This is a genomic window from Streptomyces sp. NBC_01190, from assembly GCF_045039895.1.
GTDB lineage: Bacteria > Actinomycetota > Actinomycetes > Streptomycetales > Streptomycetaceae > Actinacidiphila.
The window spans coordinates 7323659-7381329 of record NZ_CP108580.1 but is presented as its reverse complement, the minus strand read 5'-3'; the positions used below and the strand labels follow the sequence as shown (position 1 = coordinate 7381329).

Below are 57671 nucleotides of genomic sequence, written 5' to 3'. Positions count from 1 at the left end.
CTACAGACCAACAGCGCGCCCGCCATCCCGCGGCTCGGGGTCCAGCAGTACACGTACTGGAGCGAGGGCCAGCACGGCATCAACCGGCTCGGTGCCGACACCGCGGCGGGCAGCCAGGGCGAACTCGACGTGACGGCGACCAGCTTCCCGGTGAACTTCGCGTCCACGATGTCCTGGGACCCGGAGCTGACGTACCAGGAGACCACGGCGATCTCGGACGAGGTGCGCGGCTTCCTCGACAAGTCGCTGTGGGGAACGGGCCAGAACAACCTCGGCCCGTCCGCGTCGGACTACGGCGATCTCACCTTCTGGGCGCCGACGGTCAACATGGACCGCGATCCGCGCTGGGGGCGGACCAACGAGTCCTTCGGCGAGGACACCTACCTGGCGTCCACGATGGCCGACGCGTTCGTCGACGGGTATCAGGGACAGACGATCACCGGCCGGCCGCGGACCCCGTATCTGAAGGTCGCGGCGACCGCCAAGCACTACGCGCTGAACAACGACGAGAACAGCCGGCACACCCAGAGCGCGAACACCACCGACGCGAACATCAGGGACTTCTACACCAAGCAGTTCGTCAGCCTGGTGGAGAACGCACATGTGTCCGGTGTGATGACGTCCTACAACGCGGTGAACGGCACCCCGGCGCCCGCCGACACCTACACGGTGAACCAACTGCTCCAGGTGACGTACGGATTCGGCGGATACACCACCTCGGACTGCGGTGCGATCGGCGACGTCTACTCCTCCGGCGGCCACAACTGGGCGCCGCCGGGGTGGACCACCAACGGCACGACGTGGACGAACACCACCACCGGCCGACAGGTGCCCGCGGCGGCCGGCGGGCAGGCGTTCGCGCTGCGGGCCGGCACCCAACTGAACTGCGCCGGCGGGGAGCTGACCACGCAGAACATCGACGCGGCCATCTCGCTCGGCCTGTTGTCGCCCGGGGTGATCGACAGCGCGCTGACGAAGCTGTTCACGGTCCGGATGCGGACCGGCGAGTTCGACCCGGCGGGCAAGGTCGCATACACCAGGATCACCAAGGCGCAGATCGAGTCGCCCGCCCACCAGGCGCTGGCCGAGAAGGTCGCGGCGCAGGACCTGGTGCTGTTGCGGAACAACAAGGTCCCGGGCGCCTCGTCCCCGCTGCTGCCGGCGAACCCCGCCAAGCTGAACAACATCGTCATCCTCGGCAATCTGGCGAACACGACCACGCTCGGCGGCTACTCGGGCAAGCCGACGCTCCAGGTCGACGCCGTGCAGGGGATCACCGCGGCGGTCAAGGCGGCCAACCCGTCGGCGACGGTCACCTTCGACGCCTGCGGTACCTCGACCACCGCCACCACGCCCGCCGCGTGCTCGGCCGCGACACAGAGCGCGGTCAAGGCGGCTGACCTGGTGATCGTGGTCGTCGGCTCGGACCTCGGCGTGGCCGACGAGGGCACCGACCGGTCGACGGTGGCGCTGCCCGGCAACTACGACTCACTGATCAGCCAGGTCGCCGCCCTCGGCAACCCCCGTACCGCGCTGGTCATGCAGGCCGACGGACCCTACGACATCAAGGCCGCCCAGCAGGACTTCCCGGCGATCGTGTTCAGCGGCTACAACGGCGAAAGCCAGGGCGCCGCGCTCGCCCAGGTGCTGTTCGGCCGGCAGAACCCGTCGGGGCACCTCGACTTCACCTGGTACGCCGACGACTCCCAGCTCCCCGCGATGGACGACTACGGGCTCACCCCGTCCGAGACCGGCGGCCTCGGCCGCACGTACACCTACTTCACCGGCAAGCCGACCTACCCGTTCGGATACGGCCTGTCCTACGCTCACTTCGGGTACTCCCACATCACGGTCGGTCCTGGTGCGGTCACCGCCGACGGCACGGTGCGGGTCGGTTTCGACGTCACCAACACCGGTACGGTCGCCGGTGCGACCGTCGCCCAGCTCTACGCGGCGCCGGAGTTCACCGTGCCGGGTGCGGAGTTGCCGAAGGAGAAGCTGGCCGGCTTCCGGAAGACGGCGGTGCTCGCGCCGGGGCACACCCAGCACGTCACCCTGTCCGTCAAGGTCGCCGACCTCAGCCAGTGGGACGAGAGCGCCCTGAAGCAGGTCGTCCGCAACGGGGCCTACCAGTTCCGCGTCGGACCCGACTCCGCCACCGTGGCCGGCTCCGGCACGGTGCGGGTGCGGGGCGCCATCACACCGCGGGTGCGATCGGTCACCGTCCAGCCCGACCAGGTGGACTTCAAGCCCGGCGACACCCTGGACCTCACCGCCACCAACCCGTGGATCGCGCCGGACACCGACTCCGCGCTGGAGCAGCCGCACGCCAGTGCGGACCACATCGTCGAAGCGGCGGCCGACGACCAGTCGTTCGTCGACCTGTCCCACGCCCACGTCGGCTACCGCACCAGCGACCCACGGGTCGCCACGGTCAGCCGCACCGGCGTGGTCACCATGCGGGCACCCGGCGCCGCGACGATCGAGGTAACCGTGGGCGGCGTGACCAGCACCGCCCCGATCGTGGTGCGCGAGCCGTTCGGTCTGCGGGCGGCCGGCATCGTCAAGGCCAACACCACCATCACCGCGACATCGATGTTCACCAACACCGGTGGGCAGACCGTCCACGGCCTGTCGATGCGCCTGAACCCGCCGAGCGGCTGGACGGCGACGGCGACCTCACCGGTCTCGCTGTCCCGTGTCGCGCCCGGCCGGACCGTGACGGCCACCTGGCGCGTCACGATTCCGGGCACCGCCAGTCCCGGGACCAAGGCGGAGCTGGACGCGACGGCAATGTTCACCGGCGGCGCGGGTACGTACACGGAAGCCGCGGTCAGCGCGCTCACCGTGACCTCGGGTGCCACCCCGGAACAGGTCACCCCGGTGATCACCGCGATGAGCCCGCCGACGGCCTCGCTCCAGGTGGTCGTGAACAACCCGTCGGACACCCCCACCACGGTCACGGCCGTCAAGTGGAAGCTCGGCAGCGCGTCGGGCACCCAGCCGGTGAGCGTGACCATCGCCCCCCAGGCGTCGGCCACCGTGGATGTGCCGGTGACGGGTGTCAGCTTCGCCACGGTCTATCCCGTCAGGGTGAGCAGTGTCATCTCCGGCGATCTCTCCTCGGAGTCCTTCTCCGGGCATGTCACCTTCCTGCCCGTGGTCAACAAGAGCCTCGGCACGTCGTGGACGCTCTCCCAGGTCCAGGACGGCCCGTCGGTGGACCTGGCCGCGGACGGCGACTGGCAGTCGCTGGACGCCTCGCAGCCGTACGGCGGCCCGTCCGATCTGTCGGGCAAGGTGTGGCTCGACTGGGACGCCAGCAACCTCTATCTCACGGCCGACCTCACCGATGACGTCCTCTCCGAGCCGGCCACCGGGGCCGACATCTGGCAGGGCGACTGCTTGCAGTTCGCGGCCACGTCGGGCGTGCCGGGTTCGTCGGCCACGGAAAGCACCGCGTCGGTCAACGGCCACTACGAGTACGGGGCGTCGCTCACCTCGGTCGGCGAACAGCTGTACCGCTGGATCGCGCCGACCGAGGGCAGCGGGCAGGTCACGAACGCGACCGTCCATGTGACCAGGGACGACTCGACGCACACCACCCTGTACGAGCTGGCGGTGCCGTGGAGCGACCTCACCTCGGTCCAGCCCGCGGCGAACAACGTGTTCTCCTTCTCGCTCGACGTCAACGACAAGGACAACGGGGTCCGCAAGGGCTACACGCAGTGGGGCGAGGGCATCGGTTCGAGCAAGGATGTCGCCGGCTTCAACATGGCCCAGCTGATGCCGGCGAGCAGCGGGTCGTAGCCGCGTCGTCCGCCGCCGCACGCGGATTCCGGAGGTCACGGGGATCACGGGGGACCTCGTCGCCGCCGTCGGCACAGCGCGGGCGGCCGCGGTCTCGTGCGGAACAGGCGTCAATTGACGGGGCGGGCGAAGAGGCGGGCGAAGGAGCAGACGTCGAGCACCCGCGCCACGCCCGGCGGCAGCCCGGGCGCCGCGGGCTCGGCCGGTTCTCCTAGGGTCTGGGGTGCGGCACCTCATCCCCGTCCCACGCCACAGGAGACCACGGAATGGCTGATCCAGACATCGAACGGGACGGCCGGGCCCGGGTGTTCGGCAACGTCGCGGCGGAGTACGCGCGACTGCGCCCGGCGCCGTGCGAGGCGGCGGTGGACTGGCTGGTGCCGGACGGCTGCCGCCGGGTGCTCGACCTGGCGGCCGGCGCGGGCACCCTCACCGCGCTGCTCACCGAACGGGTGCCCGAGGTGACCGCGGTGGAACCCGACGACCGGATGCGGGCCACCCTCCTCGCCCGCTCCCCCGGCGCCACCGTGCTGAATGGCACCGCGGAGGCCCTGCCGCTGCCGGACGGCCACTTCGACGCGGTGGTCGTCGCCTCCGCCTGGCACTGGTTCGACCCGGCGCGGGCCGTCCCCGAGATCGCCCGGGTACTGCGCCCCGGCGGCCGGCTCAGCGTGGTCTGGAACAGCCTGGACACCACGGTGCCGTGGGTGGCGCGGTGGTTCTCCCAGCTCCGGCCCGACCGCGCCGCCGCGAGGGAGGACCCCGCCCGGCGCCATACCTCGCGGGGCGCGCGGCTGCGGGAGGACCTGCGCGTTCCCGGTGCGCCCTTCGGCGAGCCCGAGGAACACGCGGTGGCCTGCACCCGCCGCAGCACCCCGGCCGACGCCGCCGCGCTGCTCGGCACCTACAGCCACGTCATCATGCTGCCCGCCGAGGAACGCCGGCAGCTCCTGGCCGGCGCCGAGCAGACGCTCCGCGAGCAGCACGGACTCGCTCCCGACGAGGAGTTCGACCTCCCCTTCCGCTCCCTGTGCTGGCGCGCCACCCGATCCGCCACCCCGCCCGCCCCGCCACTACCGAGCGACTGAGGCGGGGCTCGGTTCGATCGAATCCACCACCCCACCCCGAAGATCCCCGCGCCCACCCCGGGCACCCACTCGGCACCCAGCTTGTAGCCGCCCCGTCGGACGGGATCCGCGAAGGCCCTGTCAGCTCCTACGCCGACGCACGCGACGCCGCCACGCGAGCGCCCACGCACCGGTGGCGAGCAGCAGTACGAGCGCCGCGGCGCCGCCGAGAGCGAGGGAGACCCGGTGGCGCCAGGTGCCCGGGAGCCGCGCCGGGTCGGGGGAGGCGTACCCGTCGACCTTGAAGCCCCAGGCGGCGGTCTGCCGCTCCCGGCAGGGAAAGGGGCCCTTGCCTGGCCCCGTGGGCACGGCGTAGTCCGCGTAGACGGCGAGGACGCCGTTGTAGACGTCCTCGTCGGGGGTGTGCGCCAGCACCCGGTAGCGGAAACGTAGGTGCTGCGCCCCGCCTGGCGGCAGCTCGGCGATCGTGGTGACGGCCCCCGGGAAGACCCCCGCCCGCGGAGTTCCCTGCACGCTGTTCGGCAACGTCCGCCAACCGCCCCGGGTCCGCGCCTGGTAGGACAGGTGCGCGGGGTTGTTCACCGGATCCATGGGGTCGTGCAGTTCCTGCCAGGAGCCGCCGCTCAGCTCGATGTTCCGCAGCGGGTGGGAGCCGTTGTTCGCCACGGTGACCGTGTAGGTGTGCCAGCCGTCCCCTGCGGCCACGTGCTGGTAGTAGGCGCCGTCCTCGTCGGGCTCGTACGCGAACGCCGCGGTGGTGATCGCGAGCGGAGCGGGCGCGGCCGGATCGCAGTCCGCCGGCGCCCCCGCCTGCCGCACGGCGCCCCACGCGGGCACCATCCCAGCGCCGAGCACCACGGCCAGCGCGACACCGACAACGCCACCGGCCCTGACACCACCACCGCGATGACCATCCATACCGGCTACGACCTGCGGCGCCATCCGATGGTTGCCCCAGCCCCCGGAAAGCAGCCGCTGCCTCCATCAGGGCGGCGCGGCTCCGCCGACCACCCCCCGACCGCGGCGCGATCGCGATGACCGGCGTGGACGAGGTCATCGGGCGGTCAGCTCGCGGGGCGCCGGGTTCCGCTCCCTGAGCAGCTCCAGAAATGCCTCGGTCGTCGCGCCGGGCAGCCGGTTCGCGACGGGATCGCGACGGGATCGCGACCGGAAGGGTGAAGAAGTCCGCGAGCCGTAATCGAATAGCCCATAATAATATATCCATATTTACCGCTGGTGACTACTTTTCAGCTAGCGGGTGATGGTACGTCACATATCCGCCGAAGGATCTCCCAGGCCCCCGACCGATCTCCCGCTGGACGAGCGAGCCCGACGACGAAAGAGGTCCCGTTCCTATGGCATCGAAAGCCACCCGATCCGCCCCCGGCGGGGGATGCGGCTGCCGACTCAGATCGGCCGCTCTCCTGCTGCCGGGACTGGCGGTGCTGGCAACCCTCACCACCTTCTCGAGTCCCGCGGAAGCGGCGGAAGCGCCGGTGCCGCTGGGGACCGCGATCAGTTACGCGATCCTCGCCGGTTCGTCGGTCACCAACACCGGCCCCTCGGTCATCAACGGCGACCTGGGGGTCAGTCCTGGCGCGACGGTGACCGGCTTCCCCCCGGGGATCGTCAACGGGGTGCAGCACCTGGCGGACCTGCCCGCGGCCCAGGCGAAGTCGGACCTCACCACCGCCTACAACGACGCGGCCGGCCGGCCCCCCACAGCGAGCCTCACCTCTCCGGGAGACATCGGCGGGCAGACCCTGGGCCCCGGCGTCTACAACGCGTCCTCGTCGCTGAGCATCACGGGCACCGTCACGCTTGACGGCCAGGGGGATCCCAACGCCGTCTTCATCTTCCAGATCGGCTCGACCCTGTCGGCGGGTACGGCCAGCAACGTCAACCTCATCAACGGAGCGCAGGCCTGCAACGTCTTCTGGCAGGTCGGCAGCTCCGCGACAATCGACACCAACTCGTTCTTCAAGGGCAACATCCTGGCGCTGACGACCGTCACGGTGAACACCAACAGCGCGATCGAGGGCCGCGCACTGGCCAACACCGGGGCGGTCAACCTGGACGACAACGTGATCACCAGGGCGGTCTGCCTGACCGGCCCGGCGGGCCCGACGGGGGCGACGGGGGCGACGGGGCCGGCCGGCGCGACCGGGGCAACGGGGGCGACCGGTGCGGTCGGCGCGACCGGGCCCACGGGAGCGACGGGCACCACAGGAGCCACGGGCCCGGCGGGAGCGGCAGGCACGCCGGGCGCGACGGGTGACACGGGTCCCGCGGGGCCCACAGGTCCGGCCGGCACACCAGGCACCACGGGCGCGACCGGTCCAACGGGCGCGGCAGGCGCGGCAGGTACGCCGGGGGTCACAGGGCCCGCCGGCACACCAGGCGCCACAGGCGCCACCGGTCCGACGGGAGCGGCCGGTACACCGGGCGCGGCAGGTGCGGCGGGTACGCCCGGCGACACAGGTCCCGCAGGGCCAACGGGTCCCGCCGGTACACCGGGCGCGACCGGTCCGGCGGGGGCGAGCGGTACGCCAGGCACGACCGGCGCCACCGGGGCCACGGGACCCGCGGGGCCAACCGGCGCGACGGGTCCGACCGGCGCTCCCGGGACGCCCGGCACCACAGGTCCCGCGGGGCCGACAGGGCCCGCCGGTACGCCCGGCACCACAGGAGCCACGGGTCCGGCGGGAGCAGCAGGCACGCCGGGCGCGACTGGTTCCACCGGCCCAACCGGGGCTGATGGCACACCTGGTGTGCCCGGCGCCCCCGGGGCCACGGGTCCCGCAGGACCGACGGGCGCCGCCGGGACACCCGGCGCAACCGGCGCTCCAGGTACGCCCGGGACCACAGGTCCCGCAGGACCATCAGGGCCCGCCGGCGCACCCGGCACCACAGGCGCGACCGGTCCAACGGGGCCGAGCGGTACGCCAGGCACGACCGGCGCCACCGGTCCGGCGGGCGCGGCTGGGACGCCGGGGGAAACCGGGCCTGCGGGTCCCGCCGGGCCGACCGGCGCTACGGGTGCACCCGGTACGCCCGGCGCCGCGGGTCCGACGGGTGCGACCGGTGCGACAGGTCCCGCCGGTCCGACGGGGCCGACCGGACCCGCGGGCGCCAAGGGCGGGCACGGCGGCCACAAGCCGAAGCCCAAGCCCGGTCACGGCGAGCACCGGAAACCCAAGCCCAGGCCGCACCCGAAGCCGGCGTACGGTCAGCAGGAGAAGCCCGAGCCGAAGCCGGGTTACGGGGGCGAGCAGACCGGACACCAGCCGGCCTATGGCGACCAGCCACCCGAGTACCGGAACCTCCAGGCCCGGTGAGCACCTGATCTCACCGGCCAGTCGACGGGCAAGCTGAGTCCGCCCCGCGCGGGCGGCATGCCCTGCGCCACCGCCACGGTCTGGGCCCCGGGACATCTTCCCGGGGCTCAGTCGTCGACGGACGGCGCACCACCGGTGTTCCGCACCCATCCCCGCCGGCGCCCCGGCGCGCCGGGAACGGCCCCAAGGCCGCCGGGCGTACGACGCCGCCCGGATACCGCCGGAAAACCGACGTGTCCCGCTCGGCGGCGCCGGCCGCCCGCGCGGTCCCGCACTTCGGGGCCGGCCGCCACGCCACGACGGTGGCCGACCTGACCCGGGCTCTCGCGGTGGAGCACGACCCCGAGGACTGAGCCACTGCCATCGCGGCCTGGGGCGTGTTTTCGAAGTAGCCTCGTCCGCCCGCAGGACGGGGCTCACGGCGTCTGGTGCTCTCCCCCAGACTCCGTCCGGGGGCACCCCCGGCGGTAGCCGGGGGAGGTCATCCTCGTAGCGGGCCTACTGTCACGACCAAGCCGACCCCGACAACGCAGCTGGGGGACTTCTCAAACTCGCCCTACCGGCGGGCCGCCGACCTCCCCGACGCGGGCCGGGAGGCGATCGCCTCCCAACAGGCCGGGTGCGTGGCGGCTTCGGGCGCCGCCACACCGCTCTGGCCAGGTGCCACCAGCGCGCGCGGGCAGCGGCGGCGAGCGCCCCGCCCCCCGCGGGCGCGGCCAACCGACAGGTGCTCAGCTCTTACGGAATGCCACGGGGTAGCCGTAATTATTGGTGAGCGGAACGGTGACGATCAAACCGTTCGGCCCCCGGATGACGAACTCACGGTGGTCTCCGAGCTCGGCGGCCGGAACGGCGAAATGCCCGATGTCCTCGCCGGTGTCCGGGTCCTGCGCGACGACCTCGACCAACCGCTGGTGGTCGGCGGTGAAGCCCTTGCGCCGGCGGGGTGTCTGCGGCCGCGGAACGTTCGGGTCCCGCACAGCGCGTACGCCGCCACCAGGGCCGGGCGGAGCGTCCCTGCCGTGCAGCGCGTCAAAACCGGTGTTGCCGTCGGGGCCGGTCTCCTCCACATGGACGGTGCCGATGCCCGCGGCGGAGATCTTCCCCGAGGCGGCGTCGAAATATTGCTCGGGAACGCTCCACGCCGTCCTGCCGTCCGACCAGTTGTAGGCGAAGAACCCCATGTCGGTCACCCTCACCAGCCATTGGGGAGTGGACCAGACCGCGAGCACACGGTCGTACTCACCGTGGAGATCCTGCGGGACGGCCCACACCTGGGTCAGCCGGACCGGCCGCTCGCCGGCACTCCGTACCCGCCACCAGGCGACACCCCCGGCCGCCGCCGCGAACAGCACCACCGCCAGAGCGGTCACGCCCCACCGCGGTCTCCCCCACCGAGACACGATCCCAACACCCCCGCGCGAGCCCAGATCCACGGAACCCTAACGTGCCGCTCGACCCGGACCCGAATCCGGCCGGCCGGCGGTGGCCGGTCATGGACGGGGCGGGAGCGGGCATGCGCTGGCTGACAGGTTCGGGATGAAGGGGCGGGCGATGGACTTCGACGATCAGGCGGGCCTCGACACGTCGCAGGTGGACGACCGGCGGGGCGTCAGCGGCGGGGGCCTGGCCGTCGGCGGCGGCGCGCTGGGCGTGGTCGGGCTGCTGGTGGCGCTCTTCTTCGGCTTCAGCCCCGGCGGCGGCACCAGCGGAGGTGGGGCGCCCGCGGCGACCGGCAGCGTGCGACAGGACTGCCGGTCGGGCGCCGACGCGGACGCGCGTACCGACTGCCGGGTTGTCGGGGTCGTCAACAGCGTCCAGGACTTCTGGAGTTCGGAGTTCGCCGGGCAGGGCCGGGACTACTCCCCGGCCAGGACCGCGCTGTTCACGGGGCAGACGCAGAGCGCGTGCGGGCCGGCGACCACCGACGTGGGGCCCTTCTACTGCCCCGGCGACAAGGAGGTCTACCTCGACCTCGGCTTCTTCGACGAACTCACCTCCCGTTTCGGCGCCAAGGGCGGCCCGTTCGCCGAGGCGTACGTCGTCGCCCACGAGTACGGCCATCACGTCCAGGATCTCCTCGGCACCATGGACAAGGTCGGCGGTGACCAGCAGGGCGCCGACAGCGCCTCGGTCAAACTCGAACTCCAGGCGGACTGTTACGCCGGGGTGTGGGCGAACCACGCCGCGTCGACCCCCGACCGCAGCACCGGCCGCCCCCTGATCGACAAGCTCACCCCGGCCGACATCTCCGACGCCCTGAACGCGGCGGCCGCCGTCGGCGACGACCGCATCCAGCAGCGGGCCCAGGGCCGCGTCGACCCCGACTCCTGGACCCACGGCTCCGCCGCCCAACGCGACCAGTGGTTCACCACGGGCTACCGCAGCGGCCGGCCCGCCGCCTGCGACACCTTCGGCTGAGGCACGCGGGCGCGCGGGCGCGGGCCCGCCGGCGTACCCCGAAGCGGACGACCGCCCCGAGGCCGGGCGGCGAGACGGCCCGGCGGCCGGCAGCAGGCGGCACCCTCGATCAAGCCCGCAGAATCCGGCGCTCCGTCCGGACGCCGGCGGTGTTGTGCTGGTCGACCCAGCTCTGAAGGGCCTGCGCGCAGGCGTGGTCCAGGTGCCGGATGCCGGACAGGTCCAGGTGGACGCTGCGGCCGGGCGGCAGCCGGTCGAGGGCGTCCAGGATCGACGGCAGCCGGAGGAAGGTGGCGTTGCCCCGTATCCGGACCATGAGCGGCGCGAGCGGGCCGGGGTCGGTGGTCTCGATGTGGACGTGCGAGGTGTCCCAGGCGGTCTTCACCACCGACAGCAGCAGGCCGAGCAGAACCCCCTCGAACATGTTGGTGACGAGGATGGCCACCGCGGTGACGGTCAGCACGACGCTCTCGCCGCGCCGCTCCCGCCACAGCGTGCGTACCTCGCGCAGCGGCAGCAGCTTCCAGCCCGCGTGGACGAGCACACCGGCGAGCGCGGCGGTCGGGATCACGCCGAGGGCCGCCGGGATCATTGCGGCGAAGAGCAGCAGCCACACCCCGTGCAGTACCCGGGACGCCTTGGTCCGCGCCCCGGCCTGCACATTGGCGGCGCTGCGGACGATCACCGCCGTCATCGGCAGGGCGCCGAGCAGGCCGCACACCGTGTTGCCCGCGCCCTGGGCCATCAGCTCCTTGTCGTAGTCGGTACGGGGGCCGCTGTGCAGCCGGTCCACGGCCGCGGCGCTGAACAGGGACTCGGCCGAGGCGATCAGGGTGAAGGCGACGACGGCGACCAGCAGGGCGGGTTCCGCCAGCCGGGAGAAGTCGGTCACATGCGGGGCCGAGACGGCCGTGAGCAGTCCGCCGATCTCGACCCGGTTGATGGGCAGCGCGAACACCGCGGTCGCCGCGGCGCTCGCGCCGACCGCGGCCAGCGGGCCCGGCACGACGGTCCGGACGCGGGCCGGCAGATACCGCCACAGCGCCAGGATCAGCACGGTCGACACACCGATCGCCATGGCGGTCAGGCCGGTTGACGAGGTTGCGGTGTCGGCGGCCAGATCGCCCAGACCGGCGACCTTCTCGGTGCCGGAGCGGGGCGCACCGGCGTCGGCGAGCGCGTAGAGCTGGCCCGCGATCAGCACCAGGCCGATGCCGGCCAGCATGCCCTGCACGACGGAGAGCGAGATCGCGCGGAACCACCGGCCGAGCCGGGCGGCGCCGAGGGCGAGTTGGAGCAACCCGGTGACCAGGACGATGACGCCCAGGGCGGGGAGTCCGAACTCGTGGACGGCGTCGTAGACCAGCACGGTCAGTCCGGCCGCCGGTCCTGACACCTGGAGGCTGCTGCCCGGCAGCAGTCCGGTGACCAGGCCGCCGACGATTCCGGTGACCAGGCCGAGTTCGGCGGGCACCCCGGAGGCGACCGCGACGCCCACGCACAGCGGAAGGGCGACGAGGAAGACGACGAGCGAGGCGGTCAGGTCGGTGCTCAGGGGTGCGAGTAAGCGCTTGAGGTGCGGATTCATGGTGGTCCTCGGGTGGAGGGAAGGCCGGGGGCTCGCGCCGGTGTCGGCCGGCGGCGCGCTGCCATGACGGCACGACGGGCACGGCGGCACGACGTCATGGCCTCGCGGCCCGGCGGCGGGACGGCGCGGAGGGGGCGGAGAGGGCAGAGGGGGACGGAAGGGTGAAGGGGCGGAGGGTGCTGAGAGCGGCAAAGATGCCGAGGCTGCTGAGGCATCCGGCCACGCGGCGGCGCCGGGCTGCCGTACGGACCGGCCGGCGGGTTCAACCGGGTTCAGACCGGCCCCGGTTCACTTCCGCCGGTGGCACGGACGGTGACCGACGGGGTCCGCCGGCGCATCCGGTCCGCGACCGCTCAGCAGCGAAGCGGTCCCGGCTGGCCGGGGTCCGGTCTCAGGGTGGTGGTCGCGGCGCCGTGCGGGGGCCGCGGCAGGCCGGCCGCGCTCGCGGCGGTGTCCGAGGAACGGGCCGGCTCGGGTGCGGGTGCGCCGGCGGACTGCGGCAGGACGGGCCGCCGCGCCTGCGGCAGCCGACCGGCCACCAGTGCGGTGGCGTCGCGGGATTCGAGCCGGCCGGACGGTCCGGACCTCACCGCTTCGGTCCCGTACCGGATCTCCTGCTGGACCAGCGCCGGAAGGTCTTCGAGGGTCGCCGCCATCCCGTTGCGGACGTGGTGATGGCCAAACTGCACCAGGACGGCCACCACAAAGGAAAGCATGAGTGCTGCGATGCGACGTACCACCGGAGGAACTCCTGACTCGGCGCGGACGAACCGCACACGGGAAGAGTGCTCTGCGGATCAGGTTAAAGCATAGGTAAAGCGGTGGTCTATACCCGGTTTTCAGCCACCGGCTTCCCCGTCACGGCCGACGCGCCGCTCGCGTTCGACGTTCCCCTGGAAAAAGGTTCACCGTCGAACAATGCACCCCTAACGGCGTTTTCCTCGAACACCTCCGCGGATTGCGCCGAAATACCGCGGCATAAGGCCCCGCTAGCCGGGCACCGCGCCCCCCGAATGCGGAAAACGCGCCGGTATCCGCTCCAGCACGCCGCCGGCGAACACGTCGTAGAGCGGCAGCGATTCCAGGTGGACGTAGCCGATATGGCAGTCGCACACCGCGAGCGGGCAGGGTCGAGGGGCCGGGTCCCGCCGGTAGGAGCCGTCGTAGAGGTTGCCCAACTCGGTGCGGACGAAGTGACAGCGCCGTACGGTGCCGTCGCCGTCGACGGAGAGCACGGACTCGCCGGTGCGGCAGGGCAGGCCGGCCGACGGGTGGGGGTTGCGGCTGTAGGGGAAGAGCGGATCGAGGGCGGTCCAGGTGGCCGCCTCGGGGTCGGTGTAAGTACGGCCCTCGGCGGCATTCACCCACAGGTATACGTGTGGGGGGAGGTCGGCCCGCAGTCGGCGGGCGTGGTCCAGGTGTTCGGGCAGGCCGACCACCCCGACGCTGAAGCGGACGCCGAGGTCGGTGAGTTCCCGGGTCCTGGTCAGGAAACGGTCGTACCGGGTCTGGCCCGGGTGGTACGTACACCACAGCGCGACGCATTCCCGGTCGGCCGCGGCGAGCCAGTCGGTGCGACCGCTGAGGTTGGTCTGGATGGCGACCCGGCGGATGTGCGGCTGGTGGGAGAGCTCCACCAGCGCGCGGCGGTACCAGGAGCGGACCAGTCCCTCCCCCCAGGGGGTGAAGAGTACGGACAGCCGGTCCGCCCGCTGCCCCACGGCCCACCGGGTGAAGCGGTCGAGGGCGGCCCGGTCCGCGCTGAGCTGCCCGGGCGTGTCACGTCGCTTGGCGAACGGGCAGTAGCCGCAGTCGTAGTCGCAGGACGCCAGCGGACCGCGGTAGAGGAGCGTCAGATCCACCGGCCGGATCACCTGGTCTCGTACGCGGCCATGGCGGCGCGGACGCCCGGCGAGAACAGCGCCGGGCCGATGGCGTCGGAGTGGGCGAGTCCCTCGGGCGACAGGCGCAGGATGCCGGTGGTGTGCTCGTCGAGCCAGCCGCGGGCGGTGAACTCGGCGAGTTCGGCCGGGAAGTCGTCGTGCGGGTCGGTGCCGAAGCGGCCGCGGTAGTCGGCCACCGGGAGCCCGGCGGCTTGGAGGAGCGATTGGAGCAGGTGCCTGCGGCGGGCCTCGCCGGTGTCGACACGGCGGCCGTGCCGGGCGACGGTGAAGTCCTCCGTCATGGTGTAGTCGTCGATGATCGTACGGATGCGGTGCATGTCCACGGCGTAGTCGAAGGAGTAGTGCAGCGTGGAGGTGTACGAGCGGGCTCCGCAGCCGAGGCCGATCATGCCGTCGGTCTGGCAGGCGTGGTCGTCCGGTCCCTGCGCGGGCGCGCCGGCCCGGCGGAACATCCGCATCGACACCTGCTCGTACCCGTGGGCCGACAGGTGGTCGCGGCCCTGCCGGTAGAGGTCGAGTCGCTGCCGGTCCCAGGCTGGCTCGGTATCGGCGGTGCGGCCGGCCAGCCCGGTGAGCGGGCGGACGTACAGCGGGTAGAGGTAGAGCTCCTCCGGCCGCCATTCGAGAGCGGCGTCCAGCGAGGTGCGCCAAGTGGCCGGGGTCTGGCCGGCGATGCCGTAGATCAGGTCGATGTTGAGGACCGGTATGGAGGTGTCGCGGATCCTGGCGAGCGCCGCCTCCACATCGGCGCGGCGCTGCGGGCGCACCGCCGCTCGGGCCTCCTCGGCCACGAAGCTCTGCACACCGAGGCTGAGCCGGGTGGCACCGCGGTCGGCGAGGACCGCCAGCCGGTCGGCGGTCGCGGTGGCGGGCGACGCTTCGACGGAGAGGGCGATCGTCCGCAGATCGGCGCCCATGCGCCGCTCGGCGATGTCGCAGAGCCGGTCGAGTTCGGCGGGGTCGAGAAAGGTGGGGGTGCCACCGCCGAAGGCGGCGGTGGTGAAGCGGACCGGGTGCGTGTCGCCGAGCGCGTCACGCACGGCGGTGGCCTGCCGGTCGAGGGCGTCGAGGTAACGGGTGGTCAACTCGCCGGGTGCGCCGATCCGGGTGAAGAGGTTGCAGAAGCCGCAGCGGACTTCGCAGAACGGGATGTGCAGGTAGAGGGCGAGGGCGTCCTTGGGTTCATCGCGCCACACCTCGCGCAGGGCCGGGCGCGCGGTCAGCGGCCGGTAGGCGGTTTTGTGCGGGTAGGCGTAGACGTAGGACTGATACGGCCGTACGAGAGGGGTGGCGGGAGCGCCGGGCGCGGCTGGGGCGGCTGGGGCGGCTGGGGCGGCTGGGGCGGTCATACGGACGGCTCCGATGGCTCGGCTGGGTCCAGGAAGAAGTGGGCGTACGGCACGGTCCAGACCGATGGGTGGCCGAGGCGGTGGCCGGTGTAGCCGTCCTCCCCGTAGGCGGTGCCGTGGTCGGAGCAGACGATCGCGAAGCAGCGGCGGCGGGAGCGCATCGCCTCGAAGAGCCGGCCGATGTGCCGGTCCACGTACGCGAGGGCGGCACGGTGGGTGGCGCGGGTGTCCCCCGCCTCCCGCGTGGCGCCGGGCAGATGGAACCAGTTGGGCTGGTGCAGCGCGGAGACGTTGACAAAGAGGAACAGCCGGCGGTCCCGCGGCAGTGCGGCCACTATCTGCTCGGCCCGGGCCACTTGGGCCTCGAACGACGTAGCGGAGGTGACGCCGAACTCCGGCTCCCAGTGACTCTCCTGGAAGAGGCCGGGGAGCACACCGCCGAGGGCGCCCTGTTTGTTGAAGAAGCCGACGCCGCCGATGCAGACGGTGTGGTAGCCGGCCGCGGCCAGCCCGGACGGCAGGTCGGGTGTGTCGAAGACGTAGGTGCGGTGTTCGGTGGTCTCGCTGCCGGCGAACCGGGCGGCGAAGAGCCGGGCGTGCGGTCCGGGGCGGGCCGGTGTGGGCAGAAACCCGGCGAAGATGGCCTGGTGGGCGGCGTAAGTGAAGTTGCCGGGCGCGTGCCGCCGCTCCCAGGCACCGCCGGGCAGATGGCGGGCGAGATGGGGCAGGCCCCCCTCGGCGACGAGTTCGGCGGCGACGTCGTGGCGCAGGGTGTCGAGGGTGAGCAGCAGCAGGTCGTCACGCCCGATCACCTCGTTCATGTCGGGCAGGTCCGGATGCGCCCCGGGGTCCGGGTCCTGACACATGTCAATTGTCGCCGGGGCGCCGGGCAATGACTCCCGTACGGCCTCGGGCGGATCAGCGGGGTGCATGGCGGGTCCTCATGGGTGTGGCCGGGACGGCTGGCAGGGCCGGCTGGGTAGGTGCGACGCGGGCCGACGCAGCGCGGTGAGCTGGGCCCGATAGGTGTCCAGGTCCTCGGCGCCGCTGCCGGGCAGGCCGGTGAGGCGGGGCAGCAGATCGCCGAAGGCGTTCACCTCGCCGACCGCGAAGCGCTGCCAGCCGATCGCGGGCAGCAGGTCGACGCCGACACAGAGGGTGCCGGGGAAGGCGGCCGCCGCGGCTTCGGAGATCCGCAGCGCCTCGGTCCACCGGGGTCCGGCGGCCCGGGCGGCGTCGGCGAGGTCGCCACGGGCCCCGCCCAGGTGAAGGTTGGTCAGTGGTGAACGGCTGGTGCGGACCACCGCGTGGGTGGCCCGGCCGGCGATGACGACGATCCGCAGGTCGGCGGTCCGTCCGTCGAGTGACGCCTTGGGCAGCCAGCGCTCGATGTGCAGGCCGTCCGGCGCCAAGGCGTCGATCAGGGCGGCGATCTCGGTCTCCCGGGTGTAGCGCCGGACCCGCAGCGAATTGTGCAGGCGGCCGTCGGCGCACTCCACGGAGGTGGTGGCCACCACCCGGCCCCCTCCGCCGGTCGCGACGGCGAACACCCCCGAGCCGGAGGAGCCGTGGGCGAGCTTGACGAAGGCACGGGGCATGCGGTGGCCGCGCATCAGGGCCCGTACGTCCGCCCAGCCGCGCACGGGGACGGTGTCGCCGGAGGTCGGCGACTCCGGTACCGGCACGCCGGCCGCGGCCAGGGTGCGGTGGCAGTGGCGCTTGTCGAAGAGCAGGGCGAGTTCGCCGGGGTCATCGAGGCGTACGCCGCCGCGCAGGGTGCGCACGGCCGCGGTGAACCGCGCGTACCAGACAGCGCTGCCCTCGACCCGTGTCGGGTCGTCGGTGTCCCGCAGGAGACGGTCGACCTCGCCGTTCTCACCAGGTGAGTCGAGCCGCACGGTCTCGTCGTCGGCGAAGGCGGCGCCGCCGTCCCGCAGGACGGCCAGCCAGGGGACGATCCTGGGCGCGGGCAGGCCGGCCTCAGCCGCGGCGGCGGTGAGCAGCGCCACCCGCCGATTCTCCGGATTGCCGACGACGGCCAGCCGCGGATCGTGGCGGTCGTCGGTGCGCGCGGTCCACCGCGTCATGTGCCTCCCCCTCCCCCGGGTCTCCCCGATCTCCTCGGACTCTTCGCGCGCTTCCGGCTCTTCCGGCTCTTCGTGCTTTTCCGGCGCGGGCCCGGTGGTGGTCGCGCTATTCGCCGACGGCGACATAGCGCCAGACGGTGCCCTCTTGGCTCTCCCGGTCCTCCTCGGCGTCTCCGGCGTCGAGGTCAAGATGCACGCCGGCGGGGGCGAGGGCTTCCCGGAGCCGGTCCTTCACCGCCGGAGTGAGGTAGTTGTGCCGCAGGTCGAGCTTCTTGAGGTGGGTGAGCGGCTGGCCGGCGAGCAGCGCGGTCGCCCCGGCGTCGGTGAGCACGCCCATGGACAGGTCGAGGGTCTCCAGCCGGGTGACGACGGGGGCGGTGGCGAAGGCGGCGGCGATCTCGTCCTGTATCTCGCTGTTGCGCAGGGACAGCGAACGCAGCGCGGGCAGCCCGCCGCCGGTGAGGAACGGCTCCAGGTCGGCCACCTGGGCGTCGCCGCCGTAGTCGCCGGTGCCCAGCCACAGGTCGAGGTACTCCAGCGCGGGGAAGTCGCTCGCGGCGACGCCGCGGACGACCCGGGCCGGGAGGCCGCCGCTCTCGATGGTGAGGGAGCGCAGCCGCTCGTGCCGCACGGCGGGGAAGAGCAGGCCGGTGGCACCGCGCACCGCGAAGGACTCCAACCGCGGGAAGCCGTCGAGCAGTGGCGTCAGGTCGCCCTGGACGATCCAGGAGATCTCGCACTCCTCCACGACGATGTCCCCGAAGAACAGCGCGCGCAACGCGGGCAACCGGTCGCGTGCGGCGAGCAGCGCGGCCACGATCTGCGTCGGCGCCTCCTCGTACGGATCGGACCAGCATCCGACGATCAGCGCCCGGACCTGGGTGAGGTCGACGGTCTCGGTGAAGCGGGTGAAGGCGTCCGGCCAGCTCTCGTCGCTCTCGTACGAGTCCACGGACACCCGCCAGGCGACGGTCTCGGGCGCCGGCAGCGCGGCCGGTTCGCCCTGGCCGGTCGCCGCACGCGGGAAGTCGTAGGCCGGCAGGCCGTCCAGCTCCTGGAGGTGATGCCCGATGGTCATGTCCGCCTGCTCCTGACACGTCGAAGTCCCGCACGGGGCCTATGAGTTCCGGCCCGGCCGACGATGATCGACCGATGAGCAAGTTCTACCAAGGAGCACCGACAATCCTGACCGCCGCGACCCGGACCGGCTCACCCCGGGAACGGTCCGCTACGACAACGTGTCCGGCAACGGCGACGAATCCACGGTCACCGTCCCGGTGGCGGAGTTCAAAACCAGGGCCTGCGAGAGCGGTTGACGGCGCGGTGGGCGGGGCGCGGACGCCGGGGCGGCATCGCATCCGGGGTGGCGCCGGCCACCCCTTGCGGATTTACATACCTTTGCGAAGGGATTATTCTCGTCCCGTGGAGCCCGCCTGGGCGCGGCACCGCCCCCGCCCGTCATCCCCAGAGGAAGTAACCACGCCATGACCACGTTAGAGACCCGATCACCACGGTGGGCCGGGTACACACTCGCCCTGCTGGCGTTCATCCAGTTCATCGTCACCATCGACTACAACATCGTCTACGTGGCGCTGCCGGACATCGGCAGCCAACTCGGCTTCTCCGCGCAGTCGCTCCAGTGGGTGGTCAGCGCCTACGCGGTCGCGCTCGGCGGGCTGCTGCTGTTCGGAGGCCGCGCGGTCGACCGGATCGGCCCGCGCCGCATGCTGGTCACCGGCCTGGTGATCTACGCGCTCTCCTCGCTCACCGGCGGACTCGCGCAGAACGCCGGGGTCCTGGTGGCCTCGCGCGCGGCCCAGGGCGTGGGCGGCGCGCTGCTCACGCCGGCGACCTTGATGCTCATCTTCACCACCTTCGCCCCGGGCCCCGAGCGCAACCGGGCCACCTCCGTGTGGGGCGCGATGGGCAGCGCGGGCCTGGCCGCGGGCTCCCTGCTCGGCGGCGTGCTGACCAGCGCCTTCGGCTGGAACTGGGTCTTCTACGTGAACGTCCCGCTCGCACTGGGCGCCGCCTTCGCCGCGACGCGGATCCTGCCCGCCGACCGCCCGCTCGGCAGCGGTCGCAGCTTTGACCCGTTCGGCGCCCTGGTCGCCACCGTCGGTTCGACGCTGCTGGTGTTCGGCCTGGTCAGCGGTCCCGACAAGGGCTGGGGTTCGATCGAGGGCGCCGGCGCCCTGATCGTCGGCGGGCTGCTGCTGGCCGTCTTCGTCTTCATCGAGAAGCGCGCCGCCGACCCCCTGGTACCGCTGAAGCTGTTCGCTCTGCGGGGCCTCACCGTCGCCATGCTGGCACTGATCGTCTTCCAGGCCTCCGCGGGCGGCACGTACTACCTGCTCACCACCTATCTGCAGACGGGGCTCGGCTACGGCCCGCTCGCCGCGGGGCTGGCGTTCCTGCCCCCGACCGTGGCCTGCATGGTGGTGGCGATGAAGCTCAACGCCCGGGTGCTGGGCCGGATCGGCGTTCGTACGACACTCTTCTGGGGCACGGTCGCCACCGCCGTCGGGCTGGCCGCGATCGTCGCCGGGATGTCCACGCACGGCTCCTACTGGACGCTGCTGCCGGGGGTCGTGATCTGGGGCGCCGGCGGTGGCTTCGCCTTCCCGTCGCTCTTCGTCGCCGTCGGGTCCTCGGGCGCGGCCCCGGCCCAGCAGGGGGTCGCCTCGGCTCTCGCCTCCACCTGCCGGCAGATCGGCGGCGCCATCGGCCTGGCCGCCCTGGTCGCGGTGGCGAACTCGCACGCCGGCCACCACCCGGACACCGCCGCGCTCGTCGGCGGTCTGCGGACGGCCGGCTGGGTCGGCGCCGCCGCGACGCTGGCCGGTGCCTTCATCGGACTCGGCCTCAGGAAGCACCCCCGGCCGGCCCCCGTGCCGGTCCCCGCCGAGCCGGCGACGGCGGAGGTCGTGGAGACCGTCTCATAGGCCGCCCGACGTCTGGCGCCCCTCCCGGCACTCGTCGGCGGCGACCGCCCTCGGGTGAACGCGGTCGGCCGGAACGGGGACGCCGTGGCGTCGGCGGATACGGATGATCGTGTGGGTGCGCGTGGCGCCACGACGGCTGTGGGGCGCCACGCGTAGCCGAACGACCTGACGGGCGCGCGGCGTTCTCCTGGGCCCGGCATACTCACGGCTCGCCGCCCGGCTGCTCACCCGGACCCCGTGGCGCCAGGACGGGGTGGACCAGCGGACCCAGGCGCTGCCGCGGTGCCGGGTCCGGGCGCGGGCGCAGACCGGCGGTCGCGCCAGGACCTGGTGCTCATCGGCGCCCCGGTCGCCCCGATCGGCGGCCAGGGCGCCGAAGGCGTCCACGGGACCGAACGCGGTCACGAAGACGCCGGCTTCCCCGTCCACCGGGCCGCCGCCGTCGCCGGCCCGGTCCGGCCCGGTCTGATCGCACCGGACCGACCCGCGACGAAGCTTCTCTTGTCGCGCCCAGCCCGTCGCCGGAGCCCCCCGGCCCGCCGCCCCGGCCCGGCCCCGGACCCCGGGCCCGGCCGGTCGCCAACAACTGGGCGACAGCCGCGCGATGCCGGTCCTGGCCGCCCCGTCGATCACCTCTGCCACGCGGCCGCGCCCCTCCGTCCGGCTGGCGCCTGCCGTATCTCACGCCGTCGACCGGCACGGCGGCAGGACATGGGTTCCTCAGCCCTGCGTCGTCCGGCCGGGAATTCCGGCCGGGAACGACGGCTGCCGCTGTGCAAGTGGGGATGTCCCACACTTGCACGGCCGCCAGGACGCCACCCCCGAACAGCCGGCGTACGCGGGCTCCGCACGGCCGCGGACGCGCCCGCAGAACTGCCCTCCGCCGGAGTTACATACCTCTGCGAAGGTATGCGATTCTGAGCGGCAAGCCACTGGTGACTCAGGGCGCCAGTGTCAGCTCCCCGATGGTGGACGACCGCGTACCGCGCAACGCCAGGTACGGCGTGCCCATCTCCCCCGGCCAGACGAACCGCCGGCCTCCACCCGGCATCCGCTCGCCTGCCGGAGAACCGCACTCCCCACGGATCCCGAGCTCTCGAAGGAACCTGATGAAATTCGCAAACGACCTGCGGATCAAGACCGCGACCTCGTGGTTTCCACCGGACCACGAGACCGTCGAGGACGCCATCGCGGCGGGCAAGCTGGACCAGTCGGACGCGGACAAGATCGGCGTCACCCGACTGCCGGTCTCGACCCGGCTGTCCGCTCCCGAGATGGCGGTAGCGGCCGCCCGCGACGCGATCAGCCGAGCGGGCTGGCACCCCTCCAAGGTGGGCCTCGTGCTGCACACCTGGATCTACCACCAGGGCCATGACATGTGGTCTCCCCCGCACTTCGTGGCGAACGAGGTGGGCACCCCCGAGGCCCTGGCGTACGGCGTGTACCAGGGCTGCAACGGCGCCGCGCTCTCCTTGCACCTGGCCGCGATGCACCTGGCCAGCGACCCCGGACTCGGCGGCGCGCTCATCACCACCGGCGACCGCTTCGAGCCCCCCGGCTTCCGCCGCTGGTCCTGCGACTACGGTCTGGGCTACGGCGACGCGGGGACCGCGGTACTGCTGCACCGCGCCGACGGAGAACCCGACGACTTCGCACTCGTCTCCCTGGCCACCACGACCGCCGGCGAGCTCGAGCTGATGCTCCGGCACGGCGACGACTTCAGCCCCGCGCCCCTGGCGCACAACGAGTACATCAGCCTGCGCCGCCCCAAGAAGTCCTACATGGCCGAGCACGGCAAGGAACAGTTCGGCGAGATCGCCAGCCGGATGATCCGCCGGGTGATCGTGGACAGCGTGCACGACGCGGGACTGGAGCTCGACGACCCCCGGATCAAGTACATCGTGCTGCCGCGGATCGGCGTGGCCCCGCTGGACGCCATCTACGCGCCCGTACTCGAGGACGTGCTCAAGGCGGAGGCGCTGCGCTTCCACGCGGACACCGGCCACCTGGGATGCGGGGACTTCCTCGCGAACCTGGCCGACCTGCGGGATCACGCACTGCTCCAGCCGGGCGATGTCGCGTTGGTGATCGGCGGCGGCGCGGCCTGGACCTGGACCTGCGCCGTCGTCCAGGTACCGGCGGCGGGTGTGTGATGGGCCTCGGACTTCTCGGCCTGGGCGGCCATGTGCCGCCGCTGGTCATCGACAACGCCCAGGTCGTCCAGTGGACCGGTGCGGACGAGAACTGGATCGTCGAGCGGACCGGCATCCTCGAACGCAGATACCGGGAGCCCGGTACCGCCACCTCCGACCTCGCCCTGCACGCCGCCCGTGAGGCGCTGGCCGTCGGGCCCGAGGCGACGAACCGGCTCGGACTGATCGTCGTCGCCACCTCGACACCCGACCAGCCGCAGCCCTCCACCGCGGCGATTCTGCAGAACAAGCTCGGCCTGTCCGACATCCCGGCCTTCGACGTCAACGCGGTGTGTTCCGGCTTCCTCTACGCGCTGGCGGTCGCCGACTCGATGCTGTCGACGCGGCTGGCCAGGCAGGGCAGCGACTACGCCCTGGTGGTCGGTACCGACATCTACTCCTCGCTGATGAACCGCGCCGACCGGCGCACCGTCAGCCTGTTCGGCGACGGCGCCGGGGCGGTGCTGCTCGGTCCGGTGCCCGACGGATACGGCGTACTGGGCTGGCGGCTGGTCACCCACGGCGAGCACCGCGACCTGGTCGAGGTCCCCGCGGGCGGCACCCGCCTGTCGGTGGACGCCCGGACCCGGGAGGCGGGCGAGCACCTGTTCCGGATGCGGGGCCGTGAGGTACGCGACTACGCGCTCCGCGTCCTGCCCAAGGTGGTCGGTGAGGCGCTCGACTCGGCCGGCATCCGGCTGGAGGACGTGGACCGCTTCATCCTGCACCAGGCCAACACCCGCCTGGTGGAGGCGTGCATCCGCGAACTCGGCCTCGACCCCGACCGGGTGCCGCTCACCGCACCGCACTTCGGCAACACCGCCGCGGCCTCCATCCCGCTCACCCTGCACGCGGAGCACAAGCGCCGGCCCATCCGGCGCGGCGAGCGCCTGGTGCTGGCCGGTGTGGGCGGCGGGATGACCGCGGGGGCCGTCGTCGTCCGCTGGTACTGAGCCGGCCGGACACCTACCGAAAACCCGAGCGAACGAAGTGGAACTCCACGGAAGGAGACAAACATGGCGACGGCAACTGCGGTGGGGCACCGCGGCTACGAGCTGTGGGATCCGATGCCCGATGAGGTGCGAGAGGGCGCTCGGCGGTTCGCCGGCGTACAGGCGCTCAACGAGCTGGTGGGCGTGCTCCAGTACGTCGAGTGGCTGGACCGCGCGCCCGGCCACACCAGGCGGCAGATGCTCATGGCCAAGATCCAGGACGAGGTCGGCCACGGGCACGCGGTCGCACGTGTCGCCGAGGACCTGGGCATGCCGCGCGAACAGATCTTCACCGACTACCTCGAGGGCCGCACCAAGCTGCACAACATCTTCCACTTCTCCTTCGCGACCTGGGAGGAGCTCGGCACCGGGCTGCTCCTGACCAACTCGGCCGCGATCTGCCAGTTCCAGTCCCTGGCCAAGGGCGTGTACCTGCCGTACTCCCGGGCGCTGCGCAAGGTCGAACGCGAGGAGTCCTTCCACTACCAGCACGCGTTGGACCTGACCCACGAGGTGATGACCCACGGGACCGCCGAGCAGCGCCGCCGGGTGCAGGAGGCGTTCGAGCTGTGGCTGCCCCGGATACTGATCTACCTCGGGCCGCCCGACACCGACACCCTGCACACCAACCGCATGTGGCAGCTCGGCATGAAGCCGGACAGCAACGACACGGTGCGCCAGACCTGGCTGAACAAGATCATCCCGGTGTTCCGGAAGCTCGGTGTGCACGTGGATCCGGCATTGGTCCGTCAGGCGCCCTCGGGCGCATGGGAGTTCGCGATGCCCGACTGGGCCGCGGTGAAGAAGCTGATCGCGAACGGCGGACCGTCGTCGCAGATGCGGCTGGACTGGGTGAAGAACTCCCTTGACCGCAATGCGCGGTACCGGCGCGCGCTGCGGGGGGTGGCGTGAATGCCGCACATCCCGACCGACACCGACGTCTACGAGGTGTTCACGCAGAGCGGCTCCAGCACGGCGCTCCACCATGCCGGCTCCATCGTCTCACCGCGCCGGGACGCCGCCTGGCACCTGGCCAAGGAGACCTACGGGCGCCGCGACGACCTCGTCACCCTCTGGGTGGTCCGCCGCACCGACATGATCGTCTCCAGTGCGGAGGACCGGGACCTGCTCGCCGCCAAGACGCGGATGCCGCACCGCCAGCCCGGCTTCCCCACCGCACGCCGCCGCGACCGCTCCGCTCAGCCCGAGGTCGCCGCCGCGCCGGAGCGTGGCGACCTCGGCGGGTCCGAGCCCAGTGCCGACTCGCGCCGTGCCGACTCGCGCCGTGCCGACTCGCGCCGTGCCGACTCGCGCGGGGTCGGCGATCCCGGGCTCCGCGACCTGTGGCTGGCGCTCGCCGACGACCTGTTCGTCCTGGGCAACCGGCTGGGCGACCGCATCTGCGACTACATCGACCTGGAGGAGGCGCTGGCGGTCGGCTCGATCGGGCAGGAGGCGCTGGCGCACGCCGGGACGATCCTGGAGCTGTGCGGCTTCGACCAGGCCGCTGTCGATGCCCGGTTCTTCGACCGGGAGCAGCCGCGGTGGCAGGTGTCGCGCGCCATCGAGCGGCTCACCGACTGGCCGTCCACGGTGGCCTTCGGGCTGGTGATCGCGGTGGCCGTCACCGTACTCGCCGAGCAGACCTCGGCGGTCGAGACCGGCGCGGCGCCGTTGCCCGCGATCGCCGCCATCCGGGAGGAGCAACTGGTCCATCTGGACCACTGGCAGCGGTGGGCGCGGGCGCTGGCCGCCTGGCCCGAGACCCGGGCGGAGTTCAGCCGTGCCTGGGCCGAGGTGACCGAGTCCGCGGGCGACATGTTCGGTGCCGGGCCGCAGGGAGCGTTGATGGACGCGCTGCCCGCCGATTCGGCGCTGGCCGTGACGCTGCACGAGCGGCTCGCCGCGCTGGTCAGCGACAACGGCGGGCCCGGATCGCGCCTGCCGGACCGCCCGCTGGCGCGGACCCCGGGGTTGGGCGGGAGCGCGCTCGCCCACTCCCTCGCCCGCGGCCGGGTGGTCCGTGACGACTACGCACCGGGGGTGTTCAATTGAACGCCGACCAGCTCGCCGACGTGGTCGCCGGCGTCTCCGATCCGGAGATCGACGTGAGCTTGCGCGACCTCGGAGTGCTGCGGTCGGTGTCGCTGACCGGCAGCCGGATCGAGGTCAGCCTGACCCCCACCCGGCTCGGCTGCCCCGCCCTCGGCGAGATCGCCCGGCGGGTGCGGTCCGCGCTCACCGACGCGGCGCCGGGACACGAGATCGAGATCATGTGGGAGCGCGGCGCGTGGCAGCCCACGGCGGTGACCCCAGCCGGCCGGGACGCGCTGCGGAAGGGCGGCTACCGGGTGGCGGGCGCCGCTCCCCAGTGCCCGTACTGCGGCGGCGACGACGTCGTGCGGGCCGGCCGGTTCGGCGGTGCGGTGTGCAAGGTGCCCTACGACTGCCGCGGCTGCGGCTCGCTCTTCGACGTGATCGGTACGGCCGGCTGCTCGGCCGTGCTCTCCCTCCACCCGACGCGACGCAAGGAGGATCATGATGCGACTTAGCGGGAAGACCGCCGTGATAACCGGGGGCACCCGGGGCCTTGGCCGGGCGATCGCGGAACGCTACCTGCTGGAGGGTGCGCAGGTGGTCTGCGCCGCCCGCAACCCCTATGACATCAAGGAGGTTCTCGACCTCGCACCCGGCCGCGGCGCCTACGTCCCGGTCGACGTCACCAGTGACGATTCGGTCGCCGGGCTGATGGCCGAGGCCGCCGAGCGCTTCGGCGGTATCGACATCCTGGTGGCCAACGCCGGTGTGAGCCGGGACGGGCGGGTGGACCGGCTGCCGGTCACCGACTGGCGGGACATGGTGGCCACCAATCTCACCGGGGTCTTCCTCTGCACCCAGGCCGCCGTTCCCTACCTGGAACGCAGCCCGGCCGGCCGGATCGTCAACGTCTCCTCCAGCATGGCGACCCGGGTCGCCGTCGGAGCCGCCGGATACTGCGCCACCAAGGCCGCGGTGGAGATGTTCACCCGGGTCAGCGCGATCGAGCTCGCGCCCCGCGGCATCCTCGTCAACTCCCTGGCCCCGGGCATCCTCGACGAGGGGATGGGCCAGCAGCTCACCGCCAACGACCGGGTCTGGTCGCGCTACAAGACCAGGCTGGCGCTCGGCCGGCCCGGCCGCGCCGAGGAAGCCGCCGACGCGGCGGTCTTCCTGGCCGGCGCCGAGTCCAGTTACGTCAACGGCCACGTACTGGAAGTCAACGGAGGTCTGCTGTGGTCATGACGACCGTCCCCGCGGTGGAACTCCCCGCCGTGCGGCTGGACATCGACGGAGCGGTGGGCGTCCTGCGGCTGGACCGGCCGCCGCTCAACGTGCTCGACCGTACGACCCAGGTCGCGATGCGCCGCGCCGCCGAGCAGGCCGCGACCGACGAGCGGGTCCGCGCGGTGGTCGTCTACGGCGGCCCCAGGGCCTTCTCCGCCGGGGCCGACATCAAGGAAATGGCCGCGATGACGCACGCCGAGATGGTCGCGCACGCGGCCGTGCTCCAGGGCGCCTTCGACGCGGTCGCGGCCATCCCCAAGCCGGTGGTGGCCGCGATCAACGGACCGGCTCTCGGCGGCGGCTGCGAGCTGGCCCTGACCGCCGACGCGCGCGTCTGCGGCAGCGAGGCGCGCCTCGGCCTCCCCGAAGTCCTGCTCGGTGTCATCCCGGGAGCGGGCGGCACCCAGCGGCTGCCCCGGCTGGTCGGCCCGGCCAAGGCCAAGGAACTGATCTTCACCGGACGTCAGATCGGCGCGGACGAGGCGCTGGAGATGGGCCTGGTGGACCAGGTCACGCCGACCGGCGAGGTGCTGGAGACCGCACTGCGCTGGGCGCGGCGCTTCGAGAAGGGCCCCGCACTGGCCCTGCACGCCGCCAAGACCGCCATCGACCAGGGCCTGGCGACCGATCTGGCCGCCGGGCTCGCGGTCGAACGGTCGCTGTTCGCCGCACTGTTCGCCACCGAGGACCGGATGACCGGCATGCGGCGGTTCGCCGCCGACGGGCCCGGCCGCGCGACCTTCAACGGGAGGTAATCACCATGACCAGAGCGACCGACGAGTTCCGGCGCGCCCGCGACCACCTGCTGTCTTCCTACGGCGACCTGCCGCGGGCCCGGGCCTTTCCCCGGCCCGAGATCGGCGAGACCTTCAACTGGGTCGAGGACTGGTTCGACGCCATCGCCGACGGGAACCACGCCACCGCGCTGCGCGTGGTCGACCTGGACAAGCAGGGGGCGGTCCTCGCCGACACCGCGTTGAGCTTCGCCGAGCTGGCCGAGCGCTCCCAGCGGGTCGCCCGTTGGCTGCGGTCGGCCGGCGTACGGCGCGGGGACCGCATCCTGCTGATGCTCCCCAACCGGGTGGAACTGTGGGAGTCCGTGCTGGCCGCGTTCCGGCTGGGCTGCACGGTGATCCCCACCGCCGTCCAGCTCACGCCCGCCGACCTGGCCGACCGGCTGGAACGCGGCGGGGTGACCCATGTCATCGCCGAGGCCGACCTCACCCCCAAGCTCGCCGAGCTGGGCGGAAGCTGGACGCGCATCGCCGTCGGGGGCCCGGTTCCCGGCTGGCGGGACTACCGGCAGGCCTATGCCGCCGAACCGCTCCGGGAGGCGGTGCGGACCGGGCCCGAGGATCTGTCGCTCATCTACTTCACCTCGGGCACGACCTCCCTTCCCAAGATGGTCGGGCACACGAGTGTGAGCTACCCGATCGGCCACCTGTCGACCATGTACTGGCTCGGCCTGCGCCCCGGCGACGTGCACCTCAACATCTCCTCGCCCGGCTGGGGGAAATGGGCCTGGAGCAACCTGTTCTCCCCCTGGAACGCACAGGCGACGGTCATGATCGTCAACCAGCCGCGGTTCGCCGCGCGTCCGCTGCTGGAGATGATGTCGCGCTGCGCGGTGACCTCGTTCTGCGCGCCGGCCACCGTCTGGCGGAGCCTGCTCCAGGAAGACCTCACCCGGCTGCCGATGTCGCTGCGCGAGGCGGTGGCCGCCGGGGAACCGCTGAACTCGGAGGTGGTGCGCCGGGTCCGCGAGGCGTGGGGGATCACGGTACGGGACGGCTACGGGCAGACCGAGACCACCGCCTCGATCGGCAATCCGCCGGGGATGCCGAACGGCGACGGGACCCTGGGCTGGGCGCTGCCGGGCTACGAGGTGACGCTGCTCGACCCGCACACCGGCGCACCGGTCGAGGGCAGCTCCGCGGAGGGTGAGATCTGCCTGCCGCTTTCGGCCGGGCCGCTCGGCCTGATGAGCGGGTATCTCGGCGATGCCGAGGCGACCGCACGCAGTATGCGCGACGGCTACTACCGCACCGGTGACTTCGCCGTCCGGGACGCCGACGGCCGCTACACCTATCTGGGGCGCGGCGACGACGTCTTCAAGGCATCGGACTACCGGATATCCCCCTTCGAGCTGGAGAGCGTGCTGTTGCAGCACCCGGCCGTCCAGGACGCGGCGGTGGTGCCCTCACCCGAACCGCTGCGCCTGGCCGTGCCCAAGGCGTATGTGGCGCTCGCGGCCGGCTACCGGCCGGAAGCCCAGACCGCGCGGCACATCCTCGCGCACGCCCGCGAACACCTCGCACCGTACAAGCGCATCCGCCGCATCGAGTTCGCCGAGCTGCCCAAGACCACCGTCTCCGGCAAGACCCAGCGTGCCGAACTGCGGCGGCAGGAAGCCCAGCGCAGTTCCCGGTCGGCGCAGGAGTGGTGGGAGGAGGACTTCCAGAACTAGGTGCTCTCAGGCGCACTTCACGCGATGGGTGAGCGGGCCCTGCCGCCGGCGTACATGCCGCGTGCGCGGCCCGCTCACCCAGGTCACCGTCCACCAACCAGCCTCGGAGGCGTAATGAATGCCGTCACCATGAGCGTCGGGCAGCGAAGAAGAGCCGTACTGAGCAGCCTCATCGGGAACAGCATCGAGTTCTACGAGTTCCTCGTCTACGGTTCGTTCTCGTCGCTCTACTTCGGCAAACTGTTCTTCCCCTCGTTCGACCCCACCACCGGCACGCTGCTGTCCCTGTCGACCTTCGCGGTCGCCTTCGTGGGAAGACCGCTCGGCGCCTTCTTCTTCGGGCACTTCGGCGACCGGATCGGCCGCAAGAAGACCCTGGTCACCACGCTCGTCGTGATGGGTGGCGCGACCGTCCTGATCGGTCTGCTGCCCACCTATCGGACCATCGGCGTGGCCGCCCCGATCCTGCTGACGACCCTGCGGTTCATCCAGGGGTGCTCACTCGGCGGCGAGTCGAGCGGTGGATTCCTGATGGCGCTGGAGAGCGCTCAGCCGAACCGGCGGGGGTTCCTCACCGGCATCGTCGGCACCGGTAACGCCTGGGGTCTGCTGCTGGCCAACGGCGTCCTGCTGCTCGTCACCCTCCTGCCCGACCAGCAGGTGCTGTCGTGGGCGTGGCGGCTGCCGTTCCTCTTCAGCGCCGTGCTCGTGGGCGTCGCGCTCCACGTCCGCCTGCGGCTCACCGAGACCCCCGAGTTCGCGCAGTCGAAAGCCGAGGGTGCGGTCAGGACCAGGCCGGCGTTGGACGTCGTGTCGCGGCACGGACTGATCACCTTGTCCGCGTCGCTCTCCCTGCTCCCCACGTTCCTGGTCTTCTACCTCGGGTCGGTGTTCTCGCTCAAATACGGTGCGAGCATCGGCGTGAGCCGGTCCGTCATGCTGACGCTGCTCGTCACGGCGTGCGTCTTCCTGATCTTCGCCATGCCGTTCTTCGGCCGGCTGGGTGACCGGTACAACCGCAAGGCGGTCTTCGTCGGCGGCATCGCCGTCATGACGCTGGCCCCGTTCGCCTGGTTCCCGCTGTTCGACACCAGGTCCTTCCCGCTGATGGCGCTCGGTTTCCTGCTGCTGTTCGCCGGATTCGCGGCGAACTACGGCGCACAGGGGACGTACCTTCCGGAGCTGTTCCCCACGGTGCTGCGCTATTCCGGGATGTCCATCAGCTACAACGTGGGCGGCCTGCTCGGTGGCGCCGTCAGCCCGATCATCGCCACGGCGCTGCTCAGCAGGTACCACACCTGGACGCCGATCGCGATCTACATGGCGGCCGCGGGCGTGATCGGTCTCGTCGCGTCCCGATTCCTGCGCGAGTACGCCGAGAGCGCCGTCCCCCAGCGCGTCGTCGAACTGGTCGACCTGCCGATCCGGGCCACGCCTGCCGAGATCACCACCGCCAGGGGCTAGCCCGCTCAGCAGCCGAAGCGCCGGAAGCACCGAAAGTACCGGAAACACCGAAACCGCCGGAAGCCGCGAAACCGCCGGAGGCTCGGTGCCATGTCCAACGAGGGAGAATCGCATGGCGTCCCCGTCCGTTCTCAGGTGTCCCGTTCTCGATCCCACCGGCCGTGCGATGCACGCCGAGGCCGCCGCGTTGCGCGCGCGGCCGGCGGTGCTGGTGGAGCTTCCCGGGCCCGTCCACGCCTGGGCGGTCACCCGGCACAGCGTCATCCAGGCGCTGACCAACGACCCGCGCGTCTCGCGCGACTCCCGCCGGCACTGGCCCGGGGTGGCCGACATGCCCGAGGGCTGGTCGCTCGCTCCCCTCGCCTTGCAGCAGAGCTTCTTCAACTTCTACGGCGAGGAGCACCGCACCTCCCGGCGCCGCGTCGCCCCCACGTTCTCACCGCGGCACGTCGAACAGATGCGGCCGCAGGTGCAGGCGACCGCGGACCGCCTGGTCGATGCGCTGGCCGCGCTGCCGCCCGGGGCCGGCGCCGATGTGCGCCAAGCACTGGCGCTGCCGCTGACCATAACCGTCATCTGCGATCTGTTCGGCGTCCCCGACCACCTGCGCGCGAAGGTCGGCACCGGGATCGACGCGGTGCTCGACTCCTCGCTCGACCCGGCGGACTCGCAGGCGGCCCTCACCGAACTGTACGACCGGCTCGGCGAGTTGCTGCGGTACAAGCGGGAACACCCGGCGACCGACCTGACCAGTGACCTGCTCCTGCCGTCCGACCCCGGCGAGGAGCCGATGTCGGACGACGTCCTGCTCGGCACTCTCTTCCTCATGATCGGCGCGGGTTACGAGACCACCGTCAACCTCATCACCAGCGCCGTCCAGGCCGTGCTCACCCACCCCGAGAACCTCGCCCGGATCCACGAGGGGACCATCGGCTGGCAGGACGTCGTCGAGGAGACCCTGCGGATCGACGGACCGATCATGCACATTCCGATGCGCTGCGCCCTGGAGGACATCGACCTCGGCGAAGGCGTCATCATCCGCAAGGGCGACGCGATCACCGTCGGCTTCGCGGCCGCCGGACGCGACCCGGAGCTCCACCCGGACCGCCCGGAGAGCTTCGACCCCACCCGGGCCGGCAAAGAACACCTCGCGTTCGGCCACGGACCCCATTTCTGCCTCGGCGCCCACCTCGCCCGCCTGGAGGCGGGCATCGCCCTGACCACCCTGTTCGAACGCTTCCCCGATGCGGTCCTCGCCCACCCCGAGCAACGCCCCGCCCGGATCAACTCGTTCATCATCAACGGCCCGGCGAGCCTGGAGATCATCCCCCGCCCGGTGTGACCTCCGCACCACCCGCCCGTCCGCCGGCCTCGCGCCGGGCCTGCCGAAGGCCCGGCGCGAGGCCGGCTCGCGCTGTCCTCCCGCACCGCGCTCCCGCCGCGTACGCGCCCGGGCCGGCGAGGTGCGATCCCGGCCGCCCGCGGCGGCGGACCGGCCGGGACGCACACGGCGTGCGGGGCACGGGTCCAAGACCCGTGCCCCGCACGCCGTATGAGGGATCGGTGCTTATGTCCAGAGCTGGCCGAGCGCCGCGGGTGAGCGGTGGCGCAGGGTGTTGTCCAGGTGGATCCCCCGGGCGACCCGCTCGGCCTGGCCCCGGCTGGAGGCGATGAGCAGCGGCATCACGGATCCGCCTTCCGGCAGCCCCGCGTAGTACAGCCCCGGCAGGACGCCGGTCCCCGCGCGGTGCACCGGCATGCCGTTGTCGTCGAGTGCCGACGGGGGCAGGATCCCGTAGTCGGGTACGAATCCGGTGGCCCAGACGATCGTCGTGATGTGGTGGGCGGCCAGGTCCAGCCTGTCCCCGTAGTCCGCGAACAGCGAGGCGTCGAAGGCGGGTACGGGGGTGGCCTCGGGGACGACCAGGCCGTGCTGTTCTATCGCGGTGTCGATCGCCCGCAGGAGTTCGCTCTCCGCGCGGGCCGCGGCCTGGGCCACCGCCCGGACGTTGTCCTCCAGCAGCAGGATCCCGCCCCGCGCGCCGCGGACGGTGCCGACGAGGGTGACACCCTTTCCGGCCAGTACGGTCAGGCTGAGTTCCCGGCCGCCGGCCTTGCCGCTGAGCACGGACACGCCGGGCAGGACCGGCGACTCGCCGCGTCCGCCGGACGCCGACTCCAGGTTGCCTTCGAGCGGCAGCAGTTGCAGCCAGTCCAGGATCTGGGCCCCCCGGTAGCGGCGGGGCGAGGTCTTGTGCTTGCCGACCGCGAGGTACACCTGCCGGCCGGCGTCGCGCAGGTCCTCGGCGATCTGCTGGCCGCTGTTCCCCGAGCCCACGACGAGCACCGCGCCGGGGGGCAGAGACCGCGGGTCGCGGTAGTAGCGGGTGTGCAGCTGCGTGACCGACGGGTCGATCCGGGCGGTCAGCTCCGGCAGGCGCGGCGAGGAGTAGCCGCCCAGGGCGGCGACGACGTTGCGGGACTCGACGGTGTCGCCGTTCTCCAGGTGGAGCCGGAAGCGCGCGTCCGGGTGGAGGGGGTCGTCGACGGGTGCCTCGACCGCCCGCACAGCCGTGTGCTCGCGCACGTCGACGCCCACCTCGGCCACATAACGCCGCAGGCGCTGGGCGACCTCGGTGGCCGGCATGTACCCCTCGGGGTCGTCCCCGTCGTAGGGCATGCCGGGAAAGGTGACGGTCCGGTTGGGTGTGTTGACGCGCAGGCTCTCCCAGCGTTCCCTGGCCCAGGTCTGGCCGGTCTCCCCCCGTTCGAAGACCACCGCCCGGTAGCCGAGCCGGGCGAGTGAACCAGCGACCGAGCATCCTTGCTGGCCCCCTCCGACAACGGCGGTCTCGATGAACTCGGTCCCCATGTCAGCGCTCCTGATCCGCAGAGTAAGTGGATTTCCGGTCACGCGGTGGTGCGTCATCCGCCGGTCGGACCGCCGGCGGCGTCGGCCCAGGGCAGCACCACGGTCTTGCCGGTCGCCTGGTCCGCCTCCATCCGGCGGTGGGCGGCCACGATGCCGTCCAGGGCGAAGACCCGGTCGAGGTTGGGCCGGTAGACGCCCGCCTCGACCTCGTCCACGATCCGTTGCAGCAGCCCCCGGCCGGTGTCGCCCTTGAGTGTGTCGCTGTGGAAGGCGGTGAGCCTGGTCCCGGTCGGGATCATGGCGATGGGTTCGAAGTCGGGGATCAGCCAGCCGCTGAGCGAGCCCGACACACACACGGTCCCGCCGCGGCGCACCAGCCGCAGCGAGTCCAGCACGGTGCTGGTCCCCACGAGGTCCAGCACGTCGTCGGGTCCGTCCGGCCACAGCGCGCGCACGCTCGCCGCCAGTGACCCTCCCTCGTCCAGGACGACGTGGTCGACACCGGCCGCGGTCAGCGCCTCGGCCTTCTCCTCGCGCCGGGTGGTGGCCGCGGTCTCGACGCCGTGGGCGGCCGCGATCTGGGCCGCCGCCATCCCCACCGAGGAGGTGCCGCCGCGGATCAGCAGCTTCCCGCCGGGGGCGATGCCCAGCGCGTCCAGGGAACCGCGCGCGGTCAGGTAGGTCTCCGGCAGCGCGGCCAGCACCTCCCAGGGCAGACTGGTGGTGACCGGCATCAGCAGCGCGTTCGGCAGCAGCGCGTACTGCGCGTACCCGCCGTCGAACGCGCGGCCCATCTCCCCCATCACCGCGGCGACGGTGACCCCGGCCGGCAGCCGGGGGTCGGTGGAGACGGCCACGGTTCCCACGCACTCGATGCCGAGCACCCGGGGGAAGGTGACGCCCGGCGAGTGACCCTGACGGGTCCTCAGCTCCGAGCGGTTCAGTCCCGCGCCTTCCACCCGTACCAGGCTCCAGCCGTCGCGGACCCGCGGGACCGGCAGCTCGCGGATCTCCAGGACCTCGGGGCCGCCCGCCCCGACGCAGACCGCGGCGCGCATCGTCGTACTCACTTCGAACCACCTTGCCTGTTGTGCGGATGCCGGTCAGGCCTCGTCGACGACGTCGAGAGACGGTGCCCAGCGGGGGATCTGCTCACGGCCGGAGGGCAGCCGCAGGCTCCGGCTGAAGCTGTACTCCTGCAACGTCTCCAGGGCGTGTTCGCGACCGTATCCGCTGGCGCCCACCCCGCCGAACGGCGTGCCGGTGAAAGCGCGGTTGTAGTGGTTGACGAACACGATGCCGGCCCGCAGCTCACGGCTGACCCGCAGGGCGCGCTCGGAGTCGCGGGTGAACACGCCGGCGACCAGGCCGAAATCGGTGCCGTTGGCGATCCGGACCGCCTCGGCCTCGTCACGGAAGGGGATCAGGACCACCACAGGGCCGAAGATCTCCTCCTGGGCGATCCGCATGTCGGGGGTGACACCGGTGAACAGGGTCGGCGGCGCGTAGAAGCCGCCGGCCAGGTCCGGGTCGGTGGGCAGCGGGGCCTGCGCGGCGATCGTGGCGCCCTCGCGGACGCCGATGTCGAGGTAGTCGAGCACCCGCTGCCGCTGCGCCGGGCTCACCAGCGGGCCGACGTGGGTGCCCGCGTCGGAGCCGGCGCCGACCTTCAGCCGCCGGACGGCGGACGCCAGCCGCCGGGCCACCTCGTCGTGGAGGTCGGCGTGGACCAGGACGCGTGAGGCGGCGGTGCAGGCCTCGCCCTGGTTGAAGTAGCCGCCCTCCACCGCCCAGGGCAGGGCCGACTCCAGGTCCGCGTCCTCGAAGATCATCAGGGCGTTCTTGCCGCCGAGCTCCAGCAGCGTCGGCGTGAGGTTGTCAGCGGCCGTCTTGACCACCGCCTGGCCGGTGGTGGGCGCGCCGGTGAAGGAGATCTTGCCGACCAGCTTGTGCCCGGCCAGGCTGGCGCCGGTCTGCCCGCCGCCGGGCACGATGTGCACGACGTCGTCCGGGAGCACGGAACGGACCAGCTCGGCGATGCGCAGCACCGACAGCGGCGCCTGCTCCGGTGGCTTCATGACGACGGCGTTTCCCGCCGCCAGCGCGGGGGCGAGCTTTCCGGCGGTGTGCAGCGGCGGCCAGTTGAACGGCACGATGGCGCCGACCACGCCGAAGGGTTCGCGCACCGTGACGTCGAGCATGCTGCCGGCGTCGCGGACCTGGCCGGGCATCGCCTCGCACATGCCGGCGAACATCTCGAAGATGGTGACCGCCCCCTCCAGGTCGAACTGGCGGGCCTGGGAGTACGGCTTGCCGTTGTCGCTGGACTCCAGCGCGGCGATCTCGTCGGCGTGCTCGCGGATCACCTGGGCGACCTTCCACAGCCACTTGCCGCGCTCGCGCGGGGTGCGGGCCTTCCACCCGAAGTGGGCCGCGTGGGCGGCCCTGACCGCCTGGTCCACCTGATCGGCGCCGGCGCCCTGGACGACCACCAGGGGCTTGCCGGTCGCCGGGTCGTCCACGGTGAACCGCTCCGCCTCGTCCTGCGACGACCAGCGGGTGCGCAGCACGGGTACGGTGTCGTGATCCGCCAGAATCTCGCTCACCGCGGTCACCGCGGTCACTGTGGTCACTGTGGTCGCTACGGTCATTTCGGTCGCTATGGTCATGGGATTCTCCTGACATCGTGCCGGGTGCGCCGGCTTTCGCTGGGTGGTGAGGCTCAGTTGTGCGGCGCGAGTCGTTCGCGCAGGACCGAGGCGATCCGCTCGGCGACCACGATGGCCGGGACGTTGGTGGCGACCCGGGGCATCGCCGGGAACACCGAGGCGTCCGCGACGGTCAGTCCCTGGACCCCGCGCACGGCGCCGTCGGCGTCCACCACGGCGGCCGGGTCGTCGGGCCGGCCCATCCGCATCGTGGAGCTGCCGTGGTTGTAGAGGGCCGGCGCCCGGCGGATCGTGTCGGCCAGTTCCCGGTCGCTGATGTCCGGGCCCGGCACCCGCTCGTCGACCAGCAGGTCGGCCAGCGGGCGGGTGCGGGCGATCCGGCGGGCCAGGCGTACTCCGTCGGCGACCCGTTCCGCGTCGTCCGCGGCCGTGTACAGGCCGAGGTCGATCGTCGGCGCGTCCTCGGGGTCGGCCGACGACAGCCGTACGCTCCCCCGTGAGCGGGGCTGGACGCAGGAGACGAAGAAGACCATGTCCCAGCCTGTGGGATGCTCCGTCGCCCGGGGCACGAACTGCTCGGGCAGGCTGCCGGCCGGCACCGCGGCCGACGGCAGGATCTGCACGTCGAAGTCGGGCTCGTCCGGCCCGGTGGCGACGCTGAGGACGCTGCCGAACACCGAGCGCGCCGGCGCCGGCGGCGGCTTGGCCGCGTAGATGTTCCAGTAGGCGGGATGGTCGGTGAGGCCGTGCCCCACCCCCGGCACGTCGGCCAGCACGCCGATGCCGAGCGCGGCCAGTTCCGCGCGGTCGCCGATACCCGAACGCAGCGCGATCGCGGGCGAGTTGTAGGCGCCGGCGCTGAGCACGACGTGCCGGGCGGGGATCTCCTCCCCGGTGGCGAGCCGCACCCCCCTGGCCCGGGTGCCGCGGAAGAGTACCCGGTCGACCAGCGCCTCGCCGCGCACTTGCAGATTGGGCCGGTGCCGCACGGGGTTGAGGTAGCCGATCGCCGTGCTCAGCCGGATGCCGTCGGCGGCGCTGAGCGGGGTGCGGGAGAATCCGGCCGGGCCGGGCGCGTTGAAGTCGGCGACCTCGGGGTGTCCGAGGCGCGCGCTCGCCTCTCCGGCGGCGAGGACGTGCTGCCCGAGGTCCTCCGGGGCGCCCAGCGTCATGCGGTAGGGGCCGCCGAGGCCGTGGTATTTCTCCTCTCCGTACGGGTAGTGCTCCATCTCCTGGTACAGGGGCAGCATCCGCGCGAAGCCCCACTCGGGGCCGGCCAGCTCGGCCCACGTGTCGTGGTCCGAGGGCCGGGCCCGCATGGCGACGCAGACGTTGACCGAGGAGGAGCCGCCGATGACGCGGCCCCGGGGGACCGGCAGCCGGTTTCCGAAGGCGTCGGGGACCGAGTGGTATCCCCAGTCGTAGGAGTAGGGCGCGTATGTGGCGTCCTTGATGTCCGGCGGGAGGTCGCCGGTGGTGGCGAAGTCGGGTCCCGCCTCCAGGAGCAGGACCGTGCGCCGCGCGTCCGCGCTCAGCCGGTTGGCGAGGACGCAGCCCGCGGCTCCGCCGCCGATCACGATCACGTCGTAGGTCATGGCGGGTGCCTACACGTACCGGGGGCGGCCGAGGACGCCGCCCGGGTCGTGTTCCTGTCCGGTCATGGTGCTGCCTTTCGCGGGTGGGGGACGTCCCAGTGGAGTCGGAGTTCTTCGAAGCCGCGCGCGATGACCAGCCGTTCGCGGGTGCGGGAGTCGGCGGGTCCCAGCCGCAGCCCGGGGAGCCGGTCGAAGAGCAGCGGGATGGCGACGCGTAGTTGAAGGCGTGCCAGGGAGGCGCCGAGGCAGGCGTGGACACCTCGGCCGAAGGCCATCTGGTGCCGGCCGGGCCTGCCGCGCAGCACGAACTCGTCCGGGTCCTCGATCACGGACCCGTCCCGGTTGGCGGAGCCCCAGTGGACCATCACGCGGTCCCCGGGCACCAGGTGCCTGCCGCCGATCTCCGTGTCCTGTGTCACGGTGCGGAACAGGCCCTGGACCGGCGACTCGTACCGCAGGACCTCCTCGACCATCGCGTCGGCGGATGCCTCGCCGCTGCGCAGGGCCGCGAGCTGGCCGGGGTTCTCCAACAGGCTGACCAGGCCGTTGCCGATGGCGCGGGTGACCGTGACGTGCCCCGCGATGATCAGGTTCATCACGATGCGCATCAGCTCCACCACGTCGAGGCGGTGCTCTTCGCCGTAGGTCGCCAGGGAGGAGATGAGTGAGCCGTCGTCGGCCCCGCTGGTCTCGGCCAGCAGCGCCATCACGTAGTGCTGCATGGTGACGACGTCGCGGGCCCACTCGACACGCTCGTCCTCCGGGCCGGTGCCGACCGACAGCTTCAGCCAGTTGGAGCTCCACTGCCGGAGCAGCGGCACGTCCTCGGACGGGACGCCGAGGATCCGCGCCATGACCATCAGCGGCAGGGGCCACGCGTAGCCCTCGATGATGTCGGCCCGGCCGGCCGCGGCGAAGCGGCCGATCAGCTCCTCGGCGGTGGCCCGGACGAAGGGCTCCAGTTCGGTCACCCGGCGGGGCGTGAAGACGCGGTTCACCGCCACGCGCAGCCGGGTGTGCTCCTCCCCGTCGCTCTCGGTCAGGTTCGGCGTCAGCGACCAGCCTTCCGCCAGCACCTGCTTGACCTGGTCGGATTCGGGCCCCGCGGTGACCCGCACCGCGCTCTCGGAGGAGAACGTGCCGGGGTCGTGGACGACGCGCGCCACGTCGTCGTGGCGGGTGACGACCCAGATGTCCCGGTCCTGGTCGTGGAGCACCGGGCATCGGGCGCGCATCTGCGCGTAGGCCGGGTAGGGGTCGGCCAGTTGGCTGTCGGAGGTGGGGTCGAAGGTCGGCGTCGCGGTCATCGGGGACGCTCCGGACGCGGCCTCCCGGCGGGCCGGCGCGGTGTCGGCCCGGCCGGGCGGCCTGGCTCGAGTCGGATGGCGGACATCGGTGTTCTCCCTTGTCGTGTGGGGGTGGCCGGGGTTCACTCGGCGGCGGCCAGCGCGGGCACCGCGACGTCGAGGTGCTCGCGCTCGACGGTCGGTGACCAGGTCCGGCCGGTGTGGTCCGGGCCCGCCGGGTGGATCCGGGGCAGCGCCGGCTCGGACACGAAGGTGTCGTGGACGATCTGGGTGGCCTCGGCCAGGTCGCTCCGCCCGGTCAGCACGCTGAGCTTGTTCGAGGTGACATGGAGGTCGGTGCGCGCGGCGCCGACCGCGCGCAGGGCTTCGAGCAGGCGCAGCGGCGCGTACGGTCGCCGGCCGATGCCGAGGCCGACGACCGAGAGCCTGGCCAGGTTGGAGGTCCAGTGCGCCTCGTCGAGGCGGATCCCGCGGTCGGCGTCGGCCAGCAGTTCCCGCATCTCGTCCACGCTCGCCTCGGGAAGGGTGAGCGCGATGTCGCCGGCGTCCTCGGTGCCGAAGTTGCCGTAGCGGCGCAGTTCCACCTCCGTCTCGCGCTCGACCAGTTCCCGCAGCAGGCACAGGACATGGTCGGAGGTGATCCGCCGCAGTACACAGCGGACCAGGCCGGAGCGCCCCGCCACCCCGGCGATCGGGCTGACCTGGCCGGCCGGCGTCCAGGCGTCGCCGGCCGCCGGCCCACCGGCGCGCCGGCCGTCGCCCACCCAGGTCTCCGGGCCGATCGCGGTGTGGTTGGAGCGCACCTTGAGGTCGACGCCGTGGGTTCGCGCGTAGTCGACCGAATCCGAGGCGAGCACCTTGGCACCGCTGACCGCGAGTTCGGCCATCTCCTCGTAGAGCAGGGCGGTGTGCCGCCGGGCGCCGACGACCGTGCGGGGGTCGGCGGTGTAGACGCCGGCGACGTCGGTGACGATCTCGCAGTGGTCAGCGCCGAGCGCGGCGGCCAGCGCGACACCGGTGGTGTCGGAGCCGCCGCGGCCCAGGGTGGTGCGGGCCCCGGTGAGGACCGACTCACCCTGGAAGCCCGCGACGACGGGGACCGTTCCCTTGCCGAGTTCCTCCCGCAGCCTTCGCGGGTCGACCTGCACGATCGTCGCCCGGCCGTGGCGGTGGTCGGTGCGGATGCCCGCCTCCGCGCCGCCGAACGACTGGCTCGCGACGCCCTGGTGGTTGAGCGCCAGGGACAGCAGTCCGGCGGACGCGGCCTCGCCCGTGCAGAGCAGGGCGTCGAGTTCGCGGGCGTCGGGGTGGGCGGTCACCGCCGACGCCAGCCTGAGCAGTTCGTCGGTGGCCCCGCCCATGGCGGACACGACCACCACGACCTCGTGGCCGTCCTCGCGCGCCGCCCGGATCTGCCGTGCCGCTTCGATGACCTTTTCCGGTGTGGCGACCGAGGTTCCGCCGTATTTCTGCACTATGAGCGCCATCTCACGCACTCCCTTCCGTCAGATCCTTGGGACGTGGAGGATGTCGGCCGAGCGCCGCGCCGACCGGCCGATTCCCCGGGCGACCGCATGGGCGGCCGCGGCCTACTGCTCGTGGAGGAACTCGCGGATCGCGTAGCCGACGTGGCGCTGGTCGGTCATGGTGTGCCCGAGGATGACGTCGCCCGGCCGCAGCTCGGTGAAGTTGTGCACGCTGCCGCCCGGGCCGAGCGCCCGGACGTGCCAGTCGTCCTGCCCGACCATGTCCACGAGCTGGCCGGAGCTGGTGCGGGCCTCGATCCGCAGCATCGGGCGGGACTCCATCTTGATCCGGCCGACGACCACCGTGCGCACGCTGCCGTCGGTGCTGACGGCCAGGATCTCCGACCCGCAGTGCAGCTCGGACAGGTACTGGGTGCGGTTGCCGGGCGTCAGGGTGTAGGAGGACAGGGCGGCGGCGTTCACCCGGAACGGACGGGTCGGCATGTACGGCAGCGGGTGGGTCTCGCTGCTGACGAGGACCAGGCCGGTGGAGTACGAGCCGACCAGGATTCCCTCGTTGGGCCGCAGGTGTGAGCAGGTGTCGACGCAGACCCGGTCGCCGAGGCCCAGGTGGGTGAGCCCGACGATCTCCAGCTCCGCCATCTCCAGCGACGCGGACTCGCCCTGGACGACCTGCACCAGTTCGGTGGCGTCACCGACCCGCTTGGGGGTGAGCAGGACCGCGTCCGAGCCGCGCTCCAGCACGCCGATGGTGGTGGCCGCGTCCTCGATGCCGTCCACGACGGTGACGATCGAGCCCTTGGCCTTGTCGGCCGCGGCGAGCAGGATCTCCAGCGGGATCTTGCTGGGGTCCTGGCGGAACTCGACGAGGGTCAGCTCCGACTCGTTGGCGATCCGGCAGGCGAGGTCGAGGCTCTGCTCGTCGAGCACCTTGACCAGGACACCGGAGCGCAGGCCGGGGCGGATGCCCTCGAACTTCTCGGCGATGCTGTACTCGGCGATCAGGATGTCCACCACGTCGACGAGCTGGTCGATCAGAGTGGTGGGCGTCTCACCGGTGACGACAGCGGCCTTCTGCAGGGTCGGGGGGACCTTGGCGGCCAGCTCGGGGTCGTCGAGGACGACGGTCTCGATGCCGATGTGGGTGCTCTCCTCGACGACGGCGGAGGCGAGTTCGGCGGCGATGCCACGAAGGTCGATCCATGCGGATTTCATGTTCACACCTTTGGTTGTTGGTTGCTTGCTGGATGCTTGCCTGCCGGATCGGTTCTGTACGGATGCCGGTGACGGGTCGTCACCTTGGTGCGTGAGAGGCTGACGGACCGTCAGATTCTTGCTTCTGACAGGGCCTCGCCCAGGTCCGCGAGGGGACCGAGCGACCTGGGTCCCGCGTGGACCCGGCGGGCCACCGAGCGGGCCAGCCAGCCCGGGTCCGGCGCCTGGAAGATGTTGCGTCCGATCGCTACGCCGAGCACGCCGGACTCCATGGTGCTGTCGATGGCGTCGAGGAACTTCCCGGTGTCCTCGACCACGCCGCCGCCGGCGGTCACGACCGGGATCGGGCTGGCCGCGACGACCTCGCGCATCGTCAGGGGCGAACCGGTGAAGGGGAGCTTCACGATGTCGGCTCCGAGGTCCGCCGCGACGTTGGCCGCGTGGGCCAGCAGCACGGGGTCGGTCGGGTCGGCGATGCGGGGGCCGCGCGGGTAGACCATCGCGAGCAGCGGGATGCCCCAGCGGGCACAGCGGGCGGCGACGGCGCCGAGGTCGGTGAGCTGGGTGGCCTCGGTGCTGGACCCCAGGTTGACGTGCATACTGACGCCGTCCGCGCCCAGGGCGACGGCCTCCTCCACGGCGCCGACGAGGATCTTGGCGTCCACGTCCGGCGCGTGCTGGGTACTGCCGTTCAGATGGACGATCAGCGCCAGCCGCCCGAGCGAGGTGGCCGGCAGGAACCGGACCCGCCCCTTGTGGACGATGATGCCGTCCACCTCGTTGGCGGCCATCGCTTCGACGAGTCCGGCGAAACCGGTGGCGGAAGCCACCGGGCCGTCGGCCAGAGAATGGTCGAGCGGAACCAGGAACGTCGTCCCGGAAGCCGAGTGGAGAATTCGCTGGACCCGGCGATTCTTTCCGGTCCAGCCATACGCATCGGTCATTTTATCAACACCCCGTCTCAGACCCACATAACCAGATTTCAGAATTTTCTGGTGCGCATCCGATGCGCTTTCTGTGGCAATTCTTGCGGTGTTCCGGTGTCGCTTTAACGACCAAACCAAGGAATTCGCTATCCTGTCAAGCCCCGATTTCCGCGCTTTCCTGGATTCGCCGCGAAATCCTGTCGATCCGGTGGCGCCGACCGGCGCTGCGACACGCGCGTCGCGAGATCCTGCCAGGCGTGCACGCTCGCCTGCGCGAGTTCGGCGACGAAGTCGAGGCAGTGGTCGGGCAGGTCGAGGACAAGGCCGTCCTGCGCCTGCGGGTCCATGGCGGCCACCGCGAGGATGCTCAGCAGCAGACGGCCCGACTGGTTGAAACGCAGCGAGGGGTCGGAGCGGAGCGAGCGCAGCAGCGCGTTCGATCGGTTCGACAGGTCCCGCTCCGGCGGCGCCGCCCTCGCCGTCGGCAGGTCCGCGCTCCGCGCCGAAGGGGCGCGCGGCGGCCCCGAGGCCACCGCACCGGATTCCCGGTGCAGCCGGTCGCGCACATCGCGGACCGTGCCGGCGGAGACTCCGGCGACCGCGCTCACCGCCCGCAGGGACGAGGAGGGGTCCCGTAACAGCATCTCCTTGGCACGCTCGCGGCCGGCGGCGGTGCTCACCGGCCGCACCCGGCCGTCCCTGCCGATCCTGGCCGGGCCGCCGGGCCGGCCGACCGCCTCACGCAGGGCGGCGATGGTCTTGGGCGACAGCCCGACGGCCGACGCTATCGCCCGGTTCGACCACTCCGCCCGCTCCCGCAGGATGCGGCCGCCCGCCGCCTTGCGGTCGGCCAGCGACAACGGAAGTCCGTGCCGCACGTTCAGCCGCACCGCCAGGACGAAGGCGCTCTCGTCGTCCCCGTCGAAGTAACGGGCCCGCACGGTCTGTTCTCCCCGGAGCTGGGCCGCTCGGACCCGGTGCACTCCGTCGACCACCCGGTTCGTACCGCGCTGCACGACGATCGGCGGCAGCTCGTCCGGCGACTCAGCCAGGACCCGGGTGTGCTCGTCGTTCTCCCCCGCGGACCGGGGCGAGTGCGACAGGACGAGCGCCTCGATCGGTATCCACTCGATGTCGGCGCCGGCGTCGGGATCCGTGTACCGCGCCTCGGCGTCCACGTGCCCCGGTGGCCCCGGTGGCCCCGGTGGATGGACCCGCACGTCCTGTCGGTTGAGCACTGCTTCGCTGTCTGCCACGCTCGACCACTCCTCAGCCACCCGTCGCCCACGGTCAGGGGCGTCGGAGCGTGGTGCGCGGCTCCGATCGACCCGCCATAAGAATACCTTTGCCAAGGTATTTTTTTGCAACCTCCGTGCGGCACGGAAACGCGGTGTGCAACCGGGGATTTCCCCGGTTGCGCACCGGCTGCCCAGGAGGGCGGACCGGGCGGCCGGCGGCCGGCGGCCGGTGCCGGGCCGGCCGGACGCGGGGTGCGGAGCGAAGAGTCGGGTGCGTGGCGGAGAAGCGAAGGGGCCGCCGCACGGTCCTCGGGGACCGGCCGTGCGGCGGCCGCCTGGCGCAGCGTAGCCGCGGCCCCGGCCACCCGGCGACGCGAACCCGGTAGCCGGTCAGAACCGGCCCACCGCGATTCCCCGCTGATTCGCGCACCGATCCCGGGGGTGAGCTGAATTCGATGCACGGCGCCGACAAGACGCTCCCTCCCCCACCAACCGAGCAACCTGGCACCTATTTCTCTCACCGCGCTAAGCTGACCGCGCCTTGGCCACCGGAGCCCATTGCTCCGCTGCGCCGGCCCGGCCTGTGGCGGCCTTCTTCGGTTTTCGGCCGGGCGCATGTACCGGAAAGAAGTCGCGGTCACCGAAAGGCGTGGTCATGGGTAACGTTTCACCGAGCACCATTACGCGCGCTGCACTGCGGAAAAGCCGGGAGCAGCGCATCGCCGGGATTTTCGAGAGCGAGCCGGAGCTGGCCGGCCGCCTGCCACTGACCGGCGTCTTCGAGGAGACGGCCGGCCCTGGGCCACGTCTGTCCGAGATCGTCAGGCGGACCCTTCAGGCGTACGCCGACCGGCCGGCGCTCGGCGAGCGGGCCAGGGAGTACGTCCACGGGGACGGCGGCGCCGGCATCCGGCTGCTGCCCCGGTTCGACACCGTCTCGTACGGCGAGTTGTGGTCCCGGCTGAGCGCGGTCGCCGCCGACTGGTACCACCACGCGCGGCACCCGCTGCGCGAGGGGGACTTCGTCGCGATCCTGGGCTTCGCCGGCACCGACTACACCACGGTGGACCTGGCGTGCGGTCAGGTCGGGGCGGTCGCCGTACCGCTGCACACCAACGCCCCGGTCGGCCACATCCGCCACCTGGTGGCGGAAGCCGGCCCGGTGGTCTTCGCCACCAGCACGGACCGGCTGGAGACGGTGCTGGAAGCGCTGACCGGGCCGACCTCCGTGCGCCGGCTGCTCGTCTTCGACCACCACCCCGAACTCGCCGAGCACCGGGACCGCCTGGCGGCCGCCGAGCGGCTGCTGGCCGGTTCCGGTTCGCCGATGTCGCTGGAGCTGCTGTCCGACGTCGTCGGCCGGGCCGGCTCGCTGCCGCCGGTGCCCGAACTGCCGCCGGACCGTGCCGCGGAAGGCGCGCTGTCCGCGCTGGTGTACACCTCCGGCAGCACCGGCACCCCCAAGGGCGTGATGTTCCCGGAGTCGACGGTGTCCCTCATGTGGCGCCCGCCCGCGGGACCCGAGAACCGGTTTCCGATGATCACCGCCAACTTCCTGCCGCAGAGCCATCTGGTCGCGAGGCGGCTGGTGATCAAGACGCTGGCGATGGGCGGTACCGCGTACTTCGTGGCCAACAGCGACCTGTCCACGCTCCTGGACGACCTGGCACTGATCCGGCCGACCGAGATCGCCATGGTGCCGCGGGTCTGCGAGCTGCTCTTCGAGAGCTATCACGCCCAGTTGAACCAGCGCGCGGCCCGGGGCGAGCTGGGCGACGCCGACCACGCCGAGGTGATCGCGCATCTGCGGGACCACGTGCTCGGCGGCCGTGTCGTGCACGCCCCCTGCGGGTCGGCGCCGCTCGCGCCGGAGCTGGCCGAATTCGTCCGCTCCGCCCTGGACGTCCCGCTGCTGGACAGCTACGGCACGACCGAGACCGGGCTCGTCATGCTGGACCACCGCGTGCAGAGCCCCCCGGTGCTGGACTACAAGCTCGTGGACGTGCCCGAACTCGGCTACTCCACCGCCGACTCCCCGCACCCGCGCGGCGAACTGCTGGTCAGGACCAGGCTGATCACCCCCGGCTACTACCGGCGCCCCGAGGACACCGCCGAGGCCTTCGACCGGGACGGCTACTACCGCACCGGCGACATCATGGCCGAGACCGGGCCGGGCGAGCTGGTCTACCTGGACCGGCGCAAGAACGTTCTCAAGCTTTCCCAGGGCGAGTTCGTGGCGCTGGCGAAGGTGGAGGCGGTCCTCGTCGCCAGCCCGCTGGTGCGGCAGATCTTCCTGTACGGGAACAGCTCTCGTGCCTATCTGCTCGCCGTGGTGGTGCCGACCCCGGAGGCGATCGCACAGGCCCCCGACGAGACGGCGCTGAAGACGGCGGTCAACCGGTCGCTGCGGGCTGTCGCCGCGCAGGCCGGACTCGCGCCGTACGAGATCCCGCGTGACCTGCTCATCGAAACCGAGCCGTTCAGCCAGCACAACGGCCTGCTGACCGACTCGACCAAACAGCTTCGCCCGCGGCTGAAGGAGCGCTACGAGGAACGGCTGGAGCGGCGCTACACCGAACTGGCCGCGGGACAGGCCGCGGAGCTGCGCGCCGTGTGGCGGGACCGGGACCGCCCGGTGGCGGAGACGGTCGCCCACGCCGCGCGGGCGCTGCTCGGGGTGGTCGACGCGGAGCCGGGCCCGGAGCGGCGTTTCACCGAACTGGGCGGGGACTCGCTGTCGGCGCTGTCGTTCGGCAACCTGCTGCGGGAGATCTTCGGCGTCGAGGTCCCGGTCGGAACGCTCCTCGGCCCGGCCAACAGCCTGGGCGAGATCGCCGGCGCCGTGGAGCGGCTGCGCGGCCGGGCCGCGCGGCAGGTCACCTTCGCCGCCGTCCACGGCGAAGACGCCACCTCCGTGCGGGCCCGGGACCTCACCTTGGACAAGTTCATCGACCGGGCGGCGCTCACCGCGAGCACGGCCCTCCCGCGGCCGGCCGGCGAGCCCCGCACGGTGCTGCTCACCGGAGCCAACGGCTACCTCGGCCGGCTGCTGTGCCTGGAGTGGCTGGAGCGGCTGGCCCCGGTGGGCGGCACGCTGATCTGCCTGGTGCGCGCCGGCGACGACACCGCCGCCCGCCGCCGCCTGGAGCGGGCCCTGGACAGCGGGGACACCGAACTCAAGCGCCGTTTCGCCGAGTTGACCGAAGGCGACGCGCTGCGCGTGCTGGCCGGGGACATCAGCGCGGCGCACCTGGGCCTGAGCGAGCCGGACTGGGAGCGGTTGGCCGCCACGGTGGACCTCATCGTGCACCCGGCGGCGCTGGTCAACCACGTCCTGCCGTACCGGGAGTTGTTCGGTCCCAACGTGGCCGGCACCGCCGAGGTCATCCGCACGGCCCTGACCACCCGGCTGAAGCCGATCGCCTACGTGTCCACCGTGGCCCTCGCCGCTCATGGGGCGCCCGCGCCGGACGAGGACTCCGACATCAGGGCGGCCGACCCGGTCCGGCCGATCGACGACAGCCACGCGGGCGGCTACGCCACCAGCAAGTGGGCCGGCGAGGTGCTGCTGCGCGAGGCCCACGACCTGTGCGGGCTGCCGGTGACCGTCTTCCGTTCCGGCATGATCCTGGCGCACGGCCGGTACACCGGGCAGCTCAACGTGCCGGACACCTTCACCCGTCTGCTGCTGAGCCTGATCACCACGGGGATCGCGCCCGGGTCGTTCTACCGCGGCGGGGAAGCGGGCCGGCGCCCGCGGGCGCACTACGACGGGCTGCCGGGGGACTTCGTCGCCGCCTCGGTGGCCGCGCTGGGGGCCCCTGCCGCCGGATACCGCACCTTCAACGTGGTCAACCCGCACGACGACGGGGTCTCGCTGGACACCGTGGTCGACTGGCTGGCCGACTGCGGGATCGCCGTTCGCCGGATCGGCGACCACCAGGAGTGGCGCGAGCGGTTCGAGGCCGCGCTGCGGGCGCTGCCGGAGGCGCGGCGCCCGCACTCCCTGCTGCCACTGATCCGCGCCTGGCGGGAGCCGGTCACCGCGCGCACGACGTCGGCCCTGCCCGCCGAGCGGTTCCGCGCGGCGGTGCGCGACGCCGGCCTCGGCACCGAGCGGGACATCCCGCACCTGTCCCGGCCGCTGATCGAGAAGTACGTCGCGGACCTGAGGCACTTGGGGCTCATACCGTAAATCCCGCGATCCCCGTGATCCCCCGTGATCGCGTCGAGCGCGGTGGTCGCCGGGTACCGCCGCGCTCTTCCGGTGACAGGCGGATATGATCACGGGGAGGCGTGGCGGCAGACGCCCGCTATCAGAACATACCCGTAAGAATGTTTTTTATGTGGGGCGGAGGATCCGCGTGGTTCAGGAGCGCGCAGTGCGCACCAGGGAGCAGGTGCTCGACGCCGCGGCCGAGGAGTTCGCCGCGCATGGCTACCTGGGCACGACGCTGCTCGATGTGGTCAAGCGCACCGGCATGACCAAGGGGGCGCTGTATGGGCATTTCTCCTCCAAGGAGGAGCTGGCGGCGGCGTTGATCGAGGAGGCGGGGGGCGAGCTGAGCACGCGCGCGGCGCGGGCCGGCGGGCCGGACGCGGCGGCGGTCCAGACGTTGCGGCAGACCGTGCTCGACCTCGCCCACCATCTGCACCGGGACGCGCGGGCCCGGTCCGCGTTGCGGCTCGCCGTGGAGGCGCCTCATCTGGACCGGCACGACCCCGGTCTGGTGGAGCGGATCTGCCTCCCCCTGGCTCGCGCCGTCGCACAGACGCAGGCCGGCCACGGGGGCGCGGGCGCGCAGCCTCCACAGGCGGTGGCCCGCCTGCTGATGTCGGTCTTCCTCGGGGTCCCCCATCCTGTGCCGCGCGACGACGCCGACGCCGCGCGGCAGTTCGACGCCCTGTGGGCGACCATGTGCGGGCTGCCGAAGGACGAGCGGGCCCCGGGCCCGAACCAACACTGAACCGGGACGTGGGCTCGCGCCCGCCGCGCCACCCCTACGGCGCTCCACAAGTACAGCGCTCCACCAGTACGGCGCTACGCCACCGAAACGGAGCCGACCGCGCCGCGGGAGAAGGCGACCTCCTCGGGCTCGGCGGGCAGCACCCGCGGCAGCCACTCCATGGTGACCCCGGCGACGACCTCCTCCCGCTGAACGGCCGTGACCCGCAGCAGCGTGACGTCCGACCCGGCGGCGGGCGGCTGCGACTCGACACCGAGCCGCACCGGCTCGTCGAGGTTGGCGAAGGCCGGGCAGTCCATCCGCACCGCGCGCAGCACCGCCCCCGCCGGAGCGGTGCTGTGGCGGTGGACCAGGTGATGACCGAGTTGGCGGGCGCCCTCCAAAGTGACCATCAGCGGTATGTGGTCGCCCGGGTGGTCGAAGAGCACGGCGTGGTGAAGATCGACCAGCAGCCGCCACTCCCCCGCCTCCGTGCGGCCCAGCACACTGTCCTTGGCCCGCAGACGGCCGACGTCGGCCGCGGGCAGGCGAGTTGCCCCGGTTGCCCCCGTCGGCACAGTCGGCACGGTCGGCGCGGCCGCCCCGGTCGCCGTACGTGCCGCGCGGTGCCCGACGGGGGCGGCCTCCGCACCGTCCGGCCCCTGCGCCCCCCGCCAGCGCAGCCGCCGGTACAGCCCCTCGTCTACGGCCCAGACGCGCAGCGCGGCCCGCGCGCACGCGCGCCCGGCCACCGACACCACGGCGTCCACCCGCATGCCGAAGCGCCGGGGCGGCCTGTTCGCCACCCACGACCACCGGACGTCCAGGGTGACCTGCAAGGGGGCGTCGCCGACCAGAAACGCCTCGTGGCCCGTGATCTCGAAGTGGGTGTCACTGCCGACGAAGCGGTAGTCCGCCGGGATCCCGTAGTGCTCGTGCGCCAGGTAGACCAGGCTCTGGCGGACGGTCTCGGTCAGCAGCAGCGGGTCGGACAGGCCCTGAGCGTCGGGCGAGTAGAGTGCGTGGTCCCGGGGCCACTGGGCCCCCACCACGAACCGGTCCTCGCCCACGGGTAAGGCGTCGGTGATGAAGACCTCCGCCACCGCGGCCCGGTGCACCAACTGCCGCGAGACCGGTTGAAGGAACTTCAGACTCGCGGCCGCTTCCGCTGTGCCAGTTCCGTCCGGAACCCCGACCGGCAGTTCACGCATCTGGCCCATGGCCTCCCCCTCGTATTAAGATCGGGAATGTCGTGACGGTGCGACAGGAAAATATACCTTCGCAGAGGTATCTAGCAAGGCTCAGGACTCGCACCAGAGACCAGCACGGAAGAGGGACCATGAACAACCGCAACAGCGATCTCCGGCCGGCCGCCGGCACCAAGGCGTCCCCGCGGGAGCTCAAGCAGGAACGGGCCGGCCACACCCGTCGGCAGCTCCTGCACGCCGCCGCCAGGGCCTTCGCTGAAAAGGGGTTCCCCGCCGTCACGCTCCAGGACATCGCCGACCGGGCGGAGGTGACCAAGGGCGCCGTCTACTTCCACTTCATGAACAAGGAGGCGGTGGCCGTCGCCGTCACCGAGGAGTTCTACACGCAACTCCCCTCCGTCGCCGACGAGGTGATGGCACGGCAGCTCCCGCCGCTCGACGCGATCGCCGAGTTCCTGCTGTCGACCGCGGTCTTCCTGCGGGACAACCCGGTGGCGCAGGCCGGCGCCCGGCTGCAGATCGAGCGGAACCTGGTCAACGCCGACATGCCGACCCCGTTCAGCGGGTTCACCCAGCTCATCACCGAGCTGCTGACCCGGGCCCAGGACGAGGGCGCCTGGAAGTCCACCGCCGACGCGGCCACCATCGCCCGCGTCGTGGTCGCCGCGTTCTTCGGCAGCCAGCACATCTCCTGGATCGAGCACAACCGCGAGGACCTCACCGACCGCGTACAGGAGATCCTCGACATCGTTCTCCCCTGCAGCGCCTGATACCGCGCGGCCGACCGGCCGCCCACCGTCGGACAAGGAGAGCCCATCCATGCCTGCCTCCATCCTCCCGGTCGTCCCCCTCGGCACCAGCGGCCCGTCAGTCGGTGCCCAGGGTCTCGGCTGCATGGGCTTCAGTGAGTTCTACGGACCCAGCGCACCGGCCCAGGCGCGGGAAACCCTGTGGGCCGCCCTCGACGCGGGCGTCACCATGTTCGACACCGCGGACCTCTACGGAGACGGCGAGAACGAGACGTTTCTCGGCCCATTCGTCCGCGCGCACCGCGAACGGGTCCTCCTCGCCACGAAGTTCGGCATCGTACGGCAGCCGGGCCGGCGGACCTGGAGCCAGGTCCGCGGTGACCGCGCCTACATTCGCCGATGTGCCGACGCGAGCCTGAAGCGCCTGGGCCTCGACACGATCGACCTGTACTACGCGCACCGCCGAGACCCCGCCGTCCCCGTCGAGGAGACCGTCGGCGCGATGGCGGAACTCGTGGGCGAGGGCAAGGTGCGCCACCTGGGGCTCTGTGAGGTGACCGGCCCCGAACTGCGCGCGGCCCACGCCGTCCACCCGATCACCGCGGTGCAGTCCGAGTGGTCGCTTTTCAGCCGTGATGTCGAGGCCTCGGCGGTCCCCACGGCGGCGGAACTCGGCGTGGCGTTCGTCGCCTACTCGCCGTTGGGCCGGGGCCTGCTCACCGGGGCGATCACCGACACCCGCGAACTGAGCGCGGGCGACACCCGGTTGACGATGCCCCGGTTCACCGGTGACCACGCCCGCACCAACGCCGCGCTCCTGGAAACCGTCCACACGATCGCCGCACAGCACGCGGCGACCCCCGCGCAGATCGCGCTCGCCTGGCTCCACCGGCGGTCCCGCACCCACGGCCTCACCGTCGTCCCCATACCCGGCACCCGCCGCCCCGCCCGGCTGCGGGAGAACGCCGCGGCGACGGCTATCACCCTGTCCGAGGCCGAACTGGCCGTACTGGAGCCGCTGGCGGCGAAGGTGGCCGGCTCGCGCTACGCGGACATGAGCAGCACCGCGACCGCCCGCGAGTAACCCGGCCGCCGCGGTGGGCCCGGCGCGCACGCGCCCCGGACCGGGGCGCTCGGCGGTCGCCGGCCGGCGTTCAGACGAGGCGCGCGGCGCCGTGCACCGACGTCTGACGGGGTTCGGCGCCATAGGCGTTCGGGCCGTGGGTTCCGTCGAGGGCCTGCAGCACGGCCAGCGCGATCCATCCCACGACCGGGATGAGCAGGAGAAGCTGCCACCAGCCCGTACGACCGGTGTCGTGCAGCCGCCGGGACCCGGCGGCGAGGCCCGGCACGATCACCGCGAGGCCGTAGAGCAGGTCCGGCAGCCGGGTTCCGACCGCCGTGTCGACGGCGATCAGCAGGGTGAACACGACGACGTTGGCCAGGACGAAGAACCAGTATTCGGTACGTGACGCCCGGCCGCTGAACACGGTGTACTTCTCCCAGGCCCGTAAGTACCAGTGCATGATCCGCCTCCGGTTGGCTTCGCTCGGCCGCTTCGGCCTCCTACTCGGTCCTATTCGCGCGCCTGCCCCAGATCTCCGGCGCCAATCCGGCTACGGGCCCGCAGCGGGCCCTGCCCGCCGCACGGTTGTAGCCTCGGCGCTTATGAGTTGGCTGGCTGACGACTTCGTCCACCCCGTCCACGTCCCCGTGCCGGGCACCGCGGTTCATCTGCGGCCGATCCGGGAGGCGGACACTCCGCTCGACTACCCCGCCGTGATGGGCTCCCGAGAGCGCTTGTGGGAGATCTTCGGCCCGGCCTGGGGGTGGCCGCCGGAGACGATGACCTACGAGCAGGACCGCGAGGACCTGCTGCGGCACGAGGAGGAAATAGCCGCGCACCGGTCGTTCAACTACGCACTGCTGGACGAGGCGGAGACGGCGATCCTCGGCTGCGTCTATATCGACCCGCCCGAGCGGACCGGCTCCGACGCGGAGATCTCCTGGTGGGTGGTGGACGACCTCCTCGGCGGCGAGGTGGAGCGCGCGCTCGACGCCCTGGTGCCGCGGTGGATCGCCGCCGACTGGCCCTTCCGGCGGCCCCGTTGTCTCGGCCGCGACATCAGCTGGCAGGACTGGCTCGCGCTGCCGCCCGCCTCCTGACACCTCCGGGGCCCCTCTCCGCGGGCGCGGCCCGCTCGCCGGAAACTGCCGGTGTTGTACCGGTTGCGTACCGCTATGGGTCCTTTACCCTCGGGATGCGACATCGTTGCGCCACCTCGGTATCAGCCCACGATCTCGGAGGTACCCCGATGAGCACCACCACACCGAAGAGACGGCGTGCCGCGGGCTTGGCGGCCACGGCCGCGGCGGCCGTCGGTACGATCCTGGTCGCCCCCACCCCGGCCCAGGCCGCCTGGGGCACGACGTACACCCTGTCGATCCAGGACACCTACCAGTACCCGACCGGCACCACGGTCCAACTCGGCCACGTCGACGGATGGGTGCAGTTCGACGACGGCGGCAACACGTTCCGCTACTCGCTGACCGCCTGCCAGCAGTCCAGCTACACACCGCCGAAGGTCCAGGTCGCGGTGAACGCGGGCTACGTCGGCAACACCTGGCAGCAGACCAACCTGGAGTACCTGTCGTTCCCGAGCGGCTGCAACACCATCACCGGTCAGGACACGTACACCAACTTCTGGAACGTCGAGTTCGTCCTGTTCGGCGACACCTTCACGCCCTCCCACACCACCGTGAACAAGAACTGGTTCGCCACCAGCCCCTACTGATCCCGGCACGCGCCGACGCGCCGTCCGGGCCGCCCCGCGAGGCGGCCCGGACGGCGCACGCGCGAGGGGTGGCGGGGGGCCGCACCGCGGTCCGCCGCCGGCCCCCGCGTCGCCGGTCAGATCTTGTTGAAGATCTTCGAGTAGGCGTAACCGGTCGCCTTGTCGTACTCGTCCAGCTCCCAGAAGGACAGCTCCTGCACCCTGTTGGCGGCGGCGAAGCTCTCCGGTGGGCGTCAAGCGCACGTCCGCTCGTACGGGAGACCTGGCACGTAGCGGTTCCATTCGGACCGGTCCAGACCCCGGCCGGCCCGGTCGCAGGCGCGGGTGACCGCGTTCGCGCGGGCGTCGGTGATCTCGCTGAGATCTTCGAGGTAGACCAGGTCGTCGCCGCCGCCGGTCGCCAGCGTACGCCTGTCCGCGCTGAAGGCCACCGCCGTGATGACGGCCGCGTGCGCGAGGCTCTGGAGCAGCGAACGCGGCTGCGCGGGGTCGGTGACGTCCCACAGCAGCACCCGCTCGTCGTTGCCGGCGGTCGCCATGAGGTGCCCGTCGGGGCTGAACGCGACGGAGCGCACCCAGTCGGTGTGTTGGAGCAGCGGGGCGGCGGCCATCCGCGGCCGCTCACGGTTCTCGACGTCCCACAGGATGACGCTGGTGTCGACGCCGCCGGTCGCCAGGGTGCGGCCGTCGGGGCTGAACGCGAGCGTGGTCACCTGGTTGGTGTGTCCGCTCAGCGTGGCCAGGCGCCGGTAGCGCGCCGGGTCGGTGACGTCCCACAGGATCGTCGTGGCGTCGTAGCCGCCGGTCGCCAGGGTGCGGCCGTCGGGACTGAACGCGATCGCGGCGACCTGGGCGGTGTGTCCGGTGGGCGCGGCGATCCGTCTCGGTCGGCTCGGATCGGTGACGTCCCAGAGGATCACGCTGTCGCCGCCGGTGGCGAGTACGTGCTCTTTCGGGTCGAAGGCCAGGGACAGCACCGCGTCGTTCTGAGCCGGGAGCGTGCCGACCTGCTCGGGTGTGTCCGGGACGTGCACGTCCCACAGGGCCGTGGCGCCGTCCTCACCGCTGACGGCGAGGGTGCGCCCGTCGGGGCTGAAGGCCAGTGCGTCGACCCAGCCGCCGTGCGTGGTGAGGTGGGCGGCCTTGCGCGGAAGCTTCCGGTCGCCCATGTCCCACAGGTTGACGGAGCCGTCCGCGCTGCCCGTGGCCAGCACCTGGCCGTCGGGGCGGTAACTCACCGCGCGCACCGCGTCCTGGTGACCACCGAGCCGGAAGCTCGCTTTGACGCCGGCCCCCGTACCGCTGTGCCACAGGATCACGCTGTCGTCCGCGCTGGCCGTTGCCAGGGTGTTCCCGTCCGGGCTGAGGGCGACCGCCGCGGTCAGACTTCCGCCGGCGCCGCCGACCAGGGTGTGCTGGATCGGCCGGGCCGGATCGGTGATGTCCCAGCGGAGCATCCGGTGGTCGGCGCCCGCGGCCAGCACGTCGTGTCCGCCGGCGCCGAACCGCACCGCGCCCACCGGGCCGTCCCAGCCGCCGGAGAGCCGGGCGATCACCCGGGGCTCGCGGGGGTCGCGTATGTCCCAGAGCCGGACCGTGCTGTCGCCGCCGCCGGTGGCCATCTGATGCCCGTCGGAGCTGAACGCCAGTGACCCCGTTCCGCCGGTGCCCCGCTCGGCCGGGGAGGACAGGCGGGCCGGGGCGTCAGGATGCCGGACGTTCCACAGGATCGTGGTGCCGCCCGCGTCACCGGTCGCCAGCGTCTGCCCGTCGGGACTGAACGCGGCCGACAGGACGGCCTGCCGGTGGGCGGTGAGGCGCGCGATCTTCGCCGGCGCCGCCCGATCGGCGAGGTGCAGCAGGACGACCGTGCCGTCGGCGCCGCCACCGGCCAGCGTTTTGCCGTCGGGGCTGAACGCGACCGCCTCGACCATGGCGCCGAGGCCGCTGACGCCGCTCAGCCGGGTGGGGCGGCTCCCGGCGGTGACGTTCCACCGGGCGAGGCCGCCGTCCGCGGTCCCCGCGACGAGCGTGTGCCCGTCGGGGCTGAACGCCAGCGCGTCCACCCGGGCGCTGGTGGGCAGGGAGGCGATCCGTCGGGTGCCGTCCCACAAGATCACCTGGTTGTCGGCGCCGCCGGTGGCCAGGATGTGGTTGTCGGGGTGGAACGCGACCGCTGAGACGGTCCGGGTGTGGCCGGCCAGCGTCCCGGCGTAGGGGTCGAGCAGGCCGGTGAGGAGACTCGCGGTGGTGTCCGTACCGCTGTGCAGCCGGTCGGCGGCGATGCCCAGCATGAGCGCCAGTTGGGGAGCGGTGGCGCGGGCGCCGTCGGCCCGGTCGAGCAGCGAGCGGGCGGCTGCGGCGCGCTGCTGGGCACGGGCCTCGTTTCGGCCCTGGACCGCGAACGCGGTCGCGACCAGTGACAGCGCCAGCAGGACGGCGAGGGTGCTGATGGCGCCGGTCCGCACCCGGTGGCGGCGCCGCTCGGCCCGCAGGCTCGCGTCGACGAACTCCCTTTCCGAGGGGCTGAGCCGGTCCGGGTGGTCGGCCGCCCAGTCCCGCGCCAGACGCAGCCGGTCGCCCCGGTGGAGGCGGTCCGCGTCGCGTCGGTCACGCAGCCAGTCGCCGGTGGCCGCGGCGAGTTCCTGCTGGACGAGCAGCCCGGCCCGGTCGGCCCTGATCCAGTCCTGGAACCGGTCCCAGACGCGCAGCAGCGCCTCATGGGAGATCTGCGCGGTGTCGCCGTCCACCGTGATCAGGCGGGCTTGGGCCAGCCGGTCGCGGGCGGTCGCGACGGCGGGGGTCTGCGCCACCAACTCCCGCAGGTCGACCCGGCGGCGGGTGTCCTCGGTGCCCTCGCCGAGGCTGACCATCCGCAGCAGCATCCTGCGGGCCGCCCGCTTCTCGTCCGTGTCGAGTGCCGCGTAAACCGTTTCGGCCTGGCGGGTGACCGCCTGCCAGACCCCGCCGGTGGCCCGGTATCCGGCCAGGGTGAGGGTGCGGCCCTGAGAGCGGTGCTGCCAGGTACGGAGCAGCGCGTACGACAGGAGCGGCAGCGCCCCGGCGGCGAAGTCGTGATCGGCCCGCAGATCGTGCATCAGCAGATCGACCAGGCCCGGCTCCAGGCCGAGACCGGCGGCTTCGGCCGGCTTCTGGATCACTTCGCGCAGCTGCGCGGGAGCCATCGGCAGGACCTGCGACCTGGAGTTGTCGAGGACCCGGGCCAGCTCCGGGTGGGCCAGGCAGTGCGGGTAGAAGTCGGCGCGTATGCCGAGGACGACCAGCGCGTGCGTCTGTGCCGCGGCGCACACCGCCCGGACGAACCGCGAGCGTTCGCCGGGGTCCTGGCAGGCGGTGAACAGTTCCTCGAACTGGTCGACCACAAGGAGCAGTCGGTCGTCCGGCGCGCTCCGGCCACCCGCGTGCCGGTGCAGCGCCCGGGCCAGGACGGGGCCCAACCGTGCCGGGTCGGCGGTGAGTTCGGTGCGGATGACGTCGGCGGGCAGATCCGCGGGACCGGCCAGCCGAGTGGCCAGGGTGTCCAGCGGGTGAGCGCCCGGCGTGAGGACCATGCTCGGCCAGGCCGAGGACCCGCGTACCGGCAGCTCACCGCGGGCCACGGCCGGCAGTACCCCGGCCCGCAGCAGTGAGGACTTGCCCGCGCCGGACAGGCCCACCACGGCCACCGGTGCGCC

General features: G+C 72.3%; 42 protein-coding genes (2 of these 42 running past the window's edge). 21 read left to right on the top strand and 21 right to left on the bottom strand.

The annotated features are described in order from the left end of the window. Together OG519_RS31040 and OG519_RS31035 are read left to right on the top strand one after the other, a co-directional pair. A protein-coding gene (locus OG519_RS31040; RefSeq protein ID WP_405590926.1) for a glycoside hydrolase family 3 C-terminal domain-containing protein crosses the window boundary here: on the top strand, positions 1-3810 show its 3' portion. Its footprint begins 225 nt before the window's first position; 3810 of the gene's 4035 nt are visible here — the last part of the coding sequence; its start codon lies off the left edge, out of view; its stop codon occupies positions 3808-3810. Positions 3811-4076: 266 nt separating this feature from the next. After that, the gene (locus OG519_RS31035) at positions 4077-4898 is read left to right on the top strand and encodes a class I SAM-dependent methyltransferase (protein ID WP_405590923.1); all 822 of its coding nucleotides are present in this window, start codon (positions 4077-4079) and stop codon (positions 4896-4898) included. Positions 4899-5018: 120 nt separating this feature from the next. Here OG519_RS31035 and OG519_RS31030 read toward each other — a convergent pair whose 3' ends face one another. Continuing rightward, positions 5019-5816: a hypothetical protein gene (locus tag OG519_RS31030; protein WP_405590921.1), complete on the bottom strand. Its 798-nt coding sequence runs from the start codon at positions 5814-5816 to the stop codon at positions 5019-5021. 437 nt (positions 5817-6253) lie between these two features. Between OG519_RS31030 and OG519_RS31025 the strand changes: the two genes are divergently transcribed. After that, positions 6254-8236 carry an ice-binding family protein gene (locus OG519_RS31025; protein ID WP_405590919.1) on the top strand — a complete coding sequence of 661 codons (1983 nt, stop codon included), beginning with the start codon at positions 6254-6256 and terminating at the stop codon, positions 8234-8236. 731 nt (positions 8237-8967) lie between these two features. On the opposite strand, the gene OG519_RS31020 is transcribed toward OG519_RS31025, so the two are convergent. Next, positions 8968-9609, bottom strand: coding sequence for a hypothetical protein (locus OG519_RS31020; RefSeq protein WP_405590916.1), 642 nt, complete (start codon positions 9607-9609; stop codon positions 8968-8970). Between the two features lie 181 nt (positions 9610-9790). On the opposite strand from OG519_RS31020, the gene OG519_RS31015 reads away from it, so the two are divergent. Continuing rightward, positions 9791-10657: a neutral zinc metallopeptidase gene (locus OG519_RS31015; RefSeq protein ID WP_405590913.1), complete on the top strand. Its 867-nt coding sequence runs from the start codon at positions 9791-9793 to the stop codon at positions 10655-10657. 109 nt (positions 10658-10766) lie between these two features. Here OG519_RS31015 and OG519_RS31010 read toward each other — a convergent pair whose 3' ends face one another. The 7 genes from OG519_RS31010 to OG519_RS30980 all read right to left on the bottom strand — a co-directional run bounded on the left by OG519_RS31010 (position 10767) and on the right by OG519_RS30980 (position 18663). Beyond that, positions 10767-12245 carry a SulP family inorganic anion transporter gene (locus tag OG519_RS31010; protein ID WP_405590911.1) on the bottom strand — a complete coding sequence of 493 codons (1479 nt, stop codon included), beginning with the start codon at positions 12243-12245 and terminating at the stop codon, positions 10767-10769. A 353-nt stretch (positions 12246-12598) separates the two neighbouring features. Continuing rightward, complete coding sequence (locus tag OG519_RS31005) at positions 12599-12961, bottom strand: hypothetical protein (protein WP_405590908.1); 363 nt, start codon at positions 12959-12961, stop codon at positions 12599-12601. Between the two features lie 273 nt (positions 12962-13234). Continuing rightward, positions 13235-14107: an STM4011 family radical SAM protein gene (locus OG519_RS31000; protein ID WP_405590906.1), complete on the bottom strand. Its 873-nt coding sequence runs from the start codon at positions 14105-14107 to the stop codon at positions 13235-13237. A gap of 8 nt (positions 14108-14115) precedes the next feature. Next, a complete protein-coding gene (locus OG519_RS30995; RefSeq protein ID WP_405590904.1) occupies positions 14116-15498 on the bottom strand; it encodes an STM4012 family radical SAM protein in 1383 nt (460 codons plus the stop codon). Next, positions 15495-16319 (bottom strand): STM4013/SEN3800 family hydrolase, encoded by an 825-nt coding sequence (locus OG519_RS30990; RefSeq protein WP_405593127.1) that lies wholly within the window; start codon positions 16317-16319, stop codon positions 15495-15497. The genes OG519_RS30995 and OG519_RS30990 overlap by 4 nt, the downstream gene beginning before the upstream one ends. Positions 16320-16439: 120 nt before the next feature. Beyond that, complete coding sequence (locus OG519_RS30985; protein WP_405590901.1) at positions 16440-17585, bottom strand: STM4014 family protein; 1146 nt, start codon at positions 17583-17585, stop codon at positions 16440-16442. 106 nt (positions 17586-17691) lie between these two features. Further along, positions 17692-18663, bottom strand: coding sequence for an STM4015 family protein (locus OG519_RS30980; RefSeq protein ID WP_405590898.1), 972 nt, complete (start codon positions 18661-18663; stop codon positions 17692-17694). A 406-nt stretch (positions 18664-19069) separates the two neighbouring features. On the opposite strand from OG519_RS30980, the gene OG519_RS30975 reads away from it, so the two are divergent. From OG519_RS30975 to OG519_RS30925, 11 genes are all read left to right on the top strand, one after another. After that, the gene (locus OG519_RS30975) at positions 19070-20530 is read left to right on the top strand and encodes an MFS transporter (protein ID WP_405590895.1); all 1461 of its coding nucleotides are present in this window, start codon (positions 19070-19072) and stop codon (positions 20528-20530) included. A 1109-nt stretch (positions 20531-21639) separates the two neighbouring features. Beyond that, complete coding sequence (locus OG519_RS30970; protein WP_405590892.1) at positions 21640-22683, top strand: ketoacyl-ACP synthase III family protein; 1044 nt, start codon at positions 21640-21642, stop codon at positions 22681-22683. Further along, positions 22683-23675: a 3-oxoacyl-ACP synthase III family protein gene (locus OG519_RS30965; RefSeq protein WP_405590889.1), complete on the top strand. Its 993-nt coding sequence runs from the start codon at positions 22683-22685 to the stop codon at positions 23673-23675. Before OG519_RS30970 ends, OG519_RS30965 begins: the two co-directional genes overlap by 1 nt. Before the next feature lie 63 nt (positions 23676-23738). Continuing rightward, a complete protein-coding gene (locus tag OG519_RS30960) occupies positions 23739-24626 on the top strand; it encodes a Phenylacetic acid catabolic protein (RefSeq protein WP_405590887.1) in 888 nt (295 codons plus the stop codon). Continuing rightward, the gene (locus tag OG519_RS30955; protein WP_405590884.1) at positions 24627-25769 is read left to right on the top strand and encodes a Phenylacetic acid catabolic protein; all 1143 of its coding nucleotides are present in this window, start codon (positions 24627-24629) and stop codon (positions 25767-25769) included. Then, on the top strand, positions 25766-26266 hold the full coding sequence (locus tag OG519_RS30950) for an iron-sulfur cluster assembly protein (protein WP_405590881.1): 501 nt from the start codon (positions 25766-25768) through the stop codon (positions 26264-26266). The genes OG519_RS30955 and OG519_RS30950 overlap by 4 nt, the downstream gene beginning before the upstream one ends. Next, on the top strand, positions 26253-26996 hold the full coding sequence (locus tag OG519_RS30945; RefSeq protein WP_405590878.1) for an SDR family NAD(P)-dependent oxidoreductase: 744 nt from the start codon (positions 26253-26255) through the stop codon (positions 26994-26996). Before OG519_RS30950 ends, OG519_RS30945 begins: the two co-directional genes overlap by 14 nt. Next, positions 26993-27793, top strand: coding sequence for an enoyl-CoA hydratase/isomerase family protein (locus tag OG519_RS30940; RefSeq protein WP_405590876.1), 801 nt, complete (start codon positions 26993-26995; stop codon positions 27791-27793). The genes OG519_RS30945 and OG519_RS30940 overlap by 4 nt, the downstream gene beginning before the upstream one ends. 5 nt (positions 27794-27798) lie before the next feature. Beyond that, positions 27799-29505: an AMP-binding protein gene (locus OG519_RS30935; protein WP_405590873.1), complete on the top strand. Its 1707-nt coding sequence runs from the start codon at positions 27799-27801 to the stop codon at positions 29503-29505. A gap of 129 nt (positions 29506-29634) precedes the next feature. Then, complete coding sequence (locus tag OG519_RS30930; protein ID WP_405590870.1) at positions 29635-30969, top strand: MFS transporter; 1335 nt, start codon at positions 29635-29637, stop codon at positions 30967-30969. Positions 30970-31081: 112 nt separating this feature from the next. Continuing rightward, positions 31082-32311 (top strand): cytochrome P450, encoded by a 1230-nt coding sequence (locus OG519_RS30925; RefSeq protein ID WP_405590867.1) that lies wholly within the window; start codon positions 31082-31084, stop codon positions 32309-32311. A 225-nt stretch (positions 32312-32536) separates the two neighbouring features. On the opposite strand, the gene OG519_RS30920 is transcribed toward OG519_RS30925, so the two are convergent. The 9 genes from OG519_RS30920 to OG519_RS30880 all read right to left on the bottom strand — a co-directional run bounded on the left by OG519_RS30920 (position 32537) and on the right by OG519_RS30880 (position 44296). Next, the gene (locus tag OG519_RS30920; RefSeq protein ID WP_405590864.1) at positions 32537-33841 is read right to left on the bottom strand and encodes a flavin-containing monooxygenase; all 1305 of its coding nucleotides are present in this window, start codon (positions 33839-33841) and stop codon (positions 32537-32539) included. Positions 33842-33894: 53 nt separating this feature from the next. Then, positions 33895-34911, bottom strand: a complete 1017-nt coding sequence (locus OG519_RS30915; protein WP_405590861.1) for a zinc-binding dehydrogenase — start codon at positions 34909-34911, stop codon at positions 33895-33897. Positions 34912-34944: 33 nt separating this feature from the next. After that, complete coding sequence (locus OG519_RS30910) at positions 34945-36510, bottom strand: aldehyde dehydrogenase family protein (RefSeq protein ID WP_405590858.1); 1566 nt, start codon at positions 36508-36510, stop codon at positions 34945-34947. 53 nt (positions 36511-36563) lie between these two features. Next, positions 36564-38105 carry a GMC family oxidoreductase gene (locus OG519_RS30905; RefSeq protein ID WP_405590855.1) on the bottom strand — a complete coding sequence of 514 codons (1542 nt, stop codon included), beginning with the start codon at positions 38103-38105 and terminating at the stop codon, positions 36564-36566. A gap of 62 nt (positions 38106-38167) precedes the next feature. Beyond that, complete coding sequence (locus OG519_RS30900; protein ID WP_405590852.1) at positions 38168-39412, bottom strand: cytochrome P450; 1245 nt, start codon at positions 39410-39412, stop codon at positions 38168-38170. Between the two features lie 122 nt (positions 39413-39534). Then, positions 39535-40899, bottom strand: coding sequence for an aspartate kinase (locus tag OG519_RS30895; RefSeq protein WP_405590849.1), 1365 nt, complete (start codon positions 40897-40899; stop codon positions 39535-39537). A 102-nt stretch (positions 40900-41001) separates the two neighbouring features. Beyond that, positions 41002-42114, bottom strand: coding sequence for a 3-dehydroquinate synthase II family protein (locus OG519_RS30890; RefSeq protein ID WP_405590846.1), 1113 nt, complete (start codon positions 42112-42114; stop codon positions 41002-41004). 110 nt (positions 42115-42224) lie between these two features. Continuing rightward, positions 42225-43058, bottom strand: a complete 834-nt coding sequence (locus OG519_RS30885) for a 2-amino-3,7-dideoxy-D-threo-hept-6-ulosonate synthase (RefSeq protein ID WP_405590843.1) — start codon at positions 43056-43058, stop codon at positions 42225-42227. A gap of 128 nt (positions 43059-43186) precedes the next feature. Next, positions 43187-44296, bottom strand: coding sequence for a ParB/RepB/Spo0J family partition protein (locus OG519_RS30880; protein ID WP_405590840.1), 1110 nt, complete (start codon positions 44294-44296; stop codon positions 43187-43189). A gap of 637 nt (positions 44297-44933) precedes the next feature. On the opposite strand from OG519_RS30880, the gene car reads away from it, so the two are divergent. After that, entirely contained in the window at positions 44934-48473 is a 3540-nt protein-coding gene (gene car / locus OG519_RS30875) for a carboxylic acid reductase (RefSeq protein ID WP_405590838.1), read from the top strand. Positions 48474-48660: 187 nt separating this feature from the next. Continuing rightward, on the top strand, positions 48661-49245 hold the full coding sequence (locus tag OG519_RS30870; protein ID WP_405590835.1) for a TetR family transcriptional regulator: 585 nt from the start codon (positions 48661-48663) through the stop codon (positions 49243-49245). A 74-nt stretch (positions 49246-49319) separates the two neighbouring features. On the opposite strand, the gene OG519_RS30865 is transcribed toward OG519_RS30870, so the two are convergent. Next, positions 49320-50444: a ScbA/BarX family gamma-butyrolactone biosynthesis protein gene (locus OG519_RS30865; protein WP_405590833.1), complete on the bottom strand. Its 1125-nt coding sequence runs from the start codon at positions 50442-50444 to the stop codon at positions 49320-49322. A gap of 119 nt (positions 50445-50563) precedes the next feature. Here OG519_RS30865 and OG519_RS30860 point away from each other — a divergent pair, with 119 nt between their 5' ends. Further along, a complete protein-coding gene (locus OG519_RS30860) occupies positions 50564-51202 on the top strand; it encodes a ScbR family autoregulator-binding transcription factor (RefSeq protein WP_405590830.1) in 639 nt (212 codons plus the stop codon). Positions 51203-51251: 49 nt separating this feature from the next. Further along, on the top strand, positions 51252-52265 hold the full coding sequence (locus tag OG519_RS30855) for an aldo/keto reductase (RefSeq protein ID WP_405590828.1): 1014 nt from the start codon (positions 51252-51254) through the stop codon (positions 52263-52265). 70 nt (positions 52266-52335) lie between these two features. On the opposite strand, the gene OG519_RS30850 is transcribed toward OG519_RS30855, so the two are convergent. Next, positions 52336-52707 carry a DUF805 domain-containing protein gene (locus OG519_RS30850; protein WP_405590825.1) on the bottom strand — a complete coding sequence of 124 codons (372 nt, stop codon included), beginning with the start codon at positions 52705-52707 and terminating at the stop codon, positions 52336-52338. A gap of 142 nt (positions 52708-52849) precedes the next feature. Between OG519_RS30850 and OG519_RS30845 the strand changes: the two genes are divergently transcribed. Both OG519_RS30845 and OG519_RS30840 read left to right on the top strand, forming a co-directional pair. Then, positions 52850-53347 carry a GNAT family N-acetyltransferase gene (locus OG519_RS30845; RefSeq protein WP_405590823.1) on the top strand — a complete coding sequence of 166 codons (498 nt, stop codon included), beginning with the start codon at positions 52850-52852 and terminating at the stop codon, positions 53345-53347. A gap of 149 nt (positions 53348-53496) precedes the next feature. After that, entirely contained in the window at positions 53497-53976 is a 480-nt protein-coding gene (locus tag OG519_RS30840) for a hypothetical protein (protein ID WP_405590820.1), read from the top strand. A gap of 233 nt (positions 53977-54209) precedes the next feature. On the opposite strand, the gene OG519_RS30835 is transcribed toward OG519_RS30840, so the two are convergent. Then, positions 54210-57671 carry the 3' portion of an AAA family ATPase gene (locus OG519_RS30835; RefSeq protein WP_405590817.1) on the bottom strand. 903 nt of this gene lie beyond the right edge of the window, so 3462 of the gene's 4365 nt are visible here — the last part of the coding sequence; the start codon falls outside the window, past its right edge — the gene reads right to left on this strand; its stop codon occupies positions 54210-54212.

Coding starts and splice junctions, on each gene's coding strand:
- OG519_RS31035 (WP_405590923.1), top strand. CDS start 4,077: ATGGCTGATCCAGACATCGAACGGGACGGCCGGGCCCGGGTGTTCGGC.
- OG519_RS31030 (WP_405590921.1), bottom strand. CDS start 5,816: ATGGATGGTCATCGCGGTGGTGGTGTCAGGGCCGGTGGCGTTGTCGGT.
- OG519_RS31025 (WP_405590919.1), top strand. CDS start 6,254: ATGGCATCGAAAGCCACCCGATCCGCCCCCGGCGGGGGATGCGGCTGC.
- OG519_RS31015 (WP_405590913.1), top strand. CDS start 9,791: ATGGACTTCGACGATCAGGCGGGCCTCGACACGTCGCAGGTGGACGAC.
- OG519_RS31010 (WP_405590911.1), bottom strand. CDS start 12,245: ATGAATCCGCACCTCAAGCGCTTACTCGCACCCCTGAGCACCGACCTG.
- OG519_RS31005 (WP_405590908.1), bottom strand. CDS start 12,961: ATGCTTTCCTTTGTGGTGGCCGTCCTGGTGCAGTTTGGCCATCACCAC.
- OG519_RS30995 (WP_405590904.1), bottom strand. CDS start 15,498: ATGACCGCCCCAGCCGCCCCAGCCGCCCCAGCCGCCCCAGCCGCGCCC.
- OG519_RS30990 (WP_405593127.1), bottom strand. CDS start 16,319: ATGAACGAGGTGATCGGGCGTGACGACCTGCTGCTGCTCACCCTCGAC.
- OG519_RS30985 (WP_405590901.1), bottom strand. CDS start 17,585: ATGACGCGGTGGACCGCGCGCACCGACGACCGCCACGATCCGCGGCTG.
- OG519_RS30980 (WP_405590898.1), bottom strand. CDS start 18,663: ATGACCATCGGGCATCACCTCCAGGAGCTGGACGGCCTGCCGGCCTAC.
- OG519_RS30975 (WP_405590895.1), top strand. CDS start 19,070: ATGACCACGTTAGAGACCCGATCACCACGGTGGGCCGGGTACACACTC.
- OG519_RS30970 (WP_405590892.1), top strand. CDS start 21,640: ATGAAATTCGCAAACGACCTGCGGATCAAGACCGCGACCTCGTGGTTT.
- OG519_RS30965 (WP_405590889.1), top strand. CDS start 22,683: ATGGGCCTCGGACTTCTCGGCCTGGGCGGCCATGTGCCGCCGCTGGTC.
- OG519_RS30960 (WP_405590887.1), top strand. CDS start 23,739: ATGGCGACGGCAACTGCGGTGGGGCACCGCGGCTACGAGCTGTGGGAT.
- OG519_RS30955 (WP_405590884.1), top strand. CDS start 24,627: ATGCCGCACATCCCGACCGACACCGACGTCTACGAGGTGTTCACGCAG.
- OG519_RS30945 (WP_405590878.1), top strand. CDS start 26,253: ATGATGCGACTTAGCGGGAAGACCGCCGTGATAACCGGGGGCACCCGG.
- OG519_RS30940 (WP_405590876.1), top strand. CDS start 26,993: ATGACGACCGTCCCCGCGGTGGAACTCCCCGCCGTGCGGCTGGACATC.
- OG519_RS30935 (WP_405590873.1), top strand. CDS start 27,799: ATGACCAGAGCGACCGACGAGTTCCGGCGCGCCCGCGACCACCTGCTG.
- OG519_RS30930 (WP_405590870.1), top strand. CDS start 29,635: ATGAGCGTCGGGCAGCGAAGAAGAGCCGTACTGAGCAGCCTCATCGGG.
- OG519_RS30925 (WP_405590867.1), top strand. CDS start 31,082: ATGGCGTCCCCGTCCGTTCTCAGGTGTCCCGTTCTCGATCCCACCGGC.
- OG519_RS30920 (WP_405590864.1), bottom strand. CDS start 33,841: ATGGGGACCGAGTTCATCGAGACCGCCGTTGTCGGAGGGGGCCAGCAA.
- OG519_RS30910 (WP_405590858.1), bottom strand. CDS start 36,510: ATGACCATAGCGACCGAAATGACCGTAGCGACCACAGTGACCACAGTG.
- OG519_RS30905 (WP_405590855.1), bottom strand. CDS start 38,105: ATGACCTACGACGTGATCGTGATCGGCGGCGGAGCCGCGGGCTGCGTC.
- OG519_RS30900 (WP_405590852.1), bottom strand. CDS start 39,412: ATGACCGCGACGCCGACCTTCGACCCCACCTCCGACAGCCAACTGGCC.
- OG519_RS30895 (WP_405590849.1), bottom strand. CDS start 40,899: ATGGCGCTCATAGTGCAGAAATACGGCGGAACCTCGGTCGCCACACCG.
- OG519_RS30890 (WP_405590846.1), bottom strand. CDS start 42,114: ATGAAATCCGCATGGATCGACCTTCGTGGCATCGCCGCCGAACTCGCC.
- OG519_RS30885 (WP_405590843.1), bottom strand. CDS start 43,058: ATGACCGATGCGTATGGCTGGACCGGAAAGAATCGCCGGGTCCAGCGA.
- car (WP_405590838.1), top strand. CDS start 44,934: ATGGGTAACGTTTCACCGAGCACCATTACGCGCGCTGCACTGCGGAAA.
- OG519_RS30865 (WP_405590833.1), bottom strand. CDS start 50,444: ATGGGCCAGATGCGTGAACTGCCGGTCGGGGTTCCGGACGGAACTGGC.
- OG519_RS30860 (WP_405590830.1), top strand. CDS start 50,564: ATGAACAACCGCAACAGCGATCTCCGGCCGGCCGCCGGCACCAAGGCG.
- OG519_RS30855 (WP_405590828.1), top strand. CDS start 51,252: ATGCCTGCCTCCATCCTCCCGGTCGTCCCCCTCGGCACCAGCGGCCCG.
- OG519_RS30850 (WP_405590825.1), bottom strand. CDS start 52,707: ATGCACTGGTACTTACGGGCCTGGGAGAAGTACACCGTGTTCAGCGGC.
- OG519_RS30845 (WP_405590823.1), top strand. CDS start 52,850: ATGAGTTGGCTGGCTGACGACTTCGTCCACCCCGTCCACGTCCCCGTG.
- OG519_RS30840 (WP_405590820.1), top strand. CDS start 53,497: ATGAGCACCACCACACCGAAGAGACGGCGTGCCGCGGGCTTGGCGGCC.